Here is a 55,670-nt window from a genome sequence, read left to right on the forward strand (position 1 = left end):
CTGCCTCGCAGATCACCTCACGGGGGTGGCCACATGTCATGGAATGACTGGCCACATGCGCGTGGAACAGGTGGCCACATGTCGTGGAATACGCAGTGATCAGGACATCGGTCGATCGATTATCCGGCGGAAACGATCTGAAAGAGTTTTTTGCGGCGAAGTGCGGAATCTTTCCCCCGAGGCGAAACCGAGGCGCGTCGTGGCTCAGAACATGAAGACCTGCCAAACGAGATCGCAGGACACGGCCGCGCGATGCTCAGCTGGCCATGCATGCGGGGATTTGCTGATCAAGACGCCAAGCGAACCCGGATTCAACGATGTGGTATGATGGGGGGCTCGAAAGCGCATCCACCCGTTCAAGCCTGCGTAGCAAGAACGACGATGTTTTCACCAGAGTGACGATCGATGCGGTCGCGATACGGGCTGCGGACTTTCGAGATGTCGATCTCGAGCCCATCGACCCATTGCTTGTAATCCTCGATCGGGGACCCTTCCGGATCGTAGTGGTCCTCCGTGACATCACGCAGCTTGTGCCCAAGGAGCCGCTTGCGGATATCCAGGGGGCACTTCGCCCGCTTCAGTTCCACGTTGAAATGGGTGCGAAGCGAGTGGAAGTCCCGCCGCGGATCATAGATGCCCTCCTTTATCCGGTAGTGGCCGAAGGTCTTGGTGAAGGTGCCCGACAGGCGCCCCTTTGCCGCGCACCGGTCGATGCCGGGGAACAACCACTCCTGCCCCCTGCGGCGGCAGTCCTCGACATGGGTCAGGAGACCAAGCTCGATCAGATTCTCGTGGATCGGGACGATGCGATACCGGATGCCGCTCTTGATGTGCTGACCCTCGCCACACTGGACCCGAAGGATCGGAATGCGCTTGATCGTGTCGAAATCCTCGGTCCTCAGTTGCAGGACTTCCTCTTCGCGCAGACCGGAATGCGCCGCCATCAAAGTCGGCCAGAACACGTCGTGCACCTTTGCGCCTGAGGGAACGGGCGCATGGAACGCCGTCGTGCTCAGAAGATCGGCGAGCTTGTCCCCCCAGGGCAGACGTCGCATGTCCTTCTCCTCGGCCTTCAGCTTTTCAAACTGCTTCGTCGTCCAGATGATGCCCTTCATCGCGTTCGTGGGCGCCGCCCCGTGATCCGCGGCATTTCGGAAGATGAACTGGATGACATGCATATGCCGGTATACGGTCGCGACGCGAACGCGCGCGATCTTCGCCCGGGCAAGACGTTGCTCGGCATCGCCGCGATTCAGGCCGTGCTCTGAGATCTCGTTTTCGGCGATGATGATATTGCGGGCTTCCTCGGCTTCGACCTCATCGATGATCGCATAAAGCTCGGGCGAGTCACTGCTCTTGTGGTGGTTCTTCGGCATCGCGGAGAGCAGGGCACGGAACTCGAGCAGCTTATCTTTCGTGTAATAGGACATCGGGCGGTCCCCATGGGCTTCGATGAAGAGCTTCTTCGTCGACCGCCAATTGCTCAGGTTGTTCGTATCCCAACCAGGGTTTTCCTCGCGCTTGCGATCCACGGCTGAGTCGAACCACTCGCTGAATCGTTTTTCGGCGCGCGGAGGCGCGTCGGGTACCGGTAACGGGCCGACCGGCGCTGTATTTGCGCCATGCGATGGCATGATCGCCTGTCCTGTAGTATCGCGAGCATCCCGCGTATCGGCTGCGCCGCGCCCGGGTTTCATTTCCGGCTGTGTCCGCGGCGCTGAGGGTTTGGCCACGCTCTCCTGCGGGGGGGCGTGCCGAGCCGACCCATGATCGGACTGCACGGCTTTGATCGACTCGGAACCGGGCCCCTGGACGAAGCCTGACGAGGGTTGCGGGGCCGGAGGCAACCCGTATGTCTCTGCCTTCTGGAACCCATGCCCGACCTGGGACGGCGCGCAGGTGATACCTGACGAAAGCCGCGTGTCGGTGCGGTATATCCCCTGTTCGCGGTGGATGTTCTCGTCCGCGACCTCGATCAGGGCGCGGGCTGCGCGCCGTGCCGCACGCAACCAGTCGTCGCTTCCGCGTTCGACAGGCAGCCCGAGGCGGCCGAGGGTTCGAGAAAGGGGCGTCGAGACGGCCTCGTAGTCATTATAGACGAGGGCGGCCCGCATTGTCTCGCGGGTGGCTTCGTGCAGGCGGACGGCCGCCGCCACGGCCTCGGGGCCGCGCGGGGCGCAGGTCTCCCTGAGGGCCTCGGTGGCTGCCACCTCGAACCGCATCAGGTCATCGACCATGCGGTCGAGCTGTCTTTCGTCGAGCATGTCGGCTCCGCACATCTCTATCAATCCGATGAGATCGTCGGTGAAGCGGGCTGCCACCGCAGCCCGTCGCCGCGCCTCGGAGAGGAAGTGCGTTCGAAGCGAAAAACAAAAAAACGTCTTGGTGTAAAAATTTCTCGCAACCGATGGGACACGGCGCCGAAATACCAGCGTTGCGTCCCGGCGGATGATGTAGGTTGGGCATGCGGCCATGTGTGCGACCCTTTCGCGACTCGTGTGTCGCAGCATGTGTCGCATAACGAAATCTCGACCGGTTAACCGGATCAAGTACTTGTTTTCGGTTGATTTTTTTGAGATTGGCTCCGGCGGTAGGGATCGAACCTACGACCAATTGATTAACAGTCAACTGCTCTACCGCTGAGCTACGCCGGAACTTGAAAGGCGTATACCAACGCTGTTTTGGAAGGTCCAGAGGACCTGGGCGAAAATTGCTTGGAAAATGGAAGCCTCGCGGGCGAGGTCCTGATCTGGCGTTGGGGGCCGACCTTGGCCCGTCCGGAGGCCCGGGAGCGGCATCCGGGGTCGGGCCATGCCGCCCGTGAGGCGCGGGATCGCGTGAGTTGGCACTGATCCTTGGCATCCTCGCAATACACCGGGATGACAGGCGGTTGCAGTGCGAGAATTCATCTACTGAGGGCGCACAGGCTACCGGCACGGACGCTGGGCCGGTCAGTAGGTCCCCGCGACGTATTTCGCGATGGCGCCGCCGCGGGAATTCACCTCGAGTTTCTGGTAGATCGTCTTGAGGTAATACTTGACCGTGTTCTCCGACAGCCCGAGCCGCGCAGAGATCTGGAAATTGGTGAGGCCGTCCACCAGCAGGCCGAGGATCTCGTGCTCGCGGCGGGTCAGGGTGTCGCCCTGCTCGCCGGTCAGCCGCTTGAGCACGGCCGTCGGCAGGATCGAATGTCCCTCGACCAGGCGGCCCAGTACCTGCGGCAGGCTGGTCAGCACCTGGCCCATCATGCAGATCGAATGCGCCCCGGCCTTGATCGCCGTGCGGATGAAGGCGAACTCGGTTTCTTCGGCGACCACCACCACCATCACCGCGGGGTGATCGCGGCGCAGCATTTCCAGCACCCGGGCCAGGTCGGCATCTGCGAGCCGCACGCCGAGGACCACGATCGCCGGGCCGGTACATTGCCGCAACGCCTTGCGTAGGCTCGCCTTGTCATTGGCGAACGCCCCGAGGCGCACCTCGGGGATCTTGGCGACAAGCGATCCCAGGCCCTGGCAGACGATTAGCTGCCTGTCGGCCACGATCACCTCGGGAACCTGCCCGACCGCGTCCTCGTCCGACACCTGTACCACGTCGCGCATCCGTTTCTCCTCTTCCCGACGACAGGAAGACAAATGAGCGCCATGAAATCAAACGATTTCGCAGCATGCCGCGGCATGCCGAACGATGCAGCTCGGGTAGGTGCGCCCTACCCGGCGGGCGGATCGCCCCCCTTCGCGCGCGGCTTTTCCATGCGCGCGGGCATTCCCGGACCGGTCGCCGCGACGTCATAAGGGGCGAAATAAGCAAGGAGATCGCCATGAACGGCAACAGCCATCTTTTCATTCCCGGCCCGACCAATGTGCCCGAGGAGGTGCGGCGCGCGATGAACATTCCGATGGAGGACATGCGCGCCCCGGATTTCTGCGACTTCATCACGCCGCTGCTTGGGGACCTCGCCCGCGCCTACCGCCTTGAAGAAGGCCGCGTTTTCGCGTTTCCGGGCTCCGGCACGGGGGCATGGGAGGCGGCGATCACCAACACGCTGAACACCGGCGACAAGGTCCTGATGTCGCGTTTCGGCCAGTTCTCGATGCTGTGGGTCGACATGGCAGAGCGTCTCGGCCTCGATGTCGAGGTGATCGACGTCGACTGGGGCAAGGGCGTGCCGATAGATGCGTACAAAACCCGCCTCGAAAATGACAAGACGCACAGCATCAAGGCGGTCTTCGCGACCCATAACGAGACCGCGACCGGCGTCACCTCGGACATTCCCGCGCTGCGCCGCGCGCTCGACGAGGCCGGCCACCCTGCCCTTCTGTTCGTCGACGGCGTCAGCTCCATCGCGTCGATCCCGTTCGAGATGGATGGCTGGGGCGTGGACCTCGCCGTCGCAGGCTCGCAAAAGGGCTTCATGCTGCCCGCGGGCCTCGCCTTCCTCGGTGTCAGCGAAAAGGCGCTTGCCGCGCACGAACATGCCGACATGCCGCGCTGCTATTTCAGCTTTTCGGACATGATTCGCCTCAACGATACCGGCTATTTTCCCTACACCCCGCCCACGCCGCTCTTGCGCGGGTTGCGCGTGTCGCTCGACATGCTGCTCGGCGACGGGATGGAGTCCGTCTGGGCGCGCCATCACCGACTGGCCGAGGGCGTGCGCGCCGCGGTCGCCGAGTGGCCGGGCTGCCGGCTGGTGGCCGACGGGCCGGAATGGCAATCCGACACCGTCTCGGCGATCTACACCCCCGAAGGGATAGATGCCCGCGAGGTGATCGAGACCGCTTATTTCAAGTACCAGACCTCACTCGGCACAGGCCTTGCCAAGCTGGCGGGCCGCGCCTTCCGCATCGGACACCTCGGATCGCTGAACCCGGTGATGCTGTGCGGTGCGCTGTCGGCCGCGGAAATGGCGCTGCGCGACGCAGGCGCCGACATCACCCCCGGGCGCGGCGTCGCCGCAGCGCAAGAATCGTTCCGCATGACCACCCCGCGGCAGGGCCGCACCGCGGCCGCACGCGCCGCCTGAAAGGATACCCCCGCATGAGCTACACGCTTCACCCGCTGAAAAAGCAACGCCTGCACCGGTCCGAACTGGCGGTGCCGGGATCCAACCCGTCGATGATCGAGAAGGCCGCCGACTCGGAGGTCGACGTGATCTTCTTCGATCTCGAGGACGCAGTCGCCCCCCCCGACAAGATCCAGGCGCGGGCCAACATCATCCAGGCGCTCCACGACATCGACTGGGCCGCCAAGGGCAAGACCGTCTCGATCCGCATCAACGGGCTCGATACGCATTACATGTATCGCGACGTGGTCGAGATCGTCGAACAGGCGGGCCAGTTCCTCGACACGATCCTCGTGCCCAAGGTCGGGGTGCCGGCGGATCTTTACACCGTGGAAACCATGGTCAGCCAGATCGAGACAGCCACGGGCCTGACCCACAAGATCGGCATCGAGGCGCTGATCGAGACCGCCCTCGGCATGGCCAATGTCGAAGCGATCGCATCGGCGCCCGGGCGGCTTGAAGCCTTGCATTTCGGGGTCGCCGATTACGCCGCCTCGAACCGGGCGCGCACGGTGGTGATCGGCGGGCTCAACCCCGACTATCCCGGCGACCAGTGGCATTTCGCCCTGTCGCGCATGACCGTCGCCTGCCGCGCCTTCGGGCTGCGCGCCATCGACGGGCCGTTCGGCGATTTCGCCGATCCCGACGGGTATGTCCTCTCGGCCAAGCGCGCCGCGGCCCTGGGGATCGAGGGCAAGTGGGCCATCCATCCCAGCCAGATTCAGCTTGCCAACGAGGTGTTCTCGCCGCCCGAAGAGGAAGTGACCCGCGCCCGCCGCATCATCGAGGAGATGCGCAAGGCCGAGGCCGAGGGCAAGGGCGCCGCCAGCCTCGACGGCAAGATGATCGACGCGGCATCCGAGCGCATGGCCAACAACGTGCTCAGCGTGGCCGACGCCATCGCGGCCAAGGGATAAGGAAAGGAACCCGGACATGGATATCCATGAATTTCAGGCCAAAGACCTGCTGAAGCGCTTCGGCGTGCAGGTACCGCGGGGCGGCATCGCCTACAGCCCCGAACAGGCGGTCTATCGCGCCTCAGAGCTGTCGGGCGAGAAATGGGTCGTCAAGGCGCAGATCCATTCCGGCGCGCGCGGCAAGGCGGGCGGCGTGAAGATCTGCAAGTCGGAAAAGGAGATCAGCGAGGCCGCAAGCTGGATGCTGGGGCGCATGCTGGTCACCCATCAGACCGGCCCGCAAGGCAAGCTGGTCAGCCGTCTTTACGTCGAGGAGGCCACCGATATCGCGCAGGAGATCTACCTCGCCTTCGTGATGGACCGCAAGGAAGAGCGCGTGGTCGTCGTCGCCTCGGGCGAGGGCGGCATGGAGATCGAGGACATCTCGGCGCAAGAGCCCGAGTCGATCATCCGCTCGGTGGTCGATCCGGCGGTCGGCATGCAAAGCTTCCAGGCGCGCGAGATCGCGTTCTCGCTGGGGCTCGACGCGGCGCTCATCCCGCAGGCCGTCAAGACGATCATCGGCGCCTACCGCATGATGGAGGAAACCGACGCCAACATGGTCGAAATCAATCCGCTGGTGGTCACCGGGTCGGGCGAGATCATGGCGCTCGACGGCAAGGTCAGCTTCGACGACAACGCGCTGTTTCGCCGCCCCGAGATCTCGGAACTGCGCGACAAGAGCCAGGAGGACCCGCGAGAGACCTTCGCCAGCGATCGCGGCCTCAACTATATCGGCCTCGACGGGCAGATCGGCTGCATCGTCAACGGCGCGGGCCTCGCGATGGCGACGCTCGACATGATCAAGATGGCCGGCGGCGAGCCTGCGAACTTCCTCGACGTGGGCGGCGGCGCCAGCCCCGAGCGCGTGCTGATGTCGTTCCAGGCGGTGCTCAACGACCCCAAGGTCGAGGCGATCCTCGTCAACATCTTCGCCGGCATCAACCGCTGCGACTGGATCGCCGAGGGCGTGGTCCGCGCGGTGCGCGAGCTGGAGCTGGAACTGCCAGTCGTCGTGCGGCTGTCGGGCACCAATGTCGAGGAAGGGCGCCGCATCCTCGCGGAAAGCGGGCTCGACATCCTCACCGCCGAAACACTGGCCGAGGCCGGCGAAAAGGTCGTCGGCGCATGGCAATCCCTCAAGACGAAGGAGACCGTGTGATGGCCATCATCATCGACAGATCCACCCGCGTGCTGGTCACCGGTCTGACCGGGCGCATCGGCAGCTTTCACACGCAGGACATGATCGCGCATGGCACCAACGTCGTGGGCGGCGTCACCCCCGGCAAGGGCGGCACCAAGCACGAAGGCCTGCCGGTCTTCAACACCGTCAAGGGCGCGGTGGCGGAAACCGGCGCCGATCTGGTGATCTCGTTCGTGCCGCCGCCCTTCGCCGCCGATTCGATCATGGAAGCGGCGGATGCCGGGATCGGCACATGCGTGTGCATCGCCGACGGCATCCCCGCCCGCGACATGATCCGCGTCAAGCGCTACATGCGCCGCTACAAGGCGGAAAAGCGGATGCGGCTGATCGGGCCGAACTGCGCGGGCATAATCACGCCGGGACAGGCCTTCGCCGGGCTGATGCCGCCCTCGATCTACGCAGCCGGACGCGTCGGCATCGTCGGGCGCTCAGGGACCCTTGGCTACGAGGCGGCAAGCCAGATGAAGGCGCGCGGGATCGGCGTGTCGACCTCGGTGGGGATCGGCGGCGACCCGATCAACGGATCATCCTTCCGCGACATCCTCGAGCTTTTCGAGAATGACGAGGGCACCGATGCCGTTGTGATGGTCGGCGAGATCGGCGGCCCGCAGGAAGCCGAGGCCGCGGCCTATATCCGCGACCACATGACCAAGCCGGTGGCGGCCTATATCGCCGGTCTCTCGGCGCCCAAGGGGCGGCGCATGGGCCACGCGGGCGCGATCGTGTCCGCCTTCGGAGAATCCGCACAGGAAAAGGTCGAGATCCTGTCCGAAGCCGGCGTCACCATCGTGCCCACGCCCTCGTCCTTCGGCGCCTCGGTCGAGGCCATGGTCGCCTGACACGCGCACCGGTCGGCGCCGCACCCGCGCGCCGGCCGGCTCACCCCGTGCGCGCCTCGCGCGTCAGCGCGTCGAGCCACGCGTCGAGCGCGCCGCGCTCGGCCGCCACCGGCGCGGCCTGCCCGCCGGTGAATGTCTCGAACGCCGCAAGGTTGCGGCGGTTCACCCCCACCAGCACAGGCACGTCCGCGCCAAGCGCCTCGGCGATCAGATCGCGAAAGCCGCGGCCGTCGGCCTCCTGCTTGCCGAACTTGTTGACGATCACCAGATCGCAACCCGCCGCCAGCCGCGCGGCGGCCTGCGCCACCGCCGTTTCCAGCGCGTCCGGATCCAGCCTGCAGCCCCGCGCCCCCGGCCCGAGGCTTTGCGAGATGCGGATCACCGGCCCGTCGGGAAGGATCCGCACATCCATGTCACAGGGCCGGTCGGGGGCGCAACCCGAGTTGATCTGCACCGTCCCGCACAGCCGCAGCCCGCGCGCCGCGGCGCGCGTTGCCAGATCGCGCAACAGCAGATCGGTGTCCCCGACACCCTCGGCACTGAGATAGCCGATGTGCATGGCGGCGCTCAATCGGTCAGGCGGCTGATGACCACGGTCACCTCGGGCCGCTTGCCGATCTCGCGCTGCGTGCTCTGGCGGGCGACCCGGCGCAGCCCCTCCTCGATCTTGGCGTCGTCGGACAGCACCTTCTTCTGGGCGCGGCCCATGAAGACCGACATGTCCTCTTCCAGCACGTCGACCAGCGCGGTGCGGCTGCGCCCGGTCTCGGCCAGCCCCATCGTCTCGACCCAGGGATCGCCAAGCGGGTCGTCCTCTTCGTCGAGGATGATGTTGACCATCACATGCCCGTTCAGCGCCATGCGGATCCGGTCGCGCACGACACCGTCCAGCGCGCCGATCCGGGTCGATCCGTCAAGATAGGTGCGCCCGGTCTCGACATACTCGGCCACCTTCGGCGCCTTGCCGCCAAGGTCGATCATCATGCCGTTGACCGCGAGGATCCCCTGAAGGTTGTTGGCCTCGGCCAGCTTGACATGCTCGCGCAGGTGCCGGTGCTCGCCATGCATCGGGATCACCATCTGCGGCTTCAGAAGCTTGTGCATCACGTCGAGATCGGGGCGGTTGGCATGGCCCGAGACGTGGTAGCGCTCGTCGCCCTCGATCACGTCGACGCCCATCTCGGAGAACTTGTTCATGATGCGGATGACGCCGCGCTCGTTGCCGGGGATCGTCTTCGACGAGAAGAGGAACGTGTCGCCCTCCTTCAGCACGATGCCGTTATACTTGCCGCCGGCCAGTTGCGCGCTCGCCGCGCGGCGCTCGCCCTGGCTGCCGGTGACGATCAGCATCAGGCTTCCGCGCGGCACCGAGGCCGCCTCCTCGGGGGTGATCGTGGGCGGGAAATCGGTGATCACGCCGCTCTCGTGGCCGGCCTCGACCATGCGCTGCATCGCGCGGCCCATCAGGCAGACCGACCGGCCCGCGCGCACGCCGGCCTCGGCCAGCGTCTTCAGCCGCGCGACGTTGCTGGCGAAGGTCGTGCAGACGAACATGCCCCCGGATTGCGCCACGAGGTTGGTGATCGGTTCGGCGACGGTGCTTTCGGAGCGGCCCTCGTGATGGCTGAACACATTGGTCGAGTCGCAGGCCAGCGCCTTGACGCCCGGCGCGGCCAGGCTTTCCCAGAGCGCGTGATCGAACGGCTCGCCGACACCGGGGGTCAGGTCGATCTTGAAATCGCCGGTATGCACGATGCGGCCGCCGGGCGTGTCGATCACCAGCCCCGAGCTTTCGGGGATCGAATGAGAGGTCGGCACGTAGCCCACGCTGAACGGCCCGACCTGCGTGATCTCGGGCCAGGGCGCCACGGTCGTGACCGCCTTTTCGGGATATCCGAACTCGGCCATCTTGCGCCGCGCAAGATTGGCGGTGAAGGCCCGCGCATAGACCGGCGCGCCAAGACGGTCGTAATATTGCGCAACCGCGCCGATGTGATCCTCGTGCGCATGGGTGACGAACACCGCCTCCAGACGGTCGCGCCGCTCGGCCAGCCAGGTGATGTCCGGCAGGATCAGGTCGACCCCGGGGGTGGTGTCCATGTCCGGGAAGGTCAGGCCCAGATCGACAAGGATCAGGCGCTCCTTTCCCGGGGCGCCATAGCCGTAGACATAGGCGTTCATACCGATCTCACCCGCCCCGCCGAGGGGAAGGTAAATCAATCTCTCATTGCTCATGGGGCGTCAGCCCTCCTTGTTGTAGTCGTGGATCACGGTCAGCCCGTGCATCGTGAGATCATCCTCGAACATGTCGAACATGTCCGTTCCCTGCTGGAAGAGAGGTGCCAGCCCACCCGTTGCGATCACCGTCATGGTGCGGCCATGCTCGGCCTTTATTCGTTCGCATATCCCATCGATCAGCCCGACATAACCCCAGAACACGCCCGATTGCATGCACGCCACGGTATTGGTGCCGATCACGCGGTCGGGCTTGGTGACGTCGACATGCGGCAGCGCGGCCGCGGCTTCATGTAGCGCCTGCAGCGAAAGGTTCACGCCCGGCGCGATCACCCCGCCGATATAGGCGCCATCGGTGTCGACCACGTCGAAGGTGGTGGCGGTGCCGAAATCCACGATGATCAGGTCGCCGCCATACAGGTCGAAGCCCGCCACCGTGTTGACCAGCCGGTCGGGGCCAACCTGGGTGCCCGCATCGACGCGCACATCCACCGGCAGGCGGCATTCCGGCTTGCCCACCACCAGTGGGCGGCAATTGAAATAGCGATCCGAAAAGACTCGCAGGTTGAAGACCACGCGCGGCACGGTGGCGCTGATGACGACCGCGTCGATCCGGGCCTCGATCCCGTGATGCTTCAGAAGCGTGTTGAACCAGACGAAATACTGGTCCGCGGTGCGCTGATGCTCGGTCGAGGTGCGCAGCGTGCACAGGAACCGCGTACCGTCCCAGATCGAGAACACGGTGTTGGTGTTTCCGCAATCAATCGCCAGCAGCATGGGGCGCGCCCTCCCGCGTCAGAAAAACACTTCGGCCGCGGCAATGACCTGCCGCCCCTTGGGGGTCATTAGAACGAGATTGCCCGCCTCGTCCACTGTCTCGAACGTCCCGTGATGCGTGTCGCGCACGGTGCGCGCGGTGATCGCCTCGCCCAGGCGCGCCGCCCGGTCAAGCCATGCGCGCCGGATGGGCGCAAACCCATGGGTCACGAATTGCGTCTCGATCCGCGCATAGGCGGGGGCCAGAAGATCGAGGAAATCCTCCGGCCCGATAGCGACCCCGGTCTCCGCCAGAAGCGACACGGGCCGCAGCGCGCCCGCCTCCACCTCTGCCGGTTCCGGTGCCTGCCGCAGGTTCACGCCGATGCCGATCGCGAAATGGCTCAGCCCCCGGCCCGCGCCCGCACTCTCCAGCAGGATCCCCGCCAGCTTGCCTCCCTGCAAGAGCACGTCATTGGGCCACTTCAACGCGAACGCTTCGGGGCGCCCCGTGACGGCCACCAGCGCCTCCTGCAATGCCAGCGCCGCGACGAAGGACCGCAGCGCGACCCGGTCCGGGCTCTCGGCGGGGCGCATCACCAGCGTCGCGGCGAAATTGCCGGGCGGGTTGCGCCACGCCCGGCCGCGCCGCCCGCGCGCCGCCGTCTGCTCCAGCGCCAGGATCCATTCCGGCCCGCCCAGGCCGGGGGCCAGGCGCGCGGCCTCGGCATTGGTGCTGTCCACCGATGTCAGCACCCGCCGCCCGTACCCCGCGGGCCAGTCGAAACGCGTGTCCTGCTTCATCTTTCTGAAAATACTCCTGCCGGAGGCCCGCACCCTGCCAAGGGTGCCAAAACATACCGCGACGCGCCCGAGGGGCGCGTCACCATGTCGTCAAGCCCGCAAGGCCGTGGTCAGTTGACCAGCGTCGCCGCGGCGGCCTGCGCCATCGCCTCGACGCCGAACATGTTGATGATGCCCACGAGCATCACCGCCGCCGACACCATCAGGAAGGCCCATTGCACCGAAGACCGCCCGGTCTCGACGCCCTCGCCCTCTTCGCCGAAATACATGTAGTAGACGATCCGCAGGTAGTAGAACGCCCCGATCACCGAGGCGACAACGCCAGCCACGGCCAGCCAGACCAGCCCGCCCTCATAGGCGGCGCGCAGCACGTAGAGCTTGCCGAAAAAGCCCAGAAGCGGCGGCACCCCGGCCAGGCTGAACAACAGGATCAACATGGCGAGCGCGCGCCCCGGCTGGGCTTTCGAGTACATGTTGAGGCTGGAGATATCGGTCACCGGCCGGCCGTCCCGCTCCATCGACAGGATGAAGGCGAAGGTGCCGACGTTCATCGTCACGTAGATCGCCATGTAGATCAGCATCGCCTGCACCCCGAAGGCGGTGCCGGCGGCCAGCCCCATCAGCGCGTAACCCATATGCGCGATCGAGGAGTAGGCCATCAGCCGCTTGATGTCGGTCTGCCCGATCGCCGCGATGCCGCCCAGAAACATCGACAACACGCTCAGCGCCGCAAGCACCTGCTGCCAGTCGGCCACAACGCCGCCGAAGGCGTCATGCACCACCCGCGCCACCAGCGCCATGGCCGCGACCTTGGGGGCGGTGGCGAAGAACGCGGTGATCGGCGTCGGCGCGCCCTCGTAGACATCCGGCGTCCACATGTGGAAGGGCACCGCCGAGATCTTGAAGGCCAGCCCGGCCAGCACGAAGACGAGCCCCAGCAGCAGCCCCAGCGGCGCCTGCCCCGCGGCGGCGTCGATGATGCCCGAGAACAGCGTCGTGCCCGCATAGCCATAGGTCAGCGAGGCGCCGTATAGCAGCAGACCCGAGGAAAGCGCCCCGAGCACGAAGTATTTCAGCCCCGCCTCGGTCGACTTGGCGCTGTCGCGGCGCAGCGAGGCGACCACGTACAGCGCCAGCGACTGCAGCTCCAGCCCCATGTAAAGCGCCATCAGATCGCCGGCGCTGACCATTACCATCATGCCGACCACCGACAACGTCACCAGCAGCGGAAACTCGAAGCGCAGAATGCCGCGCCGCTCCATGTAATCCTGGCCCAGCAACAGCACCGCGGCCGCCGCCAGAAGGATCGTCACCTTGGCGAAGCGAGCGAAGCCGTCATCGTTGAACATGCCGCCGAACGCGGTGCGCGTGTCGCCGCCCGATCCCGTCCCGATCCACAGCGCCATCATCACGAAGACCGCCGAGGTCAGCCAGACCAGCGGGCCGGCCATCCTGTCCTGTCCGGTATAGGCCACGGCCAGCAGGGCGGCGATGGCATAGACCGACATCAGGATTTCCGGCAGTATGACGTTCAGATCGGCATGCATGGCGTCAAGGCCTCTTCTTCAGTGATCCGCGGCGGCGACCTGGTCCGTGGCATGGGCCACGGCCTGCGCCATCTCGACATTGGAAATCAGCGCCTCGACCGAGGGGCCGGTGATATCGGTGACCAGCCGGGGATAGACCCCCAGCAGCAGCGTCATCAGCACAAGCGGCGCGAAGATCGCCCGCTCGCGGTTGGTCATGTCGCTGATGGTGCGCAGGCTTTCCTTGATGAGATCGCCCAGCACCACCCGACGGTAAAGCCACAGCGCGTAGGCCGCCGACAGGATCACACCGGTCGCGGCGACCGCGGCCACCCATGTATTGACCTGGAACACGCCCACCAGCGTCAGGAATTCGCCGACGAACCCGCTGGTGCCGGGCAGGCCGACATTGGCCATGGTGAAGAACATGAAGATCAGCGCATAGGCCGGCATCCGGTTCACCAGCCCGCCATAGGCCGCGATCTCGCGCGTGTGCATGCGGTCATAGATGACGCCCACGCACAGGAACAGCGCGCCCGAGATGAAGCCGTGGCTGATCATCTGGAAGATCGCCCCGTCGAGGCCCTGCTGGTTGGCCGCGAAGATCCCCATCGTGACAAACCCCATATGCGCCACGGAACTGTAGGCGATCAGCTTTTTCATGTCCTCCTGTGCCAGCGCCACCAGCGAGGTGTAGACGATGGCGATCGCCGACATCCACAGCACCAGCGGCGTCAGCACCTCTGCCCCCACCGGGAACATCGGCAGCGAAAAGCGCAGGAAGCCGTACCCGCCCAGCTTCAGCAGCAACGCCGCCAGCACCACCGACCCGGCGGTGGGCGCCTGCACATGCGCGTCGGGCAGCCATGTATGCACCGGCCACATCGGCATCTTCACCGCAAAGCTGGCGAAGAACGCCAGGAACATCAGCGTCTGCATCCCGCCCAGCACGTGGATGCCAAGCAGCGAGAAGCTTTCGGACGAGAATTCGTGCCGCAGCAGAGTGGGGATGTCGGTGGTGCCGGCCTCGGCGAACATCGCGACCATCGCCACCAGCATCAGCACCGAGCCGAGGAAGGTGTAGAGGAAGAACTTGAACGACGCGTAGATGCGCGCCGCCCCGCCCCAGATGCCGATGATCAGGAACATCGGGATCAGGCCGGCCTCGAAGAACAGGTAGAACAGCACCAGGTCGAGCGCCACGAAGACGCCCAGCATAAGCGTCTCGAGGATCAGGAAGGCGATCATGTATTCCTTGACGCGCACATTGACGTTCCACGATGCGGCGATCGACAGCGGCATGATGAAGGTCGTCAGCAACACGAACAGCACGCTGATCCCGTCGACCCCGACCTTGTATTTCAGGCCCAGAAGCCAGTCGCGCTCCTCGACGAACTGAAAGCCGGTCTCGGCGGGGTCGAACCCGAACAGGATGAACAGCGACACGACGAAGGTCAGCGACGTGGCGATCAGCGCCACCCACTTGGCGTTGCGCTGCGCCGCCTCGTCCTCGCCGCGCAGGAAGATGGCGAGGATCGCCGCCGCCACCGCCGGGATGAAGGTCACAATGGAAAGCAGGTTATCCATCAGTTCGCGCCTCCGAAGATCGTCATCCACGTGACCAGGATCGCGACCCCGATCACCATCGCGAACACGTAGGTGAAGATGTACCCCGATTGCGCCCGCCCGGCGAGGCGCGTCAGCCGCGGGATCAGGCCCATGGCGACGCCGTTGATCGACCCGTCGATCACGTCACCATCGCCGCGCTTCCACAGCACGGAGGCCACGACATGTGTCGGGCGCACGATCAGGGTGTCGTAGATCTCGTCGAAATACCACTTGTTGAGCAGAAAGAGGTAGAGCGGGCGATTGGTCGCCGCCCATTTGCCGGGCATCGACGGATCGAGGACATAGAACCACAGCGCGGTCAGGAACCCGATCAGCATCGCGATGAACGGGCTGACCTTGACCCAGGCGCTGACGTAATGCGCGTCGTGCAGAACCGTGTTGCTTTCGACCATCAGGATCGCATCGCCGAACCACTCGGTGACCCGCTCTGTCGACCCGAAGAACGGCCCGTACCAGATCATCCCCGCGAAGACCGCGCCAAGTGCCAGCACGCCCAGGGGCACGATCATCGTCATCGGGCTTTCATGCGCGTGCTCGTGGGTGTGCCCGTTCCCGCGCCGCTCGCCGAAGAAGGTCAGGAACATCAGCCGCCAGCTGTAGAAGGATGTGAAAAGCGCCGCGATCACCAGCATCCAGAAGGCATAGCCCCCCGCCGTGCCGGCATAGGCGCTCTCGATCACGGCATCCTTCGACAGGAACCCGGCAAAGCCGATATGCGTCAGCGGGATGCCCACCCCGGTGATCGCCAGCGTGCCGATCATCATCGCCCAGAAGGTGTAGGGCATCTTGTGGCGCAGGCCGCCGTAATTGCGCATGTCCTGCTCGTGATGCATCCCGTGGATGACACTGCCGGCGCCGAGAAACAGCATCGCCTTGAAGAAGGCATGCGTGAAGAGATGGAACATCGCGACCGAGTAGACACCGACACCGGCGGCGACGAACATGTAGCCAAGCTGCGAACAGGTCGAATAGGCGATCACCCGCTTGATGTCGTTCTGCACAAGGCCGACCGTCGCCGCGAAGAACGCCGTCGTGGCGCCGATGAAGACGACGAAAGTCATCGCGTCGGGCGCGTATTCCATCAGCGGCGACATGCGGCACACCAGGAACACGCCCGCCGTCACCATCGTCGCGGCGTGGATCAGCGCCGAAACGGGCGTCGGGCCCTCCATCGCGTCGGGAAGCCATGTATGCAGGAAAAGCTGCGCGGATTTGCCCATCGCGCCGATGAACAGCAGCACCGCGATCAGGTTCGCCGCGTTCCACTCGGTCCACAGGAAGCTAAGCTGCGTCTCGGCCAGCTCGGGCGCGGCGGCGAAGATGTCGTCGAAGCGGATCGAATCCACCAGGAAATAGAGCGCCAGAATCCCCAGCAGGAACCCGAAATCGCCGACCCGGTTGACGACGAAGGCCTTGATCGCCGCGGCATTTGCCGACGGCTTGCGGTAATAGAAGCCGATCAGAAGGTACGAGGCAAGGCCCACGCCCTCCCAGCCGAAGAACATCTGCAACAGGTTGTCGGCGGTCACCAGCATCAGCATCGCGAAGGTGAAGAACGACAGATACGCGAAGAACCGCGGGCGGTAGCTCTCGTTCTCGCGGAAATTCTCGTCATGCGCCATGTAGCCCATGGAATAGAGATGCACGAGCGCCGAGACGGTGGTGATCACCACCAGCATGACCGCCGTCAGCCGGTCCATGCGGATCGCCCAAGACGCATCCAGCGTCCCCGATTGCACCCAGTCCATGACGTGGATGCGCTCGGTCCCGCCGTCATGGCCGAGAAACAGCACCCAGGCCAGCAGCGCCGACAGGAACAGCAGCCCGGTGGTGACGTATTGCGCGCCCATGTCGCCGATCAGGCGCCAGCCGAAGCCCGCGATGATGGCGCCGATCAGGGGCGCGAAAAGCAGAACGGTTTCCATCGGCTCAGCCCTTCATCACGTTGACATCCTCGACCGCGATCGTGCCGCGGTTGCGGAAGAAGCAGACAAGGATCGCAAGGCCGATGGCGGCCTCGGCGGCGGCGACGGTCAGCACGAACAACGTGAAGACCTGCCCGACCAGATCGCCCAGATGCGCCGAGAACGCCACCAGGTTGATGTTGACAGACAGCAGCATCAGCTCGATCGACATCAGCAGGATGATGATGTTCTTGCGGTTCAGGAATAGCCCGAAGATCCCGATCACGAACAGCGCCGCGGCGACCGTCAGGTAATGTTCAATGCCAATCATGTCTGTCCCTCCGGGCCGTGCCCGATTGTCGTCTTCGCGTGGTCCCGGACGTTGCCGGAACCCCTGTTACCGTCATCATCCCGGGCCTGCCCCGGATTTTCCCCCAGAGGCCCCGGGCGGGGTCTAAAGCCCCTGCCCCGGCTTGACGTCCTTCAACTCCATCGCCTTGGCCGGGTCGCGGTACATCTGCGCCAGCACGTCCTGCCGCTTGATGTCCGTGCGGTGCCTCAGGGTCAGCACGATGGCCCCGATCATCGCCACCAGCAGGATCAGCCCGGCCAGCTGGAAGAGGATGAAATAGGTGTCGTAAAGCAGCATCCCGAGGGCGGCGGTGTTCTCCATGTCCGTCGGCGTCACCGACCGGCGCGCGGCCTCGGCGCCGTCGGCGGCGGTCCAGTTGCCGAAAGCAATACCGAACTGCATCAGCAGGATCACCCCGATCAGCAGCGCCAGCGGCATATAGCGCGCCATCTCGGCCTTCAGCGCCGCGAAATCCACGTCGAGCATCATCACCACGAACAAAAACAGCACCGCGACAGCGCCGACATAGACGATGATCAGCAGCATCGCCACGAATTCCGCCCCCAGCAGCACGAACAGCCCCGCCGCGCTGATGAAGGTCAGGATCAGCCACAGCACCGAATGCACCGGGTTCCGGCTGACAACGGTCAGCAGGCCGCCGGTCAGAAGCGAGACCGAAAAGAGATAGAACGAAACTGCCGAAATCATGTCTCCGATCCTTTCTCGCCCGTGTCGTCCAGCACCTCGCGCGCGGTTTCCATGGAGCGGGTCATCGACGGGATGCCGGCGAACATCGCCATATGCGCGATGGTCTCGGCGATCTCGTCGCGCGTCGCCCCGGCCTCGAGGGCATGGCGCACGGTCAGCCGGATCTGGGTATCGTTCTGCGCGCCCAGCATCGTCAACCCCGCCAGCGTGATCAACAGCCGCGTCTTGGCGTCGAGCCCCTCCTTGCTCATGCCGCGGCCAAAGCTCATTTCCATGAACTCCTTTGGCATCGTCGGCCACAGCGCCTCGAACCCACGGGGCGAGAACGCCTCCATCGCCGGGTTCATCGCCTTGGCCATTTCCTGCGCTTGGCGCATCATCATCTCGAAGGGGTTTGTCGGATCGCTCATCTGTAGGGGGCATCCATCTCGAGGTTGCGGGCGATCTCTGCCTCCCAGCGGTCGCCGTTGGCCAGCAGCTTGGCCTTGTCGTAGAACAGCTCCTCGCGGGTCTCGGTGGCGAACTCGAAATTCGGGCCCTCGACGATGGCATCCACCGGGCACGCCTCCTGGCAGAAGCCGCAATAGATGCATTTCGTCATGTCGATGTCGTAGCGCGTGGTGCGGCGCGACCCGTCATCGCGCGGCTCGGCGTCGATGGTGATCGCCTGCGCGGGACACACCGCCTCGCACAGCTTGCAGGCGATGCAGCGTTCCTCGCCGTTGGGATAGCGGCGCAGCGCGTGCTCGCCGCGGAACCGCGGCGATAGCGGGCCCTTCTCGTGCGGGTAGTTCAGCGTGGCCTTCGGCGCGAAGAAGTACTTGAAGCCCAGCCTGAAGCCTTTCAGGAAGTCGCTGAGCAGGAAGTACCCGGCCGCGCGTCCGTAATCGATCTGCGTCATTGGTCAGCCTCCTATCGCCCAGCGGGCCCAGAACCCGCCGAACACTTCGAATTTCGCAAGAAACGCCACGATCACAACCCAGGCCAGCGACAGCGGCAGGAACACCTTCCAGCCGATCCGCATCAGCTGGTCGTAGCGGTAGCGCGGCGTGATCGCCTTAACCATCGCGAAGAGGAAGAAGAAGAACGCCATCTTCCCGACCATCCAGAGCACCCCGTCGGGCAGCCCCGGAATGGGCGACAGCCAGCCGCCGAAGAACATCAGCGACATCAGCGCGCACATCAGGAACATCGCGATGTATTCGCCGGCCATGAACAGCAGGAACGGCGTCGACGTGTATTCGACCTGGTACCCGGCCACCAGTTCCGACTCGGCCTCGGGCAGATCGAAGGGCGGGCGGTTGGTCTCGGCCAGCGCGCTGATGAAGAACAGGAACACCATCGGCAGGTGCGGCAGCCAGTACCAGCCGAAGAACCCGAAATTGGTGTCCTGCGCCGCGACGATGTTGCCGAAATTCAGCGAGCCGGTCGAGATGATCACCCCGATGATGATCAGTCCGATGCTGACTTCGTAGGAGATCATCTGCGCCGCCGATCGCAGGCTGCCGAGGAACGGATACTTGGAGTTCGACGCCCAGCCGCCCATGATCACGCCGTAGACCTCGAGCGACGAGACCGCGAAGACGAACAGCACCGCGACGTTGATGTCCGACAACACCCAACCCTCGTTGAGCGGGATCACCGCCCAGGCGAGCACCGCCAGCACGAAGCTGGTCAGCGGCGCCATGATGAACACCGTCTTGTCGGCCCCGGCGGGCACGACGACCTCTTTCATCACGTATTTCAACGCATCCGCGACGGTCTGCAGCAGCCCCCACGGGCCGACCACGTTCGGGCCGCGCCGCATCTGCACCGCCGCCCAGACCTTGCGATCGCCATAGACCAGAAACAGCAGCGAGATCATCACGAAACCCACGACCGTGAGGCATTGCGCGACGACGATCACCATGGTCCCGAGCGGGGTCGTAAAGAATTCAGCCATCAGGTCCTCGCACCTTCGGTCATCGGGTCTCCGGCCGCTGTGGCCGCGGCACTGTCATCGGCAGGGGCGCGCGGCACGCATGCCGCCTCCTTCTTAACCGTATCGAAGCACCGAAGGCCACCCTTCGCGGCGCCCTTCGTGCAAATTCGCGGCCTCGCGCGGGACCGCGGACGTCACTCCGCCGCCATCGGCTGGCTCTCGCGGGCCTTGGCATTGGCACTCAGTTCGGCCATCAGTTCGCTGGCGCGCGCGATCGGGTTGGACAGGTAGAAGTCCTTGATCGCCAACCGGAAATCGCCCTTGCCAAGCGCCGCTTTCGGCAATGGCTGCCAGTCGTTTTCCGGCACCTGGTCGATCTTCGCCAGCTGCGGGGCGTCCTTGACCAGCGCCTGACGCAGCTGCGCCATGCTGTCATAGGGCAGTACCGCGCCCATCTCGCCCGACAGCGCGCGCAGGATCGCCCAGTTCTCCTTGGCCTCGCCCGGCGGATGCCCGGCGCGCAAGGCAAGCTGCGGCCGGCCCTCGGTATTGACGAAGAGGCCCTGCTCCTCGGTATAGGCCGCACCCGGCAGGATCACGTCGGCACGATGCGCGCCGCGGTCACCGTGGCTGCCCTGGTAGATCACCAGGGGGCCCCCTGAATCGTCGCGGGCGATCTCGATCTCGTCCGCGCCGAGGTTGTAGATCACGTCGGCGCCCTTCATGGCCGCGTCGATCCCGCCCTCGGTCACCGCGCCGACATCCATCGCGCCGACGCGCGATGCCGCCGTGTGCAGCACCAGCATCCGGCCCGACAGCGCCTGTGCCGCGGCCAGCACGGCCTCGCCATCGGCCTCCTGCAGCGCGCCCTGCCCGACGATCACGATGGTGTCTTCGGGCACGTTGAGCCCTTCGAGCGCGGCGCGGTCCGGGCCGGCATGGGTGTAGTCATATGTCAGGTCCACATTGGGGCCCACCACCGTCACCTCGGCGCCTTGGATCCACGCCTTGCGGATCCGCGCGTTCAAAACCGGTGCCTCGACACTCGGATCTGTGCCGATCAGCACGAAATTCTTCGCGGTATCAAGCTCTTCCACCGCGACATTGCCGACATAGGCGCTGCGATTGCCCACCGGCAGCCGCGCCTTGTCGGTGCGGCATTCGACCGTGCCGCCCTGCCCCTCGATCAGGCCTTTCAGCGCATAAGCCGCCTCGGCCGGGGCCAGGTCACCAACCAGACCGACCGGCTTTTTCGCGCCCTTGATCGCCTCGGCCGCCTTGGCCAGTGCCTCGGGCCATGTCGCCGCGCGCAGCTTGCCGTTCTCGCGCACGAACGGCCGGTCGAGCCGCTGGCGGCGCAGCCCGTCCCAGACGAAGCGCGTCTTGTCGGAAATCCATTCCTCGTTGGTGCCGTCATGGTTGCGCGGCAGGAAGCGCATCACTTCGCGCCCCTTGCAATCGACGCGGATCGACGACCCGAGCGCATCCATCACGTCGATGGATTCGGTCTTGGTCAGCTCCCAGGGCCGCGCGGTGAAGGCATAGGGCTTGCTGACCAGCGCGCCCACCGGGCACAGGTCGATGATATTGCCCGACAGGTTCGACTGGATCAACTCGCCCAGATAGGTGGTGATCTCGGCATCCTCGCCGCGCCCCGTCTGTCCCATCACGTTGACGCCCGCCACCTCCGAGGTGAAGCGAACGCAGCGGGTGCACGAAATGCAGCGGGTCATGTGCGTCTCGATCAGCGGCCCGAGATCGAGATCCTCGCTCGCGCGCTTGGGTTCGCGGTAGCGGCTGAAATCCACGCCATAGGCCATCGCCTGATCCTGCAGGTCGCATTCGCCGCCCTGGTCGCAGATCGGGCAATCCAGCGGATGGTTGATCAGCAGGAACTCCATCACGCCCTCGCGGGCCTTCTTGACCATCGGGCTGTTGGTCTTGACCTGCGGCAGGCTGCCATCGGGGAAGGGGCGCATGTCCTTGACCTGCATCGCGCAGCTTGCCGCCGGTTTCGGCGGCCCGGGCTGCACCTCGACGAGGCACATCCGGCAGTTGCCGGCGATCGACAGGCGCTCGTGGTAGCAAAAGCGCGGGATCTCGACCCCGACCTGCTCGCAGGCCTGAATCAGGGTCATGGTGCCCTCTACCTCGACTTCCTGGCCGTCGATGATGATCTTGCGTGGGTCGGACATCTCTATCTACCTTGCTTTCAGAAGTTGGCCGATCTGGCTTTGCCGGGCGATTTCCTGCCGCCCGAGCCGGCACATGCTGGCCGCGTCATTGGGTTCCGCGCCGCTGGCCCTGATATAGGCGTTGCGCCGCGCGTCCATCCTGTCCTTCTCGGCGTCGTCATTGATGTAGCGGTCGATCTCGGCCTCGGAATAGCCGCGCTGCAGCGCCATGGTCTTCAGCGCCTGCAGATACCCCAGGGCAGTGAAGTATCGCGGCGTGATCTCGTCGCATTGCTTGCGGATCTTCTGCGCCACGGCGACGTTGAAGAGCCCCGCGTTGATATCGTCTTCCTCGGCCAGCGTCTGCGCCCGCGCATCCGCGACCGTCGCCGTCGCCGCGACCACAAGGAAAGCCATCAAGAGACGCATCTCTTCCGTCCTTTCAGATCCGTGTCCCCTGCCGCGCGACCTCGCGGCCCACCCTTGCACAGATGGGGCAGACAGGGCCTGTCATGCAATGGCCGTGCCCCTGCGACATGGTGGCTACCGTTACCATATCACGCAGCGCCCGGTGACAGAAACGCGATTCCCGGCGCGGGCATAGGCCGGCCCCTGCGCGCCCTCTGGCACGCCGGACCAGTCGATATCCGACGTGCCGAAATTCTGCAGGCAGTACCGCGTCGCCTCGTGCAGCGCGGCCTGCTGCGCCCCGGCCATGCCGTTCGACGCCCTCGACACCGACGCGGTGAAGACGCGGCGATCCTGACTGTCGCCGCTGCTTTTCGCCGGGTAGTAATTGCCACCGAACATCACCCGCTCCGCGCGGTCGCCGCAGCCGGCCAGCAGCAGCATCACGCCCAGGGCGCTGCAAACGCGCTTGAGGCCGGCGCGGGATGTCCGGTGTGCCACTGTCGTCATTCCGCCGCCACCGCGCTGACACGCCCGGCACGCTTGTGCTTGATCCGGTCCTCGATCTCGTCGCGGAAGTTCCGGATCAGCCCCTGCACCGGCCACGCCGCCGCATCGCCGAGCGCGCAGATCGTGTGTCCCTCGACCTGCTTGGTCACGTCGAACAGCATGTCGATCTCCTCGACCTCGGCCTCGCCACGCACCAGCCGGTCCATCACCCGCATCATCCAGCCGGTGCCCTCGCGGCAGGGCGTGCACTGGCCGCACGACTCGTGCTTGTAGAATTTCGACAGCCGCCAGATCGCCTTGATGACATCGGTGGACTGGTCCATCACGATCACCGCCGCCGTCCCGAGGCCCGAGCGCAGCTCCTTCTGCAGGTAGTCGAAATCGAGGATCGCGTCGCGCATGTTCTCGCCGCGCACGCATGGGACAGACGCACCTCCGGGGATCACCGCCTTGAGGTTCTTCATGCCGCCGCGCACGCCGCCGCAATGCTTGTCGATCAGTTCCTCGAACGAGATCGACATCGCCTCCTCGACCACGCAGGGGTTGTTGACATGACCCGAGACCGCGAAGATCTTGGTCCCGGCATTGTTGGCCCGGCCGAAGCTGGAAAACCATTCCGGCCCGCGCCGCAGGATTGTCGGGGCGACGGCGATGGATTCGACGTTGTTCACCGTCGTCGGACAGCCGTAAACCCCGGCCATCGCCGGGAAGGGCGGCTTCATCCGCGGCATGCCCTTCTTGCCTTCAAGGCTTTCCAGAAGCGCCGTTTCCTCGCCGCAGATATAGGCCCCGGCGCCGTGGGTGAGGTAGATGTCGAAATCCCAGCCGGACCCGCAGGCATTGCGTCCGATCAGCCCCGCATCGTAGGCCTCGTCGATGGCCACCTGCAGCGCTTCCTTCTCGCGGATATATTCGCCGCGGATGTAAATGAAGCAGACATGCGCATTCATCGCGAAGCTTGCCACCAGACAACCTTCCAGCAGCGTGTGCGGATCATGGCGCATGATCTCGCGATCCTTGCAGGTGCCCGGCTCGGATTCGTCGGCATTGACCACGAGATAGGCGGGGCGGCCGTCGCTTTCCTTGGGCATGAACGACCATTTCAGGCCGGTGGGAAAGCCCGCACCGCCGCGGCCGCGCAGGCCGCTCGCCTTCATCTGGTCGACGATCCACGTCCGGCCGTTCTGCAGGATCTTCGCCGTGCCATCCCAGTGACCGCGCGCCATCGCCCCCTTGAGGCTGCGATCATGCATCCCGTAGAGATTGGTGAAGATCCGATCTTCGTCTTTCAGCATCTCGTTACCTCTGATTGCTCTGGCGCGCGCGCCAGATTTGGTAGATCAGGACAAGGGCCCAGGTGAACCCCGCCAGCGCCATCAGGTCGAACAGCGCACGCACGCGCTGACTTAGCTCCAACTCGCCGCCGATGAACGTCGCCAGAACCCAGAACACCCCGGTGCCGGCGATCACCAGCGCGGCGCGGCGACCCTTGCGTGCTGTCTCTGCCGTCCTGTCCGCCATGATCCGTCTTCGTCAGTACACGTCGCCATCGTCGACACGCTTGGAAAATTCGGTCTCGCCGCCGGCGGCAAGGACCTTGGCCTGCTCGACCCAGTTGTCGCGGCTGACCCGGCCCTTGAAGCCTACGAGGTTCTCGTCGACCCATGCGACCTCGTCGGGCCCCCAGGCCGCGATCTGGTCGAAATGGTAGAAGCCGAAATCGTGGCATAGCTGTTCCAGCTTCGGCCCCACGCCCTTGATCTGTTTCAGATCGTCGGCCTGTCCACCCTTGGGCGCACTCAGCCCGGCGGGGCGCAGGCCGACCGACGTGTCCACGCTGCCATTGCCCTGCCCGGTCCCGGCCGCGCCCTCGTAGTGCCATTCGCCCTTGCGCTCGGCCAGTTCCTGCTCGCCGCTCAGCACCGTGCCGGATTTCACCGCCGCGGCGTCGCCATTGGCGGGTGCGGCCGTGGGCTTTTCGGCCGCCTTCGCGGCAGGCTTGTCAGCCGCCTTCGCGGCGGGCGTTTCGGCGGCCGGGGCGCGCTTGGGTGCTCCGCCCATCGCCAGTTCCATGGCGCCGGCCTGGTCCGGCGGGGCCTTGTAGCCGGTGATCCCGGTGAGGTTGCGCAGCGCCTGCACGACGGTGCCCCCGGTGATGCCGCTATCCTCGCGCGGATAATCGGTGCAGACAAGCCACCGGAATGCAAAGCCGAGGACCACCGCCACAGCGGCACCCAGCATGACTGCGGCTATCAGCCCCAGCGACTCGGTCGAGTCCAGCAGAACCATCAGCCCCGTCAGCGCGGCCAGCCCCCAGCACACCGCTTGGCAGGTGCTCCGTTTCGACGTATCCGACATGACAAATCCCCTCTCTGTTGATCACGCCGCGCGACGGCGCAGCGCCGACAGTCTGCCACGGGCACGGCCACTCTGTCTATTTGCCATTCATCAGCCGTTTCGCCTGCGCGACCCAGTCGTTCCGGCTGGCCCGTCCGTTGACGCCGTCGATATTGCGGTCGACCCATCTGACCTCGTCCGCCGTCCAGTGCGCCACCTGATCGAAGTGATGGATGCCGGCCGCGTTCAGCGCATCCTCCAGCTTGGGGCCGATCCCCTTGATCTCCTTGAGGTCATCCGACTGCCCGCCACGCGGCGCGTCGAGCATCGCGGGTTTCGTGCCCGGCGCGGCCTCGTCATCCTTCGCCGGCGCCGCATCCGTCGCAGGGGCGGAATGGCCCGGTGCGCTCGTGCTGTCGGTCGCCGCGCCGCGCACCAGCGCGGCCACCGTCTCCAGCGCGTCGCGCGTGACGACATCGACCGGCGTTTCGTTGGTCTTGACCTCGGGCGCGGCGGGATCGTGCCCGGCGCCCTTGTCGCGCCACGGCGTGTTCAGCGCCACCTCGGTGCCGTCGATGCGGCGGATCGTGTCGCCGAGATCGAGGGCGCGCGCCACGCTGGCATTATGGGCCGGGCGGTCGGCCTCGAACGCGGTCAGGCTGGTCAGCCCGGATTTCGGCTCGGACGCATAGCGGCCCACCTTCGATCCGGGCGTCGGCACCTTGCCGGCGGCGAGATCGTCGATCAGCGCGGCGAAGCCCTCGGGCGTCAGATCCTCGTAGTAATCCTTGCCCACCTGCGCCATCGGCGCGTTCGCGCAGGCGCCGAGGCATTCCACCTCTTCCCAGCTGAACTTGCCGTCCGGCGACAGCGCATACGGCTTCTTGGCGATCTTTTCCTCGCAGACCGCGATCAGGTCCTCGGACCCGCACAGCATGCAGGGCGTGGTCCCGCAGATCTGGAAATGCGCGATCCGGCCGACGGGATGCAGCTGGAACATGAAATAGAAGGTCGCGACCTCGAGCGCGCGGATGTAATCCATGTCCAGCATCGCGGCCACATGCTCTATCGCCGGGCGGGTCAGCCAGCCTTCCTGCTCCTGCGCGCGCCACATCAGCGCGATCACCGCGCTGGCCTGACGCCCCTCGGGATACTTGCTGATTTCCCCCTCGGCCCAGGCCTGATTGGCCTCGGTGAACTCGAAGCTGTCGGGTTGCTCGTGGTAAAGGCGGCGTAGCATCTAGGCACAGGCTCCTGTGGTCAACTCGACACCCCCGGCGGGCAGCCTCACGGCCCCGTCCGAGGACAGCTTGTAGGCGGTGATATCCATCAACTGCGCCCGCGACAGCCCGGTCTGAAGACCTGCCGCCATGTAGTCGGACTCGGTCACGAGGGTACAGCCGAGGCTTGCAACCGCGGCGTCATAGCGCGCGATATCCTGTTCCTCGACACTCTCGGGGATCATCGTACAGGCGGCGATCAGCCCAAGCGCGCCAAGCCCCAAGGCCGGGCGAAGGACAAACCTGCCCGCGAAAACACATGCATTCACCGGTCGATCTCCCCGAAGACGACATCCATCGTGCCGATGATCGCGGCGACGTCGGCCAGCTGATGCCCGCTTGCGACATGATCCATCGCCTGCAGGTGTAGGTATCCCGGCGCACGCAGCTTGACTCGGTAGGGCCGGTTGGTGCCATCGGCCACCATGTAGACCCCGAACTCGCCCTTGGGGGCCTCGACCGCGGCATAGACCTCGCCCGCCGGCACGTGGAACCCTTCGGTGTATAGCTTGAAATGGTGGATCAAGGCCTCCATCGAGGTCTTCATCTCGCCCCGCTGCGGCGGGGTGATCTTGCCGCGGGTCAGGATGTCGCCCTGCCCCTCGGGCGCGCGCAGCTTCTCGATCGCCTGCTGGATGATGCGCACCGATTGCCGCATCTCTTCCATCCGCAACAGGTAGCGGTCGTAGCAGTCGCCGTTCTTGCCGATCGGCACCAGGAAGTCGAACTCGTCGTAGCATTCATAGGGCTGCGCGCGGCGCAGATCCCACGCCATGCCCGATCCGCGGACCATCACGCCGCTGAACCCCCAGTCGAGCGCCTCCTGCTTGGTGACCACGCCGATATCGGCGTTGCGCTGCTTGAACACACGGCTTTCGGTCAGCAGCCCGTCGATGTCGTCGATCACCTTGGGGAACTCGCGCGACCATTCCTCGATATCGTCGAGCAGCTCGGGCGGCAGATCCTGATGCACCCCGCCGGGCCGGAAATACGCGGCGTGCAGCCGCGCCCCGCAGGCCCGCTCGTAAAAGATCATCAGCTTCTCGCGCTCCTCGAACCCCCAGAGCGGCGGGGTCAGCGCGCCCACGTCCATCGCCTGCGTCGTGACGTTCAGCAGGTGCGACAGGATGCGCCCGATCTCGGAATAAAGCACCCGGATCAGGCTCGCGCGCCGCGGCACCTCGACGCCTGTCAGCCGCTCGACCGCCAGACACCACGCATGTTCCTGGTTCATTGGCGCGACGTAATCCAGCCGGTCGAGATAGGGCAGGTTCTGCAGGTAGGTGCGGCTTTCCATCAGCTTCTCGGTGCCGCGATGCAGCAGGCCGATATGCGGATCGCAGCGCTTCACGATCTCGCCGTCAAGCTCCAGCACCAAGCGCAAAACCCCGTGCGCCGCAGGGTGTTGCGGCCCGAAGTTGATGTTGAAGTTGCGGATTTTCTGCTCACCCGTGAGGGTGTCTTCGAACTTGGATCCGTCCATCATGCGTCTCCCACTACCGTCTTGTCCTGCCATTCCGGCGGCAGCGTACCGAATTTCGCCCTGCAAAAGTCATTAGTCGGCGCCAACGCCTCTCTGGCCTTCCGCGCAACCTCGGGCGGCATTTCTCCGGATGCGTCAGCCCCGACATGCACTGCCTTATCGATCGCGGCAGGGCTTTCGACATCCAGGAACGCACAAAGTCTTTCGATTTCAGACTGTTGAAACAAGGTTTCGTAGAAAAAGTAGGCAATTCGTTCAGCCGCGACCACACTTTCAAGCGTCTGGATCGTGCGGTTGTAACTTGAAAGACGCAATGGGCCCGTCTCGGACTCTGCCAGACTTGAAAGCACCCGATCACTCACTGCCTGCGTTGTCGTGTTCTGCTGACCAAGTTCAATACGCAGACGATGCCTGCAACCGGACCACAGCCGCGCCACCGGATCGCGCATGATGAAGATGAAGCGGACATCGGGGGCCAACGCGGCCATTTCGGCGAAGGTTCCCGCCGTGCACCTCGCATAGGCAGGCGTGATTTCTCCGGCGACTTTCTCTTTCCGATACCCTGTAAAAAGCACATCACAGTAGATCGAATGAGTGGGCGACGGCACCGTGAATGCCTTCCACCATTTTTGAAGGAACAGATTTCTTCGAAAACGTCTCAGGTTTCGACCCGGTCGCAATACTGAACCCCAAAAGGACATGACAGGCCCACGGGGCATCTGTTTTTCAAGCAACCATGGGATCTTTTTCCCGCGATGCCCACTGCTCCAGTAATGCAGCTCCTTCTGGTAGCGTGGAACATGCACCTCCGGATGACCCGAAAGGAACTGATTAAGCCAACTGGTTCCACACTTTTCGGATCCGATGCCGAAAAAAAGACAGTCCGGACGCGCGAAGCGCGGGTCCGGCATGGCTTTGCTTGCCGCTCCAGCCGTGGACGCCGCGAAGTTTTCGCTAGTCGCACCGGCTTCGCGAACCGTGACCGCCATCACGACCGTCCGCCGTCAAGCTTGTCGCGGAATGCCATGACCCACAGCAGCACGATCACGCCGAACGGGATGATCGCCAGCAGGGACACCCAGCTCGGGATGCGAAACTGCGGCAACAGCCGCCAGAGCGGGACGATCATCAGGGCGGCAAAGACCAGCATCAATATGATGCCACCGCCGCCCATTCCCGGACCACCCATCATTTCGCCTCCTCTTTCTCGTCGCCGGGCAGCACGTAATCCGCGCCTTCCCATGGCGACATGAAATCGAATTGCCGGTATTCCTGCACCAGCTTCACCGGCTCGTAGACGACGCGCTTGCGGGTCTCGTCATAGCGCACTTCCGTGTAGCCCGTGGTCGGGAAATCCTTGCGCAGCGGATGCCCGCGAAAGCCATAATCGGTCAGGATCCGGCGCAGGTCGGGATGGCCCGAAAAGAGCAGGCCGAACATGTCGAACACCTCGCGCTCGAACCAGTTGGCGGCGGGATAGACCTCGGTGATCGACGGCACCATGTCCTCTTCGCGCGCCGCGACCCGCAGGCGGATGCGGTGGTTCTGGTACATGCTCAGCAAATGGTAGACCACGTCGAAGCGCTTGGGGCGTTCGGGGTGATCGACCGCGGTGATGTCGATCAGTGTCGAGAACGCGCAGGTCGGATCGACCTTAAGGAATTCCGTCAGCCCGGCGATGTTCGGCAATGCCACGTCGACGGTCAACTCGCCGCGCGCGATCGACCAGCCCAGGACGCAATCGCTGCGCCGCGTCTCGATATGGCTGCCAAGCTCCTTCAATGCCTTGCTCATCGCACCATCGTCCCCGTTCTGCGGATCTTGCGCTGCAATTGCAGGATCCCGTAAAGCAGCGCCTCGGCGGTCGGCGGGCAGCCGGGCACGTAGATATCGACCGGGATCACCCGGTCACAGCCGCGCACCACCGAGTAGCTGTAATGGTAGTACCCGCCGCCATTGGCGCAGGACCCCATCGAGATCACGTAGCGCGGCTCTGGCATCTGGTCGTAGACCTTGCGCAGCGCCGGCGCCATCTTGTTGGTCAGCGTGCCGGCCACGATCATCAGGTCGGATTGCCGCGGGCTGGCACGCGGCGCCACACCAAAGCGCTCGGCATCGTAGCGCGGCATCGAGGTGTGCATCATCTCGACCGCGCAGCAGGCCAGCCCGAAAGTCATCCAATGCAGGCTGCCGGTGCGCGCCCAGTTGATGATGTCCTCGGTCGAGGTCAGCAGGAACCCCTTGTCCTGCAACTCGGTATTCAGCGACTGCGTCGCCGGGTCGAATTCCCTGCCCGGGCTTTCCACCGGGGCAAGGCTGGACGGACCCGATTTCACACGCGGGCTTTGCCCGGGCTGACCTTGGGTATCGGTCACGAACGCGTCGTCCTTGTCGTTCATTCCCATTCCATCGCTCCTTTGCGCCATTCATAGGCAAAGCCGGCCGTCAGCACCGCCAGGAAAACCATCATCGACCAGAAGGCCGCCATGCTCACGTCCTGAAAGGCCACGGCCCACGGGAACAGCATCGCGATTTCCAGATCGAAGATGATGAACAGGATCGACACCAGGTAGAACCGGACGTCGAATTTCATGCGGGCATCATCGAACGCGTTGAAGCCGCATTCATAGGCGCTGACCTTTTCGGGATCGGGGTGCCGCACGGCCAGCACCACGGCAGCGAGGACCAGAACGAGGCCCAGACCGATCGCTATGGCCAGCAATATCAGGATGGGGAGGTATTCCCTCAGCATCTCTTCCACGATGTGGCTCCTTTCATACGCGGCGGCGCGCATCAAGTTGGCTGCTACGTCATTGATGTAGCCTCAGGCCGTCACGGGGTCAACCGAGCGTGCCCGCGAACGGGTGTGCAGCATGCGATTGCATACGATTACCGAACCCTCGATCCCACGCCGGACGGCGCGCCTGCGCCCCCTCTCTCAACTGCGCCAGGGCGGCGTGCGGCGGTCGAAGAACGCGGCGATGCCCGTCGCGGCCTCGTCGCCCGCCCAGCACGCGGCCAGCGCGTCGATGCTATCCGCGATCACGTCGTCGTCGATGCGCGGGCCAAGACTGCGCAGCTGTGCCTTGGCCCGGGCCACGGCCCCGGGCGCGCAGTCCAGGTAGGGCGCGACCTCGGCCTCGACCGCCACGTCGAGATCGGCTTGCGGCACCGCGCGGGCCAACAGGCCCAGCTCCACCGCCTCGGCCGCGTCGAACCGCCGCCCGGACATGAAGACCCGGCGCGCCCGCGCCTCGCCCATGCGCGCCGCGACGTAAGGCCCGATTGTCGCCGGGATCAGCCCCAGCCGCGTCTCGGTCAACGCCATCTGCACGTCGTCGGCGCCGATCGCGACATCGCAGACGCTCAGCAGCCCGATCCCGCCGCCGAAGACATTGCCATGCACGCGCCCGATCAGCGGCTTCGGGATCTCGTTGAGCGCGCGCAGCATATGCGCCAGCGTCGCGGCCTCGGCCTTGCGCTGCGCAGGATCCGCCGCGAACTGCGCGCGCATCCAGCCCAGATCACCGCCGGCGCAGAAGGTCTTGCCGGCGGCGGCCAGCACCACCACGCGGCAGGCCCCGTCCGCGCCAAGGCTGTCAGCCGCCGCATGCAACTCGGCGATCATCGCCGCCGACATCGCGTTGTGCTTGTCGGCCCGGTCGAGCCACAGCGTCGCGACCCCGCGCGCGTCGGTCTCGATGCGTATGGTCCCCGTCACACCGTCACCTCCCTGCCCTGCAGCCTTCTTCCAAAGAAACTTGTCAAAAAGCTTTTCAAGATTTTTGCCCCGCGCCGCGCAGCCGTCGCGCCATCCCGGCCGCCCGCGCCAGCACGCCCGCGTCCAGCCCGGTCTCGTATCCCAGATCCGTCAGCCGGGCCTGCACCGCCTCGGTCGCCACGTTGCCCGCCGCCCCGGGCGCGAACGGGCACCCGCCCAGTCCGCCAACGGCCGCATCGAAGACGCGCAGGCCGCGCGCCAGAGACGCCTCCATATTCTGCAAGGCAAGCCCGCCCGTGTCGTGGAAATGCCCCGCCAGCCGCGCCACCGGCACCACGTCCGCGACAGCGGCCAGCATCGCGTCGACCGCCTCCGGGGTGGCGCGCCCGATGGTGTCGCCAAGGCTGATCTCGTAGCACCCCATGTCCCACAGCGCCTTCGCCACGCGCGCCACTTCGGCCGGGTTCACCGGCCCGTCATAAGGGCACTCGACCACGCAGGAGACGTAGCCGCGCACCGGCATCCCCTGCGCCTTTGCCGCCTCGAGCACCGGGGCGAACCGCGCGAGGCTTTCGGCGATCGTGGCGTTGATATTGGCGCGCGAGAACCCTTCCGAGGCCGAGGCGAAGACCGCCACCTCGTCGGCACCCGCCGCGACCGCATCCGAGAACCCGCGCATGTTGGGCGTCAGCGCGGCATAGCGAACGCCCGGCGCACGCGCGATCCCGCGCAGCACCTCGCCCGATCCGGCCATCTGCGGCACCCATTTCGGGCTGACGAAACTTGCCACCTCGATGCGCGAAAACCCCGCGCCGCTCAGGGCATCGACCAGCGCGATCTTGTCGGCGACGGGAATCGCCCGCGCCTCGTTCTGCAACCCGTCACGGGGCCCGACCTCGAAGACCTCGACACGGCCCGCCATCAGCCCTCCTCCGGGACGGGATAGAAGTCCTGCGCGTAGATATCCTGCGCGCCGTCCCGCGCCTTGGCCCGGACATAGGCGGGGCGCGCGCGCAAGCCGTCCCGATAGGTCATCAGCCGCGGATAGGCTGCCAGATCGACGTAATAGCGCGCTAGTTCAAAACTGTAGCCGAACATGATATCGGCCGCCGAAAAGCCCGAGGGCAGCAGATACGCGCCGTCGATCCGCGCCTCGATCGCGCCGAGCGCGGCGCGCAGCCGCGCGTTCAGCAGCTTGATCACCGCGGCCGAGGGTGTCGCCGGCGGGCGCAGGAACACCTGGTTGAGGTTGAGGTTCTCCAGCAGGCAGCCCACCGTCTCGGAATAGCTCAGCATCTCGAGATACCGCGCGCGATCCGCGTCGCCCGGCGCGGGTGCCAGCCGCGCCTGCGGATAGGTCTCGCACAGAAGCTGGACGATCGCCGCGCTTTCAAACCAGACATCCCCGTGATGCTCCAGCACCGGCACGCGGCCCGCAGGCGACAGCGCCCGGAACTCCGGTGTCCGCATCGACCCGTCGCGGATCGAATAATAGCGGATGTCGAAGTCGAGCCCCAGCTCTTCCATCAGCCACAGCACCCGGAAGGAGCGCGCCAGCGGCACGTGATGCAGCGTGATCATGTCTCCACCTCCAGTCGCACCAGCGCCGCACCGGCCGAGACCTGGTCGCCTTCGCGCACCAGCACCTCGGCCACCACGCCGTCGCATGCGGCGAGCAGGCTGTGCTCCATCTTCATCGCCTCCAGCACGGCCAGCCTGTCGCCCTTGGCCACCGCCTGCCCGGCCCGCGCCTGCACCGCCTTGACCAGCCCGGGCATCGGCGCCTCGATCAGCGCGGGATCGCCCCCGGCGGCACTCTCGCGGGCCAGCGGATCGACCAGCTCGAAATTCAGCCCGTATCGCGCGAACACGGTGATCGTGGTGCCGCGGGTGGCGGTGCGCGGCGCCGGATGCCCGTCCAGACGCCACTGCCCGTCCACCCGCCGCGCGGCGACGGTCACGCCGTCCACCTCGATATCGTGGGCATCGCCCGACAGCGTGCGCAGACGCAGCGGGATCTCCTCGCCGGCATGGACCAAACGCAGCCCGCGCACCAGCGGCTGCCACAAGGCAAACCCCGCCTCGGGCGGCGCGTCGTCCAGCAGGCCCAGCCCGGCCAGCGCGGCTGTGGCGGCCGTGCGCCCATCCGGCGCGGGCGCCACCACCAGGTGCTCGATATCGCGCGCGATCAGCCCGGTATCGACGTCGCCGGCGGCAAAGCCGGCATGCCGTGCCAGCGCGCCCAGAAAGGCCAGGTTGGTGACCGTGCCCGCGACCTCGCACGCCTCCAGCGCCCGCGACAACCGCCGCAGCGCCACCCCGCGCGAGGGGCCGTGGGTGATGACCTTGGCGATCATCGGGTCGTAGAACGGGCTGATCTCGTCACCCGCGCGCACGCCGCTATCGGCGCGCACGCCCGCCGGAAAGACCAAGTGCGACAGCCGCCCTGTGGCGGGCAGAAAGCCTTTCGGGACGTCCTCGGCATAAAGCCGCGCCTCGAAGGCGTGACCGGTGATCGCCAGACCCTCCTGCCGCGCGGGCAGCCCTTCGCCCGCGGCGACGCGCAACTGCCACTCGACCAGGTCGACGCCCGTGATCGCCTCGGTCACCGGGTGCTCGACCTGCAGCCGCGTGTTCATCTCCATGAACCAGAACCCGTCGGGGCGCAGGCCGTCGCTGCCATCGACGATGAACTCCACCGTGCCCGCCCCGGCATAGCCGATGGCTTGCGCCGCGCGCACCGCCGCATCGCCCATCGCGGCGCGCATCTCGGGCGTCATGCCCGGCGCGGGGGCTTCCTCGATGACCTTCTGATGGCGGCGCTGCAGCGAACAGTCGCGCTCGAAAAGATGCACGGCACGGCTGCCGTCGCCAAAGACCTGCACCTCGATATGCCGCGGCTTGAGGATATACTTCTCGACCAGCACATCCGCATTGCCGAACGCCCCGCGCGCCTCGCTGCGCGCGCTCTCCAGCGCCTCGGTGAAACCTTCCGGCCGCTCGACCAGCCGCATGCCCTTGCCGCCGCCGCCCGCGACCGCCTTGATCAGCACCGGATAGCCGATCGCCTCGGCCTCTGCGGCCAGCACCGCGTCCGCTTGGTCGGCCCCGTGATAGCCGGGCACCACCGGCACGCCGGCCTCGTGCATCAGCCGCTTGGCCGCATCCTTCAGCCCCATCGCGCGGATCGCCTCCGCCGACGGACCGATGAACACCAGCCCCGCCGCCTCGACCGCCTCGACGAAATCGGGGTTTTCCGACAGGAACCCGTAGCCGGGATGAATGGCCTCGGCCCCGGTCTCCTGCGCCGCGGCGATGATCCGGTCGCCGCACAGGTAGCTGTCGGCCGGCGCAGAGCCGCCGATATGCACCGCCCGGTCGGCCAGCGCCACATGCGCGGCATCCCGGTCGGCATCGGAATGGACCGCGACCACCTCGACGCCCAGCGCCCGCGCCGTTCGCATCACGCGGCACGCGATCTCGCCGCGATTGGCCACAAGGATCCGCTCAAACATCCGACCCGTCCCCGGCTTCATCTTTCCAAAAATACTCCACTCCCACGGGAGCCATCCTCACATCCGGAAGACGCCAAAGCGCGTCTCCTCCACGGGCGCGTTCAGCGCCGCGCGCAAGCTCAGACTTAGCACATCACGGCTCTTGCGCGGATCGACGATGCCGTCATCCCAAAGCCGCGCACTGGCATACAGGGGATGCGACTGGCGCTCGAACATCTCCACGGTCGGCCGCTTGAACGCCTCTTCATCCTCCACAGACCACGCCTCGCCGCGCTTTTCCATCGCGTCACGCCGCACGGTGGCCAGCACGCCCGCGGCCTGCGCCCCGCCCATCACCGAGATCCGTGAATTGGGCCAGGTCCAAAGAAATCGCGGGCCATACGCGCGCCCCGCCATGCCGTAATTGCCGGCGCCGAAACTGCCGCCCACCAGCATGGTGATCTTTGGCACGGATGTCGTCGCCACCGCGGTCACCATCTTGGCGCCGTGCCGCGCGATGCCCTCGTTCTCGTATTTGCGCCCCACCATGAAGCCGGTGATGTTCTGCAGGAACACCAGCGGGATGCGCCGCTGCGAACAGAGCTCGATGAAATGCGCGCCCTTCGCGGCGGCCTCGGACAACAGCACGCCGTTATTGGCGACGATGCCCACCGGGCAGCCCTTTAGATGCGCGAACCCGGTCACGAGCGTCTCGCCGAACCGCGCCTTGAACTCGTCGAAATAGGACGCGTCGACCAGCCGCGCGATCACCTCGCGGATGTCGTAGGGCGTGCGCAGATCGGCCGGCACCACGCCCAGCAGTTCCGCGGGGTCATAGGCGGGCTCTCGCGGCGTGTCCCAGTCGAGGGTCGGCGCGGCCCCGAGGTTGCCGACCGCCCGCCTCGCCAGGGCCAACGCATGCGCGTCATCCTCGGCCAGGTAATCGGCCACGCCCGACAGCCGCGTATGCACGTCGCCGCCGCCCAGGTCCTCGGCGGTGACCACCTCGCCGGTCGCGGCCTTGACCAGCGGCGGGCCGGCGAGGAAGATCGTGCCCTGGTCCCGCACGATGATCGTCACGTCGCTCATCGCAGGGACATAAGCGCCGCCGGCGGTGCAGCTTCCCATCACCACGGCGATCTGCGCGATGCCCTTCGCGCTCATCCGTGCCTGGTTGTAGAAGATCCGCCCGAAATGGTCGCGGTCGGGGAAGACCTCGTCCTGATTGGGCAGGTTCGCGCCGCCCGAATCCACAAGGTAGATGCAGGGCAGATGACACTCTTCGGCGATCTCCTGCGCGCGCAGATGCTTCTTGACGGTCATCGGGTAATAGGTGCCGCCCTTCACCGTGGCGTCGTTGCACACGATCATGCAGTCGCGCCCCTCGACCCGGCCGACACCGGCGATCACACCGGCGCAGGGGGCAGCCCCCTCGTAAAGCCCGTGCGCCGCCGTCGCCCCGACTTCCAGAAACGGGCTGCCGGGGTCGAGCAGACCGGCCACCCGCTCGCGCGGGGGCATCTTGCCCCGCGCGCGGTGCCTGTCGCGCGCGGCCTTGCCGCCGCCTTCCGCGGCTGCCGTGGCGACCTCCTCGACCTCTCGCAGGGCCGCGAGATGCCCCGCCTCGTTGGTCTTGAACGCCTCCGACCCGGGAAGGATCGCCGATTTCAGTTGCATGACACAGTCTCCGGCCCGGGGGCGGGACCGATCCCGCCTGTTGCAATAATACCACGCGGCGCAGACTGACGCGCGACTTGATGCAGGTCAACGTCCCCCACCCCGGCACGGCCCATACCCGGCGCGATCGAAACAGGAGTGGACAGACCATGAAACACATCACCGCCCTCACCCTCGCCGCCCTGATGGGCACCACCGCCGCCCCGGTGCTTGCCCAGGAAAAGGGCGACATGCTGATCGGCCTCGGCCTGGGCTGGATCGAACCCGACGACGGGTCGAACACCTTGGTCGGCAAGGTCGACGCAGACGGGGCGCTGAGCCCGACGATCACCTTCGAATATTTCATCGCCGACCGCGTCGGGATAGAATTGCTGGCCTCCTGGCCCTTCGAGCATGACCTCAATCTCGCTGGCAGCGACATCGGTGAGACCAAGCATCTGCCGCCAACCTTGTCGCTGCAATACTATTTCACGAATGCCAGCCAGTTCACGCCCTTCGTCGGGGCGGGCATCAACTACACCTACTTCTTCGACGAAAAGACCCGAAATCTCGGCGGCGCATCGCTCGATCTCGACGATTCCTGGGGTCTCGCGCTGCATGCCGGCGTCGATTACGCGATCAGCGAGCGCGGCGCGCTTCGCGCGGATGTGCGTTACATCGACATCGAGACCGACGCGACCGTGGGCGGCACGGATATCGGTTCCGTGGATATCAGCCCCTGGGTGTTCAACGTGGCCTACGTGATCAAGTTCTGATCGGGGGCGGGTGAATTCGGGATCGCGAGGGCCGGCCATCATGCCGGCCCTTGTTCCGTCGTGCGGCATCGTCGTCGCGTGGTCTCCGCTGCTGCGCGGGCCTTCAGTTCCTTGCGGATCACCTTGCCGGTCACCGTCATCGGCAGCGCGTCGGTGAATTCGATTTCCCTTGGATAAGAGTAGCTTGCAAGGCGCTCCTTCACCCATGCCTGAAGCTCGTCGGCATCCGCGACCGCACCGGGTTTCAGCACGACATAGGCCTTGACGATCTCGGTCCGCAACGGGTCGGGCTTGCCCACCACCGCCGCCGTCGCCACGGCCTCGTGCCTCAGCAGGCAATCCTCGATCTCCGCGGGGCCGATGCGGTAGCCGGCGCTGGTGATCACGTCATCCTCGCGGCCCACGAACCGAATGAAGCCGTCCTCGATCAACCCGCGATCGCCGGTAAGCATCCAGTCGCCGCGAAACTTCGCCGCCGTCTCTTGCGTGCGGTTCCAGTAGCCCAGCATCATCGACGCCGACCCGCGCCTGACCGCGATATCGCCCTCGCCTTGTGCCGCGCGCCCGTCGTCGTCGATCACGGCGACGTCATGGCCCGGGACCGCGCGCCCCAGGCATCCCGGCACCGGCTCGAAGAGCGCCCCGCAAGAGCTTGCGATCATGTTGCATTCGGTCTGGCCGTAGAACTCGTTGACGGTGACGCCAAGCGCACCCCGTCCCCAATCCAGCATCTCGGCCCCCAGCGGCTCGCCGCCGCTCGCGACGCTGCGCAGACCCTCGATGCGGGCCTCGGACGCCCTCAGCATCCGCAGTGCCGTGGGCGGGAAAAACACATTTCTTACATTGGCTTGCGCGATGATCTTCGCGCAAACCTCGGGGCTGAACCCGGGCATCCGCGCGGCCACCACCGGCACACCGATGGCAAGCCCCGGCATAGCCACGTCGAACAGCCCGCCGATCCAGGCCCAGTCCGCCGGCGTCCACAGGCAATCACCCGGCTGCCCCAGAAAATCGTGGCTCATCTCGACACCCGGCAGATGCCCGGTCAGCACCCGGTGGGCGTGCAGCGCGCCTTTTGGGCTGCCGGTCGTGCCGCTGGTATAGATCAGCACGGCGGGATCCTCGGCCGCCGTATCCAGGGTGTCGAAGCGGCCCTCTGGCAGGCTCTCGTCCTCGGGAACCATCACGGTCACACCCGGCAGATCGGCCAGCAGGCCCGTGCACGCGGCGTCGGTCACCACCAGCGCCGCGCCGGCATCCTCCAGCCGGCTGCGCAAAGCGTCCTGCCGAAACAGCTGAAACAGCGGGATCGAGATCGCGCCGAGCTTCCAGATCGCGACATGCGCCGCCGCGCACCATGCGCCCTGGCTGCGCAGCACGCCCACGCGGTCGCCGCGCCCGACGCCCCGCACGCGCAGGCCCCATGCCAGCGCATCGGCCATGCCGCGCAGCGCGGCATAGGTGATCTCCACCGGTGCCGCGCCCGACAGATCCTTGATCGCGACGCGGTCGGGCGCGCGCGTGGCCCAGTCGTCGCAGACCTGCGCGGCCATGTTCAGCCGGTCGGGAATGTCCCACCGGAACCCGTCCTTCAGCACCCGGTACGCCGCCGGCGTCAACAGGGGGCCCATCGCGCTCATGACGCCGGCCCCGGCCTGTTGCGATGCGCCAGGCGGCCGTAGGGATCGACGAAATACTCGTACCGCCCGCAGGTCACGACCAGCCACAACTCGTCACTCATCGCCGGCCGCGCCGCGCAATCGGAGCGCGCAGCGCCCGTCCCCGCCTCATCCAGATACAGCGCCGCCATCCGTTCGATCGCCTGCGTTTCGGTGGTGGTCACCGCGCGCCCGCCCAGAAGCAGCCCGATCCCCGCCACCACGGCGATCAGCGCCACGAGCGGCAACACCATCAGACGCCGCGACATCGGGATCTATCGGCGGGCAACACGGTCACGCCATCGCCCCCATCATCTCGCGGCCGACCAGCATGCGGCGGATCTCTGAGGTGCCCGCGCCGATCTCCATCAGCTTGGCATCGCGGAAGATGCGCGCGACGGGGCTGTCGTTGAGGAACCCCGCCCCGCCCATCGCCTGCACCGCCTGATGCGCCTGCACCATCGCCTGTTCGCTGGCGTAAAGACAGCAGGCGGCGGCGTCCTGACGTGTCACGTCGCCGCGGTCGCAGGCCTTGGCGACCTCGTAGACATAGGCGCGGGCCGAGTTCATCGCGGTATACATGTCGGCCATCTTGCCCTGCATCAACTGGAACGACCCGATGGGTTGCCCGAACTGCTTGCGCTCGGCCATGTATGGCATGATCGCATCCAGACAGGCGGCCATGATCCCCGTGCCGATACCGGCCAGCACCACGCGCTCGTAATCGAGGCCGGACATCAGCACATTCACGCCCTTGCCTTCTTCGCCCAGCACGTTCTCGAACGGCACCTCGACCTCGTCGAAGATCAGCTCTGCGGTGTTGGACCCGCGCATCCCCAGCTTGTCAAAATGCGGGCTGGTCGAAAAGCCGGTCATCTCCTTCTCGATCAGGAAGGCGGTGATGCCGCGCGCGCCGGCCTCGGGATCGGTCTTGGCATAGACCACCAGCGTATCGGCGTCGGGGCCGTTGGTGATCCAGTACTTGGTGCCGTTCAACTTGTAGTGATCATTGCGCTTTTCCGCGCGCAGCTTCATCGAGACGACATCGCTGCCCGCGCCGGCCTCCGACATCGCCAGCGCGCCGACCTGTTCGCCGGACACCAAGCCGGGCAGGTATTTCTGCCGCTGCTCGGGCGTACCGTTCAGCTTGACCTGGTTCACGCACAGGTTGCTGTGCGCCCCGTAGCTGAGCGAGACGCTGGCCGAGGCGCGCGCGATTTCCTCGACGGCGACGACATGCGCCAGATAATTCATGTCCGACCCGCCATATTCCTCGGGGACAGTGATCCCCAGAAGGCCCAGGTCGCCCATCTCGCGCCACAGCTCGTGCGGGAAGGTGTTGCTGCGGTCGATCTCGGCGGCGATCGGCGCGACGCGTTCCTGCGCCCAGCGATGGACCATCTCGCGCAGGGCGTTCACATCCTCTCCCAGATCGAACCTCATCACGGCATTGAACATGGCACTCCTCCCCCGGCAGCCCGTTATTGAACGCACGTTCAGTTATAGCCACACGCCACGTGGCGCGTCAATCCCGCGCGTCTGCTCGCGAGCATAGCATGGCCGGGGCGCGCCCCAAAGCGTGCGCCACTGCGGCCTGCGGCGCGGGCCTTTCGTCGCGGACGCCCGCGCCTGACATGCTCCTGTCAACCTCGACGAGATCCGAGGCTGTAAATCCCGTGCGACATTGCGTCCCGCTGCCATGTTCGCGACGGTCCGAGAGCCTAGATCGCGCCATGCGTACACAGACGTATGCACAAGGAGCAAAGCCATGGAAAACATCTCGGTCGAGCAATACGACCTCATTTACAATGCTTTCTCGTTTGCGTTCGCGACGCTTGCTGCGGCAACAATCTTCTTCTGGTTGGGACGCAGTCAGGTCGCTCCGCAATACAGGACTGCAATGACCATCACCGGTCTTGTCACGTTCATCGCCGCCTACCACTACTTTCGGATCTTCGAAAGCTGGGAGACGGCGTTTGACGTGACCGAAGGCACGGTCGCGACGACGGGGTATGCCTTCAACCAGGCGTATCGCTATGTCGACTGGCTGTTGACGGTGCCGCTGCTTCTGGTCGAGCTGATCCTCGTCATGGGGCTCAGCAGGTCGGAAACCGTGTCGCGCGCGACGCGGCTCGGGCTGCTGGCGGCATTGATGATCGTCCTGGGATATCCCGGCGAGATCGCCGAAACCGCCGGCGCCCGCTGGTTCTGGGGCATCGCGTCGATGATCCCGTTCCTGTGGATCGTCTACGAGCTGTTCGTGGGCCTGTCGAAGTCGATCGACGACCAGCCGGCGGATGCGCGTGGTCTCGTCAGCGCGGCGCGGTACCTCGTCGTCGGCAGCTGGGCGTTCTACCCGATCGTCTACTTCGCCGGGGCCATCGGCCTCGAAGGGGCGACTGCCACGACGATCATCGAGGTCGGCTACACGGCGGCAGACATCACCGCCAAGGCCGTGTTCGGCGTTCTGATCTTCATGATCGCGCAACGCAAGAGCGTGGCCTATTTCGAAAGCCAGAAAGCCTCGGCCCAACCGGCCGAGTGAAAAAGACGGCTGCCCGCGGTTACCGCGGGCAGTCGGCCTTGCGATCTCATCGGACATTCTTCGGAGCGACGTTGCCGATGCAGGGATGCTGACAGGTCCGTTTGCGTACCAAACGCGTAAAGAAATGTACGCCCTGTACGCAGATCGGCGGCCCCCGTCCGCCTTTCGCAACCCACGCCGACCGCCCGACAGCATAATGACGGAGTTTCCCAATGCCGCGTGATACCTCGATCGACAGCCAGCCCCGTGCAATCGTCGCCGGGGCCGGATTCGGCGGCATCGCCGCCGCCCTGCGCCTGCGCGCGCGTGGCTATGATGTGCATCTCGTCGACCGTTGCGCGCGGCTGGGCGGACGCGGGCAAGTCTTTGAACATGAGGGTTTTCGCCACGATGCCGGGCCCACGGTGCTGACCGCGCCGCATCTCTTCGAGGAACTGTTCGAACTATTCGGCAAGCGCCTGCACGATTACGTCGAACTGGTCGAGCCCGACCCGTGGTATCGCTTCCATTTCCACGACGGCGAGACCTTCGATTACGGCCCGACCGAGGCCGCGACCGAGGCCGAAATCGCCCGCCTGTCGCCCCGCGACGTTGACGGGTATCGCCGCCTCGGCGCGTGGTCGAAGAAGATCTATGACATTGGATTCAAACGCCTTTCAACGACGCCGTTTCACTCGCTGGGATTCATGCTGCGCCAGATCCCGCACCTGGTGCGGCTGCGATCCTATGAAAGCGTGTGGTCGATGGTGTCGCGCTTCATCAAGGACGACCGCCTGCGCCGCGCGTTCTCCATTCAGCCACTTCTCGTGGGCGGCAACCCGTTCGATACCACCGCGATATACGGCATGATCAACCACTTGGAGCGTACGCACGGGATCTGGTTCTGCAAGGGCGGCACCGGCGCGCTGGTCGATGCGCTGGAGCGGCTGATGCTGGAAGAGGGCATCACCATCCGCCTGAACACCACCGTGGCGCGGATAAGGCTGGAGGGCCGTGTTGCCACCGGCATCGTGCTGGACAACGGGCTCGAGATCCCCGCCGATGTCGTGGTGTCGAACATGGATCCCGTCCACGTCTATCGCCACATGCTGCCCGCCGGAGTGCCATCGCCGGTCGCGAAGCTCCGGGCAAGGAACGGCCGCCTGTCGATGGGCCTTTACGTGCTCTTTTTCGGGGCGAACCGGACCTGGCCGGAGGTGGCGCATCACACCGTGTGGTTCGGCGAACGCTACAGGGACTTGCTGCGCGACATCTTCCACCGCAAGGTGCTGGCCGAGGATTTTTCGCTTTATGTTCATCGCCCTACGGCAACCGATCCAAGCTTTGCCCCCGACGGCAAGGACAGCTTCTACGTGCTCTGCCCGGTGCCCAACCTCGCCGGCGGGCAGGACTGGGCAGTCGAGGGTCCGAAGCTGCGCGACCGCATTGTTGCCGCACTCGACGCTTCGATGCTGCCGGGACTCGCCGACACGATCACCGCCGAATTCGCTATGACGCCCGAGGATTTCAAATCCGACTACCTCTCGGTCGACGGGGCCGGGTTCTCTCTCTCGCCGTTCTTCTCGCAATCGGCGTGGTTCCGGTTTCACAATCGTGCCGAAGGGATCCAAGGCCTTTATTTCGTGGGCGCCGGCACGCATCCCGGTGCCGGGCTGCCGGGCGTGGTCTCGTCGGCGAAGGTTCTCGACACGGTCGTGCCCGCCCCGGTGCCCGCGCCATGACACCCGAAGCGATCCTGGCCCGCCACGCCCGCAGTTTCGCGCCCGCCGCGCGCATCCTGCCGCCCGCAGATCGCCGCCGCATCGCACGTCTTTACGCGCTGTGCCGCACGGTGGACGACTTGGCCGACACCGTGGGCGGGCCGAAAGTGCAGGCGCGACTGACCCGTCTTGCGCACGAATTGCGCAGCAAAAACAACGGCGATCCCCTGGCCGCGGAAGCATGTGCCCTTTTCGACGCGCGGCCCGAGGGCTTGGCAAGCTTTGCCCAGCTGGTGGATACCGTGGCGCAGGATACCGGCGCGACCCGCATCGCCGACGAGGCCGCGCTCGAGCAGTACTGCATGGGGGTGGCCGGCACCGTCGGCGTGATGGTCTGCACGCTTTTCGACATTCGCGCTCGCTGGCATCCCGCCGCTGCCGATCTCGGCAAGGCGATGCAACTGACCAATATCTGCCGCGACGTGGCCGAGGACGCTCAGGCCGGTCGGCGGTATCTGCCTTACACGCTGTGCCCGCATGACGCGCACGCCATCGTCGAGGGTGATCCCGACACCCGCACCGATGTTGCGCAGGCCGTCGCCACCCTGCTGGCCCGGGCCGATACGCTTTACGCCTCGGGGCGCGCCGGGCTGCCAGCTCTGCCATTGCGACTGCGCCTCGCGGTGGCCGCGGCCGCGTCGATGTATGCCGGCATCGGGACCGAACTGCGCGCGCGGTCCTGCGATCCCTGCGCCGGGCGCGTGTTTGTGCCGCGCTGGCGCAAGCTGCTTCTGGCCGCGCAGGGTGTCACCGCGCATGCAGCACCAAGTCGGTCGGCCAACGCGGGACGGCATCATGCCACGTCCTGACGTCGATATCGCGATCCTCGGCGGCGGCTGCGCCGGGCTGAGCGTGGCGGTACGGCTGGCCCTAGCCGGTCGCAGCCTGCTGGTGATCGAGCCGCGTGCGCAATATGTCGACGACCGCGCATGGAGCTTCTGGCGCACCGCCCCTGACCCGTTCGAGGACTGCGTGCGCGCCTCTTGGTCGCGGTGGGAGGTCGGCGGGCCGGGCGGCGCGGTTTGCCGCGGATCGGCGCATATGCGCTACCAGACCGTGGCCGCCGGCGCGGTCTACGACCGTGCGCAATCGCTGATCGCCGACAGCCCGCTGGCCGCGCTGTCGATGGGAACCTCAGCGAATGATCTGCATAAGTCACCCGATGGCTGGCGGATCGAGACCGATACCGGCACGCTGCACGCCAATCACGTGATCGACACGCGCCCGCCGCGTCGCATCCCGACCTACGGGCAGTTCTTTCTGGGCCGCGAGATCCGCACCGAACGCCCGGTTTTCGACCCCGGCAGCGTGCAGTTGATGCAGTTTCGCCCCGCCCGCAGCCGCGGTGTCGATTTCGTCTACATCCTGCCTTTCGCGCGCGATTGCGCGCTGGTCGAGGTGACGTCCTTCGCCCCCACCTCGCCCGGCCGCGCCGTGTTCGAGGACTGGCTGGAGACCGAGATCGCGGGGCTGCAGCCGGGCCGGTTCGAAGTGTTGCGCGAGGAAACCGGCGCGCTGCCGATGGAGGTCGGTTTTGCCGAACCGCCGCAGCCGGGCGTGATTCGCATGGGCCTGGGTGGCGGGGCTGCGCGCCCGTCAACCGGATACGCCTTCACCCGCATCCAGTCACAGGCCGATCATGTCGCGGAGGCGCTGCGCCGCGGGGCGATGCCACGGACGCTGCGCGACGGCCTTGCGACGCGGTTCATGGACCGGGTCTTCCTGCAGGTCCTGCAAACCATGCCGGAACGCGGACCCGCCCTTTTCGAGGGGCTTTTCCGCAACGCCGCCCCCGATCGGCTGGAGCGGTTCCTGTCGGGCTCCACCCATCCCGCCGACCGGCTGTCGGTGATGACGTCGCTGCCCACGCTGCCATTCCTGCGCGCGGCGCTGGTGCCGGCATGACGCGCGCGCCGGAATGGCAGACGGCGGTCTTCGGTGTTTGCGCAATGGTCGCAGCACTGTTGCAGCTCAGCCTGCAGCCTGGCATCGCGACGCAATTGCTGCTGCTGGCGCCGCTGATAGCCATCTTCGGGCTGCCGCATGGCGCGCTCGACCTGCCGATGGCCGAGACGCTTTGGCCGCTCGACGGATGCCGCGGAAAGCTGCGGTTCATGGCGATCTACCTTGGCCTCGTCGCTTGCGTGATCGGGCTGTGGATCGTGCTTCCAGGGGCGGCCCTGGTCGCGTTTCTCGCCTATTCGGCGCTGCATTTTTCCGACGACTGGTCGCACGCCGCTTCTCCGCTGCGCTGGACCGGCGGTCTGGCCACGATCGGCGCGCCCGCATTGCTGCATCACGCCGAGGTCACGACGCTTTTCGCCTACCTGGTGCCGGCCGGGGCCGCATCATGGGCCGCCGCTGCCGCCGCCATCGCCGGGGGTGTCGCAGGTGTGGGCTTCGTGGTGACCGTTCTCTTCAGGCCTCAGACGCGCGAGCGGGCGGCGCTGGAGCAGGCGATCCTGTGGGGGCTCGCGGCCCTGCTGCCACCGCTGGTCTATTTCACCGTCTATTTCTGCGGCCTGCATTCCATCCGGCATTTCGACGCGACGATCCGGTCGGTCCCGCGCGCGCGGCGGGCGCTGGTCACCGCGGCGGGGCTGTCGGCAGCCGTCACGCTGACCGGTGCCTTGCTGCTATACGCGAGATCCGGGAGTGACAGCCTGACAGCCGAGGGCGGCGGCATGCAGGTGATCTTCATCGGCCTCGCCGCGCTGACGGTGCCGCACATGCTGCTGGTCGACCGGTTCAAACGCCGCGGCTAGCTGCGGCGCGGTCAGCCTTCGCGCGGCGGCACGACGCCCTTTTCCGCCAGCCGCGTGAAGAAGCCCAGGACCTCGTCTTGCGTGGAACGCTCGATCGCGCCGTCGCGCACCTCCTCGATGCTCCAGACCCAGCTATCGGCGGGATCGTCGCGCATCGCCCAGCCGGGAAAAAGGCGGTGCTGGATCGGGCGATCCACCAGTTTCGTGACCTCGACATGCCGGTCGTCGTTCAGGATGCGCGCATAGACGTCCTCGACCTTCTTCTCGGGTCCTTCGAGAAGTTGCAGGTACAGATCGTGCCGCGCGATCAGCGCCCCGGTGATGTCGTCGCGCGCATTGGCTCGGCGGGAATCCAGCAGGAGGTTCGACAATATGGCCTGGTCGAAGCCGAACGGGCGGGACGCGTAGACAAGCTGGACAAGCGGCATGAACGATCCCCTTTCGCGTCGATGCCATATGCGCCGACTTTCCGTCGAATCGTACCGGCTGTGCAGGAGCGCGTCCAGAGGGCGTTGCGCATGACGCCGCCGCTTCACATGCTCTACACCTGCGGCGAAAACTCGGCTATCAGGACGGCAACGATTCAAAGCCCCCTGAGGACCAGACCCATGCATGACATCCGCGCGATCCGCGACGCCCCCGAGATTTTCGACGCCGCGATGGCCCGCCGCGGGCTCGCCGCGGCCTCGGGCCCGGTGCTGGCGCTCGACGCGGCGCGACGCGCCCGGATCAACGCCGCCGAGACCGCCCAGGCCGAGCAGAACCGCGCCTCGAAGGACGTGGGCGCGGCCAAGGCGCGCGGCGACGAGGGCGAGTTCGCCCGGCTGCGCGTCCTCGTGGGCGAGAAAAAGGCCGAGGTCGCCGCGATGCAGGCCGAGGCCAAGGATCTCGACGCGCAACTGACCGAGATGCTGATGGGGCTGCCCAACCTGCCGCATGACGACGTCCCCGAGGGCGCGGACGAGGCCGACAACGTGGAATTGCGCCGCTGGGGCACGCCGGCGACCCTCGATTTCGCGCCGAAAGAGCATCACGACATCGCCGGCGTCGCCGAGGGCATGGATTTCGAGGCCGCCGCGACACTGTCGGGTAGCCGCTTCGTGGTGCTCAAGGGGGCCGTGGCGCGAGTCCACCGGGCGCTGGCGCAATTCATGCTCGACACGCATGTCGAGGAGAACGGCCTGTCGGAGACATGGACGCCGGTGCTGGTGCGCGACGAGATGATGCGCGGCACCGGGCAGTTGCCGAAATTCGGCGAGGACAGCTACCGCACGACGAATGGCTGGTGGCTGGTGCCGACGGCCGAGGTGACGCTGACCAACCTCGTGCACGGGCTGACCGTCGACGCGGCCACGCTGCCGCGCCGGATGGTGGCGCATACCCAGTGCTTTCGCTCCGAGGCCGGATCGGCGGGGCGCGATACCGCCGGCATGCTGCGCCAGCACCAGTTCGAGAAGGTCGAGATGGTCTCGATCACCCATCCCGACACCAGCCGCGACGAGCTCGACCGCATGACGGGCTGTGCCGAGGGCATCCTTGAACGGCTCGGCCTGCCCTACCGGACGGTCGTGCTGTGCACCGGCGACATGGGCTTCGGCGCGCGGCGCACGCATGACATCGAGGTCTGGCTGCCCGGCCAGGACATGTATCGCGAGATTTCGTCGGTCTCGGTCTGCGGCGATTTCCAGGCGCGGCGAATGAACGCCCGCTTCAGGCCCGAGGGCGGCGGCAAGCCCGATTTCGTGCATACGCTCAACGGGTCGGGGCTTGCGGTCGGGCGCGCGCTGATCGCGGTGCTCGAGAACGGCCAGCAGGCGGACGGATCGGTGCGCCTGCCCGAGGTGCTGCACCCCTATCTGCGCGGTCGCACGATGCTCGGCGCGGACGGGGTGCTGTGCTGACGCGGCGGATCGTTCGGGGACGCGAAGCGACCGGCACACGCCCGTTGCGCACCGCGCCATCTTGGCGCTACGTTGCTCCTGACCGCATCCGAAAGGCGCCCCGCATGACAGACCCAAAGCCGTTCCTGCGCGCGCTTTTCGACCGGGCAGTGGCCGCGGCGGACCCGATGCAAAGCCTTGCCGCGCATCTGCCGCCACGGTCCGAAGGTCGGCTTGTGGTCGTCGGCGCCGGCAAGGCGAGCGCGCGCATGGCCGAGGCGGTCGAGGACGTGTATGGCCCCTGCGAGGGCCTCGTGATCACACGTTACGGCCATGCCCGGCCCTGCGAAGGCGTCGAGATCGTCGAGGCCGCGCATCCGGTGCCCGATGAGGCCGGCGCGCGGGCCACGGCGCGGATGCTCGAGCTGCTTCGGGGCCTCGGCGAGGGCGACATGGTTCTTGCGCTGATCTCGGGCGGGGCGTCGGCGCTTCTGGTGCAGCCGGCGGGCGACCTGACGCTGGCGGAAAAGCAAGCGGTCAATGAACGGCTTCTGGCCTCGGGGGCGCCGATCGGCCGAATGAACGTGCTGCGCAAGCATCTCAGCCGCGTCAAGGGCGGGCAGCTTGCCGCCGCCGCCTGGCCCGCACGGATGCTGGCGCTGATGATCTCGGACGTGCCCGGCGACGACCCCGCGATGATCGGCTCGGGCCCCACCGTGGGCGAGGCGAGCACGCCCGCCGAGGCGCGCGCCATCGCCGAGAGGTACGGCGTCGATCTGCCGGACGCGGCGCAGGCCGTCCTGAGCAACCCGACCGGCGTGGTCGCCCCCGATGACCGGCGGTTGAGCCGCACCGAGAACGTCATCTACGCCGCCCCCCGCCAGTCGCTCGAGGCCGCCGCCGAGCTCGCCCAAGCGCAAGGAACGGCGGTCGAGATCCTCGGCGATGCGATCGAGGGCGAGGCCCGCGAAATCGCAGCCCAGCATGCCGCGCTTGCGCGCGCGGCGCAGGGCCGTCTGGCCCCGGGCGGGGCGCCGCTTCTGCTGCTCTCGGGTGGCGAACTGACCGTCACCCGGCGCGGCGACGGGGTGGGCGGACCGAATGCCGAATACGCGCTGGCGTTGGCCGCGGCTCTCGACGGCGCGCCCGGCATCCATGCCATCGCCTGCGACACCGACGGGGTGGATGGCGCCGCCGATGTGGCCGGCGCGGTGATCGGCCCCGACACCCTGATGCGCGCCGCCGCACTTGGTCTCGACCCGGCCCAGGCCCTCGCGGATAACGACGCGCATCGCTTCTTCGGGGCGCTCGGCGACCAGGTGATCACCGGGCCGACCCTGACCAATGTCAACGACTTCCGCGCCATTCTTGTGGCGCCGATTTGACAACCCCCTGCAGTGGCTTGGATTTATTGGATTCGCCATCATTGAGACAATTTGCGATACTTACCGTTCAATAACCCGGGGGTAATCGCAAATGAAACATCATGTCTTTTTGATAACTCTCACCGCTGCAGCGCTTTTAACATCTTTCGTGATGGCTGCAGCGGCACAGCAACTGAGCGCGTCCGAGATCGAGAACGTGCTGGAAGGCAATACCATCGTCGGGACGTGGGGTGGCGATCGCTACCGGCAGTACTTTGCCGAGGACGGCACCACGATCTACCTCTCCGACGAGGGAAAACGTGCGCAAGGCCAATGGCGGGTCGATCCCGAACAGGATGTCTACGAAAGCTGGTGGATGAGCACCGGCTGGACACCCTACGCCTTGGTCGATGTCCCGGATGATGGCTACGCGTGGCGTAACGGCGACCGGGTAGAGCCGTTCGAGGTCAAGGAAGGCCGACAGATCGAGTGACCCGCAGGTGCACACTACGTCGCGTCGCGGCGGTTGCCAAGCGACAGGGTATGCCCGCGCAGCCAGTCCATGAAGCCGCGCGGATCGCTGGTCAGCATCTTCATCTGCGCGGCATCGATGGGATCGCCCACGATGGGCTGCTGCGGATGGTTGCAGCTATGCACGACCTCGTGCAGCAGCAGCCCCTGGCGCAGCGTCGGCGAGATCCGGTTGGCGATCTGGTACCAGCGTGAATTTGCCCCGGGAAAATAGATCGGTACCACCGTAGCACCCGATCGGCGGATCATCTGCGCGGTGAAAACGTTCCAGTCACGCTCCACCGCCGGGCCGAAGAAGGTGTCCGACGACGCCACGACGCCCGACGGAAACACGCTGACCAGCCCGCCCTCCTTGAGATGCGCCATCGCCTTGGCGCGCATCTCGACCGACTTGCGCTGCGCGTCGGGCTCGTGCGGAAACGGCACCGAGATCATGTAGGACGCCGCCACCTCGTCGATGCCCACCAGAAGCGCGCGCGACAGGATCTTGAAATCGCTGCGCCTATGCCCGATTAGGTCGGCAAGCACCATCCCGTCAACCAGACCGTGCGGGTGATTGGACACCACCACCACAGGGCCGTCGGCAGGGATCTTGCGGATCTGGTCCTCTGGCGTCAGCAGCGGGATGCCCATCGTGTCGAGCGCGGCCCGCCAGAACGCCTGCCCGCGCGGCGCGCCTGCTTTCTCGAAGCGGCGGATCAACCGGATGATGGTGATCTTGCCGGTCATCCATTCCATCGCGCGGATGATCGTCGAGGTCACCGGACCGTCGAAACTGTTGGCATAAGTGATGCTGCGCCTGTCATGGGTCTGGACCAGGTCACCGTCACCGACCGCCGTGTCAGGCTTTTTCTGTGCGTTGGTGTTCACCGACCCGTCCCTGTTGCGCCCATGTCGCGACCGGCAGCCGTCCGGCGCGGTCACATGTCCTCGCCAAACCGCGCGGCGACGAGCGCCGTGATCGCATCGGCGAGCGGTTCAGCGTCGGACCCCGCGATTTCGACGTCAATAATGCTTCCCTTGGCCGCTGCCAACATCAAAAGCCCCATGATGCTGTCGCCCGAGGCGCTTTGCCCCTGATGGGCGACCTCGACGATGGCATCGAAACCTTCGACCACCTCGACCAGCCGTGCGGCGGCGCGCGCGTGCAGCCCCTTTTCGTTCACTATCTCAACCTGCCGCGTGACCTTGTCGGTCATACCAGCGTCCCCTTTTGCTCAGTCGGTGGTCACATTGTGGCTGTCGATGTACTTGCGCCCCGCCTCCAGCGCCGCGCGCACGGCCTCCGGCACGCTGACATGGCGGCTTTTCGCCAGCTTGATCAAAAGCGGGAGGTTCGCACCGTAAAGGATCCGCCGGTCTTCCGGCCGCCCCGCCCGCAACGCCAGGTTCGAGGGCGAGCCGCCGAAGATGTCCGTCACCAGGATCACGCCGTCGCCGTTATCGACGGAATCGGCGGCGGCGCAGATCTCGTCCTGCTTGAGCGCCCGCTCGTGACCTTCCTCTATGCTGATCGCGCATATGCCCGGCTGCACACCGACAACATGCTCGACGGCATTGAGATACTCGCGGGCCAGCCCGCCATGCGCCACGATGACTATGCCGATCACGACCGGTTCACTCCTCTGGTCCGCGGATCCTGCCTTCGCCGCGCCGCTCCAGTTCGCGGTGTCGTATAGACACCTGCCATTCGCGCTGTGCAAGGCTTTCGACGACACTTTCCGCGACAACCACGCTGCGATGCTGTCCACCGGTACATCCGAACCCGATGGCGAGATAGGATTTCCCCTCGGCCTCGTAGGCCGGCAGTAGGTCTGCCAGCAGGTCGGTCACCCGGGCGCGAAAGCTTTCGAACCGCGGATCGGCCCGCACGAAGGCGGCGATCTCGGGCGCGCGGCCGTCGAGCGCGCGCAGGTCCGGCCGCCAGTGCGGATTGTCGAGAAACCGGCAATCCAGCACGATATCGAGGCCATGCGGCACCCCGCGCTTGTAGGAAAACGAATGCACCGAAACGGCAAGCCTGCGCCCGTCGGGGGCGGCGAACCAGCGGTGCAGCTCGGCGCGCAGATCGTGCGGGGACATGTCCGACGTGTCCACCAGCAGATCGGCGCGCGTCCGGATCGGCACCAGCAGGTCGAATTCGCGGGCGATTCCGGTCTCCACGCTTTCGTCGGGGGCCAGGGGGTGACGACGGCGCGTCTCGGAGAATCGCTGCTGCAGGATCTCGGCGCGGCAATCGAGGTAAAGCACCTGAAGCTGCAGCCCCGCCTGCGCGTCGAGACGCTCGATCAAGGTCATAAGCGCGTGGGTCGAGAAATCGCGGTTGCGCACGTCGAGCCCGAGCGCGAGCGGCTTCTCCGGCGGCGACCGGCCGTCGAGAAGCCGGGGCAGCAGGCTGAACGGCATGTTGTCGATCGCCTCGAAGCCGATATCCTCCAGCGCGCGAATGGCGGTACTGCGCCCCGCGCCCGACGGCCCGGTGACGAGCACCAGGTGCGGCGGCTGCCGGCCGGTTTCGGGTCCTGTGTCATCGGGCATGATCACCGCGTCCTGAATTCATCCAACCCTTCATGCTTGAGATATAGCAGAATCGCGGCTGGAAAATGCGCATGCTGCACATTTTCAAGGCGCGGCAGCGCCATGTCCAGCAGATGCTCGTGCACCGGCTGTGGCAGGCGATCGGTCGCGCTCCGGTCCATGTCGACGAGCAGCACCACGGGCACCGGCCCGCAGGGCGGCACACGCAGGATGCCGACACCGCGCGCCTCGATCCGGCCGCGGATAGAGTCGGGCGCATCCGCCATGAGGCTGTCGCCCGCCCGCCAGAGCCGCGTGCGGTCGTCGGAGACCAGCGAGGCCCCCATCGCCATCAGTTGCAACGCGAGCCCCGACTTGCCGCGCCCGGAGGCGCCGCGGATCAGGACCGCGCGCGAGCCGACGGCGACACAGCTGGCATGCATCACGTGCTCGGGGGATGAGGCGGCTTGGGTCACCGCCTAAACCGACAAGCCGACGACAAAGCGCACGCCCTGCGGGTCGGATGTGGCGTCGGCCTCTGTCGGGCGGATGTTCTCGGCCCAGATCACGCCGTCATGCGCCTCGACGATCTGCTTTGAGATGGCAAGGCCGAGGCCCGAGTGATTGCCGAACTCACTTTCCGGACGGCTCGAATAGAACCGCTCGAAGATCTTTTCGAGCGCGCCATCGGGGATGCCCGGGCCGGTATCCTCGACCACCACCAGCACTCGCTCGGCGCGCCGGCGGGCCCAGACCCGGATCGTATCGCCCGCGTCGCAAAAGCTGATCGCGTTGGTGACGAGATTGTCGAAAACCTGCGCCAGACGCGCCTCGAGCCCACTGATCGCGATCGGCTGATCGGGAAGGTCCGTGATGAACGTCACCCCTTTCTTGTCGGCCTGCGGCCCCAGCGACAGGGCGACAGTGCGCAGCATCTCGAGAAGATCGAAGCGGATCTGCTCTTCCTTGACAAGGTCACTGTCGAGCCGCGAGGCGCGCGATATGTCGGTGATCAGGCGGTCGAGGCGGCGCACGTCATGCTCGATCACCTCGAGCAGGCGATCGCGCTGGTCGGGCTGCGTGGTCTCGCGCATCGTGTCGACGGCACATCGCAGGCTTGTCAGCGGGTTCTTGATCTCGTGGGCGACATCGGCGGCGAACTGTTCGTTGCTCTCGATCCGCTGGTAAAGCGCCGCGACCATGCCCCGCAGCGAGTCCGACAGGCGGCCGATCTCGTCGGGGCGCGCGGTCAGATCCGGGATGCGGACGCGGCCGGCGTCCGGGCCCTCCCGCCCAGCGGTACCGTCGCGTCCGGTCTCGGCGGCCATCGCGAGATCGGTCAGCGGCGTCGAGATCGCCGAAGCCAGCGTCAGGCTGAGCCCCACCGAGATCAGCATGGCGATCAGGAAGATCCGCAGCACGCGCTCGCGCTCGGCGCGCACCAGCGCATCGACCGCGCCCGGCTCATCCGTAAGCACAAGCACCGCAACCGGCGCCGATCCCGCGAAAATCGGCGCCGCGGCACGCAATTCCGTGCCGCGCGATCCCCGCAGCGCGCGCAAGTGAGGACCGTCCGCAAGCGCGAAGTCGACCATGGCTTGCGCGGCGGTCGCGGAGTCGGACGGGGCCCGATCCGTGGTCCGATCCCCCCCGACCGATGGCAGCCAGCCCGCGATCCGGCCGAGTGTGTTCATGATCGGGGTTGACGCGGTCGCGCCCCGCGGCCCTCCATCGGGCATGCGGGTGGGGTAATGCGCCAGTACGCGTCCGGCCGCGTCGAAAAGCCAGGCCTCGGACCCTGCGCGGGGAGCGACATTTGACAGGATGTCCGCCAGAAACGCGCCATCCGGGCCTTCGAAGGGAGGCCCCTCCGCAGCCATGCCGTCCGGAAGCCGCGCCGTGATCACCTCCGCCATGAGGTCGGCGGACTGCATCAGGCTTTTGCCACGCTGGCGCAACAACGTCTCCTGCGATCCACCGAGGTAAAGCACACCGAGCACGAGGCAGTTGAGCGCGATGAGGTTGAAGATGATGATCCGGCGGCCGAGCGCCGAGACGCGCGCCCTGCCCCGGCCCGGCGCGGCCTGCGCGCTCCGAGTCGAACGGTCGGTCGCGCCGGGGTCCGGGGCGCGCTGCCTGCTCGAATTCGGGAGCAACCCGGCCACCTCTCTCAAAGTGTCATCAGAAGATCACTTCTCGTTATAGCGATATCCGATTCCATATAAAGTCTCTATCGCAGCGAAGTCCGGGTCGATCATGCGCAGCTTCTTACGCAGGCGTTTCACATGGCTGTCGATGGTGCGGTCATCAACGTAGATCTGGTCGTCATAGGCCACGTCCATCAGCTGTTCGCGGCTTTTCACGAAACCGGGGCGCTGCGCGAGCGCGTGCAGCAACTGGAATTCCGTCACGGTGAGCGCGACCTCCAAACCCTTCCAGGTCACGGCGTGGCGCTGCGGATCCATGCGCAGATGGCCCCGTTCCAGCACCGTCTCCTCTTCCGCGGCGCCCTGGATCGGGACCACGGCACCCTGGTATCGGCGCAGCAGGGCACGGATGCGTTCGATCAGAAGCCGCTGCGAGAACGGCTTTTTCACGTAATCGTCGGCGCCCAGACGCAACCCGAGCACCTCGTCGATCTCGTCATCCTTGGAAGTCAGGAAGATCACTGGGATGTGCGAGCGCCCCCGCAGGCGCTGCAGAAGGTCGATCCCGTCCATGCGCGGCATCTTGATGTCGAGCAGGGCGAGATCCGGCAGGCTGCGGCTGAAGGCATCGAGCGCCTGCTGGCCGTCATGATAGGTCTCGACCTCGAAGCCCTCGGCCTCGAGGGTGATCGACAGTGACTTGAGAATGTTGCGATCATCGTCCACGAGCGCGATTCTCGCGCGTGGCGGTTGGTCCGATCTGCC

The 55,670-nt window shown here is 66.1% G+C and carries 57 protein-coding genes and 1 tRNA gene (1 of these 58 running past the window's edge); 13 read left to right on the forward strand and 45 right to left on the reverse strand.

The features are described 5' to 3' along the window. Positions 1-356 precede the first annotated feature (356 nt). From V8324_RS02880 to V8324_RS02890, 3 genes are all read right to left on the reverse strand, one after another. Positions 357-2,474, reverse strand: coding sequence for a tyrosine-type recombinase/integrase (locus V8324_RS02880; RefSeq protein ID WP_336418414.1), 2,118 nt, complete (start codon positions 2,472-2,474; stop codon positions 357-359). A gap of 105 nt (positions 2,475-2,579) precedes the next feature. Further along, positions 2,580-2,654 (reverse strand) — tRNA-Asn (locus tag V8324_RS02885). Between the two features lie 297 nt (positions 2,655-2,951). Further along, a complete protein-coding gene (locus tag V8324_RS02890) occupies positions 2,952-3,602 on the reverse strand; it encodes a helix-turn-helix transcriptional regulator (protein ID WP_336418415.1) in 651 nt (216 codons plus the stop codon). 218 nt (positions 3,603-3,820) lie between these two features. Here V8324_RS02890 and V8324_RS02895 point away from each other — a divergent pair, with 218 nt between their 5' ends. From V8324_RS02895 to sucD, 4 genes are read left to right on the forward strand one after another with little or no spacing between them, the layout of a single operon-like run. Beyond that, a complete protein-coding gene (locus tag V8324_RS02895) occupies positions 3,821-5,026 on the forward strand; it encodes a pyridoxal-phosphate-dependent aminotransferase family protein (RefSeq protein WP_336418416.1) in 1,206 nt (401 codons plus the stop codon). A 14-nt stretch (positions 5,027-5,040) separates the two neighbouring features. Next, positions 5,041-5,982: an HpcH/HpaI aldolase/citrate lyase family protein gene (locus V8324_RS02900; RefSeq protein ID WP_336418417.1), complete on the forward strand. Its 942-nt coding sequence runs from the start codon at positions 5,041-5,043 to the stop codon at positions 5,980-5,982. A 16-nt stretch (positions 5,983-5,998) separates the two neighbouring features. After that, positions 5,999-7,183: a malate--CoA ligase subunit beta gene (locus V8324_RS02905; protein WP_336418418.1), complete on the forward strand. Its 1,185-nt coding sequence runs from the start codon at positions 5,999-6,001 to the stop codon at positions 7,181-7,183. After that, positions 7,183-8,064, forward strand: a complete 882-nt coding sequence (gene sucD, locus V8324_RS02910) for a succinate--CoA ligase subunit alpha (protein WP_336418419.1) — start codon at positions 7,183-7,185, stop codon at positions 8,062-8,064. The genes V8324_RS02905 and sucD overlap by 1 nt, the downstream gene beginning before the upstream one ends. A 40-nt stretch (positions 8,065-8,104) precedes the next feature. On the opposite strand, the gene V8324_RS02915 is transcribed toward sucD, so the two are convergent. From V8324_RS02915 to V8324_RS03065, 31 genes are all read right to left on the reverse strand, one after another. Further along, positions 8,105-8,623 (reverse strand): DUF2478 domain-containing protein, encoded by a 519-nt coding sequence (locus V8324_RS02915; protein WP_336418420.1) that lies wholly within the window; start codon positions 8,621-8,623, stop codon positions 8,105-8,107. Between the two features lie 8 nt (positions 8,624-8,631). Next, positions 8,632-10,299 (reverse strand): ribonuclease J, encoded by a 1,668-nt coding sequence (locus tag V8324_RS02920; protein WP_336418421.1) that lies wholly within the window; start codon positions 10,297-10,299, stop codon positions 8,632-8,634. 6 nt (positions 10,300-10,305) lie between these two features. Further along, positions 10,306-11,076 (reverse strand): type III pantothenate kinase, encoded by a 771-nt coding sequence (locus tag V8324_RS02925; protein WP_336418422.1) that lies wholly within the window; start codon positions 11,074-11,076, stop codon positions 10,306-10,308. An 18-nt stretch (positions 11,077-11,094) separates the two neighbouring features. Beyond that, a complete protein-coding gene (locus V8324_RS02930) occupies positions 11,095-11,859 on the reverse strand; it encodes a biotin--[acetyl-CoA-carboxylase] ligase (RefSeq protein ID WP_336418423.1) in 765 nt (254 codons plus the stop codon). 110 nt (positions 11,860-11,969) lie between these two features. Next, positions 11,970-13,406 (reverse strand): NADH-quinone oxidoreductase subunit NuoN, encoded by a 1,437-nt coding sequence (gene nuoN, locus V8324_RS02935; protein ID WP_336418424.1) that lies wholly within the window; start codon positions 13,404-13,406, stop codon positions 11,970-11,972. Positions 13,407-13,424: 18 nt separating this feature from the next. Then, positions 13,425-14,972, reverse strand: a complete 1,548-nt coding sequence (locus tag V8324_RS02940; protein WP_336418425.1) for an NADH-quinone oxidoreductase subunit M — start codon at positions 14,970-14,972, stop codon at positions 13,425-13,427. Beyond that, positions 14,972-16,939, reverse strand: coding sequence for an NADH-quinone oxidoreductase subunit L (gene nuoL / locus V8324_RS02945; protein ID WP_336418426.1), 1,968 nt, complete (start codon positions 16,937-16,939; stop codon positions 14,972-14,974). The genes V8324_RS02940 and nuoL overlap by 1 nt, the downstream gene beginning before the upstream one ends. 4 nt (positions 16,940-16,943) lie before the next feature. Then, a complete protein-coding gene (nuoK, locus tag V8324_RS02950) occupies positions 16,944-17,249 on the reverse strand; it encodes an NADH-quinone oxidoreductase subunit NuoK (protein ID WP_336418427.1) in 306 nt (101 codons plus the stop codon). Between the two features lie 123 nt (positions 17,250-17,372). Further along, positions 17,373-17,978, reverse strand: a complete 606-nt coding sequence (locus V8324_RS02955; protein WP_336418428.1) for an NADH-quinone oxidoreductase subunit J — start codon at positions 17,976-17,978, stop codon at positions 17,373-17,375. Next, a complete protein-coding gene (locus tag V8324_RS02960) occupies positions 17,975-18,388 on the reverse strand; it encodes a carboxymuconolactone decarboxylase family protein (RefSeq protein WP_336418429.1) in 414 nt (137 codons plus the stop codon). The genes V8324_RS02955 and V8324_RS02960 overlap by 4 nt, the downstream gene beginning before the upstream one ends. After that, positions 18,385-18,879, reverse strand: coding sequence for an NADH-quinone oxidoreductase subunit NuoI (nuoI, locus tag V8324_RS02965; RefSeq protein ID WP_336418430.1), 495 nt, complete (start codon positions 18,877-18,879; stop codon positions 18,385-18,387). The genes V8324_RS02960 and nuoI overlap by 4 nt, the downstream gene beginning before the upstream one ends. A 3-nt stretch (positions 18,880-18,882) precedes the next feature. Continuing rightward, on the reverse strand, positions 18,883-19,920 hold the full coding sequence (gene nuoH / locus V8324_RS02970) for an NADH-quinone oxidoreductase subunit NuoH (RefSeq protein ID WP_336418431.1): 1,038 nt from the start codon (positions 19,918-19,920) through the stop codon (positions 18,883-18,885). Between the two features lie 173 nt (positions 19,921-20,093). Next, a complete protein-coding gene (nuoG, locus tag V8324_RS02975) occupies positions 20,094-22,094 on the reverse strand; it encodes an NADH-quinone oxidoreductase subunit NuoG (RefSeq protein WP_336418432.1) in 2,001 nt (666 codons plus the stop codon). A gap of 6 nt (positions 22,095-22,100) precedes the next feature. Continuing rightward, the gene (locus V8324_RS02980; protein WP_336418433.1) at positions 22,101-22,502 is read right to left on the reverse strand and encodes a DUF5333 domain-containing protein; all 402 of its coding nucleotides are present in this window, start codon (positions 22,500-22,502) and stop codon (positions 22,101-22,103) included. 120 nt (positions 22,503-22,622) lie between these two features. After that, entirely contained in the window at positions 22,623-22,991 is a 369-nt protein-coding gene (locus V8324_RS02985; protein ID WP_336418434.1) for a hypothetical protein, read from the reverse strand. Then, on the reverse strand, positions 22,988-24,286 hold the full coding sequence (gene nuoF / locus V8324_RS02990) for an NADH-quinone oxidoreductase subunit NuoF (RefSeq protein WP_336418435.1): 1,299 nt from the start codon (positions 24,284-24,286) through the stop codon (positions 22,988-22,990). The genes V8324_RS02985 and nuoF overlap by 4 nt, the downstream gene beginning before the upstream one ends. A 4-nt stretch (positions 24,287-24,290) precedes the next feature. After that, complete coding sequence (locus V8324_RS02995) at positions 24,291-24,512, reverse strand: DUF5337 domain-containing protein (RefSeq protein ID WP_336418436.1); 222 nt, start codon at positions 24,510-24,512, stop codon at positions 24,291-24,293. Positions 24,513-24,524: 12 nt separating this feature from the next. Continuing rightward, positions 24,525-25,349 (reverse strand): NADH:ubiquinone oxidoreductase, encoded by an 825-nt coding sequence (locus V8324_RS03000; protein WP_336418437.1) that lies wholly within the window; start codon positions 25,347-25,349, stop codon positions 24,525-24,527. A 76-nt stretch (positions 25,350-25,425) separates the two neighbouring features. After that, the gene (locus V8324_RS03005) at positions 25,426-26,568 is read right to left on the reverse strand and encodes an NADH-quinone oxidoreductase subunit E (RefSeq protein WP_336418438.1); all 1,143 of its coding nucleotides are present in this window, start codon (positions 26,566-26,568) and stop codon (positions 25,426-25,428) included. Next, the gene (locus tag V8324_RS03010) at positions 26,569-26,877 is read right to left on the reverse strand and encodes a hypothetical protein (protein ID WP_336418439.1); all 309 of its coding nucleotides are present in this window, start codon (positions 26,875-26,877) and stop codon (positions 26,569-26,571) included. Then, positions 26,874-28,091 carry an NADH-quinone oxidoreductase subunit D gene (locus tag V8324_RS03015; RefSeq protein WP_336418564.1) on the reverse strand — a complete coding sequence of 406 codons (1,218 nt, stop codon included), beginning with the start codon at positions 28,089-28,091 and terminating at the stop codon, positions 26,874-26,876. Before V8324_RS03015 ends, V8324_RS03010 begins: the two co-directional genes overlap by 4 nt. Continuing rightward, positions 28,091-29,080, reverse strand: a complete 990-nt coding sequence (locus tag V8324_RS03020; protein ID WP_336418440.1) for a sulfotransferase — start codon at positions 29,078-29,080, stop codon at positions 28,091-28,093. The genes V8324_RS03015 and V8324_RS03020 overlap by 1 nt, the downstream gene beginning before the upstream one ends. Then, complete coding sequence (locus V8324_RS03025) at positions 29,080-29,280, reverse strand: hypothetical protein (protein ID WP_336418441.1); 201 nt, start codon at positions 29,278-29,280, stop codon at positions 29,080-29,082. Before V8324_RS03025 ends, V8324_RS03020 begins: the two co-directional genes overlap by 1 nt. Further along, positions 29,280-29,885, reverse strand: coding sequence for an NADH-quinone oxidoreductase subunit C (locus tag V8324_RS03030; RefSeq protein ID WP_336418442.1), 606 nt, complete (start codon positions 29,883-29,885; stop codon positions 29,280-29,282). The genes V8324_RS03025 and V8324_RS03030 overlap by 1 nt, the downstream gene beginning before the upstream one ends. After that, the gene (locus V8324_RS03035) at positions 29,882-30,496 is read right to left on the reverse strand and encodes a NuoB/complex I 20 kDa subunit family protein (RefSeq protein WP_336418443.1); all 615 of its coding nucleotides are present in this window, start codon (positions 30,494-30,496) and stop codon (positions 29,882-29,884) included. The genes V8324_RS03030 and V8324_RS03035 overlap by 4 nt, the downstream gene beginning before the upstream one ends. Next, entirely contained in the window at positions 30,487-30,852 is a 366-nt protein-coding gene (locus V8324_RS03040; protein ID WP_336418444.1) for an NADH-quinone oxidoreductase subunit A, read from the reverse strand. Before V8324_RS03040 ends, V8324_RS03035 begins: the two co-directional genes overlap by 10 nt. Positions 30,853-31,029: 177 nt before the next feature. Further along, entirely contained in the window at positions 31,030-31,812 is a 783-nt protein-coding gene (locus V8324_RS03045) for a crotonase/enoyl-CoA hydratase family protein (protein ID WP_336418445.1), read from the reverse strand. A 55-nt stretch (positions 31,813-31,867) separates the two neighbouring features. Further along, complete coding sequence (locus tag V8324_RS03050; RefSeq protein WP_336418446.1) at positions 31,868-32,734, reverse strand: hydroxymethylglutaryl-CoA lyase; 867 nt, start codon at positions 32,732-32,734, stop codon at positions 31,868-31,870. Next, a complete protein-coding gene (locus V8324_RS03055) occupies positions 32,734-33,393 on the reverse strand; it encodes a glutathione S-transferase family protein (RefSeq protein WP_336418447.1) in 660 nt (219 codons plus the stop codon). The genes V8324_RS03050 and V8324_RS03055 overlap by 1 nt, the downstream gene beginning before the upstream one ends. Further along, positions 33,390-35,327 (reverse strand): acetyl/propionyl/methylcrotonyl-CoA carboxylase subunit alpha, encoded by a 1,938-nt coding sequence (locus V8324_RS03060; protein ID WP_336418448.1) that lies wholly within the window; start codon positions 35,325-35,327, stop codon positions 33,390-33,392. Before V8324_RS03060 ends, V8324_RS03055 begins: the two co-directional genes overlap by 4 nt. Positions 35,328-35,384: 57 nt before the next feature. Further along, positions 35,385-36,983 (reverse strand): carboxyl transferase domain-containing protein, encoded by a 1,599-nt coding sequence (locus V8324_RS03065; RefSeq protein WP_336418449.1) that lies wholly within the window; start codon positions 36,981-36,983, stop codon positions 35,385-35,387. Positions 36,984-37,132: 149 nt separating this feature from the next. Between V8324_RS03065 and V8324_RS03070 the strand changes: the two genes are divergently transcribed. Continuing rightward, the gene (locus V8324_RS03070; protein WP_336418450.1) at positions 37,133-37,738 is read left to right on the forward strand and encodes an OmpW/AlkL family protein; all 606 of its coding nucleotides are present in this window, start codon (positions 37,133-37,135) and stop codon (positions 37,736-37,738) included. A 38-nt stretch (positions 37,739-37,776) separates the two neighbouring features. Here V8324_RS03070 and V8324_RS03075 read toward each other — a convergent pair whose 3' ends face one another. From V8324_RS03075 to V8324_RS03085, 3 genes are read right to left on the reverse strand one after another with little or no spacing between them, the layout of a single operon-like run. After that, entirely contained in the window at positions 37,777-39,378 is a 1,602-nt protein-coding gene (locus tag V8324_RS03075; RefSeq protein ID WP_336418451.1) for an AMP-binding protein, read from the reverse strand. Next, the gene (locus V8324_RS03080) at positions 39,375-39,665 is read right to left on the reverse strand and encodes a hypothetical protein (RefSeq protein ID WP_336418452.1); all 291 of its coding nucleotides are present in this window, start codon (positions 39,663-39,665) and stop codon (positions 39,375-39,377) included. The genes V8324_RS03075 and V8324_RS03080 overlap by 4 nt, the downstream gene beginning before the upstream one ends. 25 nt (positions 39,666-39,690) lie before the next feature. Further along, complete coding sequence (locus V8324_RS03085) at positions 39,691-40,854, reverse strand: isovaleryl-CoA dehydrogenase (RefSeq protein WP_336418453.1); 1,164 nt, start codon at positions 40,852-40,854, stop codon at positions 39,691-39,693. A gap of 310 nt (positions 40,855-41,164) precedes the next feature. On the opposite strand from V8324_RS03085, the gene V8324_RS03090 reads away from it, so the two are divergent. From V8324_RS03090 to V8324_RS03110, 5 genes are all read left to right on the forward strand, one after another. Further along, positions 41,165-41,941, forward strand: coding sequence for a bacteriorhodopsin-like (locus V8324_RS03090; RefSeq protein ID WP_336418454.1), 777 nt, complete (start codon positions 41,165-41,167; stop codon positions 41,939-41,941). A gap of 212 nt (positions 41,942-42,153) precedes the next feature. Next, complete coding sequence (gene crtI, locus V8324_RS03095) at positions 42,154-43,662, forward strand: phytoene desaturase family protein (RefSeq protein ID WP_336418455.1); 1,509 nt, start codon at positions 42,154-42,156, stop codon at positions 43,660-43,662. Continuing rightward, positions 43,659-44,510, forward strand: coding sequence for a phytoene/squalene synthase family protein (locus V8324_RS03100; RefSeq protein WP_336418456.1), 852 nt, complete (start codon positions 43,659-43,661; stop codon positions 44,508-44,510). Before crtI ends, V8324_RS03100 begins: the two co-directional genes overlap by 4 nt. Continuing rightward, complete coding sequence (locus V8324_RS03105) at positions 44,497-45,606, forward strand: lycopene cyclase family protein (protein WP_336418457.1); 1,110 nt, start codon at positions 44,497-44,499, stop codon at positions 45,604-45,606. The genes V8324_RS03100 and V8324_RS03105 overlap by 14 nt, the downstream gene beginning before the upstream one ends. After that, entirely contained in the window at positions 45,603-46,466 is an 864-nt protein-coding gene (locus tag V8324_RS03110; protein ID WP_336418458.1) for a Brp/Blh family beta-carotene 15,15'-dioxygenase, read from the forward strand. The genes V8324_RS03105 and V8324_RS03110 overlap by 4 nt, the downstream gene beginning before the upstream one ends. An 11-nt stretch (positions 46,467-46,477) precedes the next feature. Here V8324_RS03110 and V8324_RS03115 read toward each other — a convergent pair whose 3' ends face one another. Continuing rightward, positions 46,478-46,894, reverse strand: a complete 417-nt coding sequence (locus V8324_RS03115) for a BLUF domain-containing protein (RefSeq protein ID WP_336418459.1) — start codon at positions 46,892-46,894, stop codon at positions 46,478-46,480. A 180-nt stretch (positions 46,895-47,074) separates the two neighbouring features. Between V8324_RS03115 and serS the strand changes: the two genes are divergently transcribed. From serS to V8324_RS03130, 3 genes are all read left to right on the forward strand, one after another. Beyond that, positions 47,075-48,367 carry a serine--tRNA ligase gene (gene serS / locus V8324_RS03120; protein WP_336418460.1) on the forward strand — a complete coding sequence of 431 codons (1,293 nt, stop codon included), beginning with the start codon at positions 47,075-47,077 and terminating at the stop codon, positions 48,365-48,367. Between the two features lie 104 nt (positions 48,368-48,471). Continuing rightward, a complete protein-coding gene (locus tag V8324_RS03125) occupies positions 48,472-49,731 on the forward strand; it encodes a glycerate kinase type-2 family protein (protein ID WP_336418461.1) in 1,260 nt (419 codons plus the stop codon). Between the two features lie 151 nt (positions 49,732-49,882). Next, complete coding sequence (locus V8324_RS03130; protein ID WP_336418462.1) at positions 49,883-50,203, forward strand: hypothetical protein; 321 nt, start codon at positions 49,883-49,885, stop codon at positions 50,201-50,203. Between the two features lie 14 nt (positions 50,204-50,217). Here the strand turns inward: V8324_RS03130 and V8324_RS03135 are convergent, their stop codons facing one another. The 7 genes in view from V8324_RS03135 to V8324_RS03165 are tightly spaced (at most 50 nt apart) and all read right to left on the reverse strand, a layout consistent with a single transcriptional unit that may run on beyond the window. Beyond that, a complete protein-coding gene (locus tag V8324_RS03135) occupies positions 50,218-51,111 on the reverse strand; it encodes a lysophospholipid acyltransferase family protein (protein WP_442970453.1) in 894 nt (297 codons plus the stop codon). Positions 51,112-51,161: 50 nt separating this feature from the next. After that, positions 51,162-51,440, reverse strand: coding sequence for an HPr family phosphocarrier protein (locus V8324_RS03140; protein ID WP_336418463.1), 279 nt, complete (start codon positions 51,438-51,440; stop codon positions 51,162-51,164). Between the two features lie 18 nt (positions 51,441-51,458). Further along, complete coding sequence (locus V8324_RS03145) at positions 51,459-51,851, reverse strand: PTS sugar transporter subunit IIA (protein WP_336418464.1); 393 nt, start codon at positions 51,849-51,851, stop codon at positions 51,459-51,461. A 7-nt stretch (positions 51,852-51,858) separates the two neighbouring features. Beyond that, positions 51,859-52,779 (reverse strand): RNase adapter RapZ, encoded by a 921-nt coding sequence (gene rapZ / locus V8324_RS03150; RefSeq protein ID WP_336418465.1) that lies wholly within the window; start codon positions 52,777-52,779, stop codon positions 51,859-51,861. Positions 52,780-52,781: 2 nt separating this feature from the next. After that, entirely contained in the window at positions 52,782-53,201 is a 420-nt protein-coding gene (locus V8324_RS03155) for an HPr kinase/phosphorylase (protein ID WP_442970454.1), read from the reverse strand. Between the two features lie 36 nt (positions 53,202-53,237). Then, positions 53,238-54,923 carry an ATP-binding protein gene (locus V8324_RS03160; RefSeq protein ID WP_442970455.1) on the reverse strand — a complete coding sequence of 562 codons (1,686 nt, stop codon included), beginning with the start codon at positions 54,921-54,923 and terminating at the stop codon, positions 53,238-53,240. Positions 54,924-54,947: 24 nt separating this feature from the next. Further along, on the reverse strand, positions 54,948-55,670 hold the 3' portion of the coding sequence (locus tag V8324_RS03165) for a response regulator transcription factor (protein WP_336418468.1). 3 nt of this gene lie beyond the right edge of the window; only the last 723 of its 726 coding nucleotides appear in the window; the start codon falls outside the window, past its right edge — the gene reads right to left on this strand; the stop codon is at positions 54,948-54,950.

The organism is Roseovarius sp. D22-M7 (assembly GCF_037083785.1).
GTDB lineage: Bacteria > Pseudomonadota > Alphaproteobacteria > Rhodobacterales > Rhodobacteraceae > Roseovarius.

Excerpts from the sequence above, each read along its gene's own strand:
- V8324_RS03090 (WP_336418454.1), top strand. The coding sequence starts at position 41,165 with ATGGAAAACATCTCGGTCGAGCAATACGACCTCATTTACAATGCTTTC.
- V8324_RS02980 (WP_336418433.1), bottom strand. The coding sequence starts at position 22,502 with ATGCGTCTCTTGATGGCTTTCCTTGTGGTCGCGGCGACGGCGACGGTC.
- nuoI (WP_336418430.1), bottom strand. The coding sequence starts at position 18,879 with ATGACGCAGATCGATTACGGACGCGCGGCCGGGTACTTCCTGCTCAGC.
- nuoL (WP_336418426.1), bottom strand. The coding sequence starts at position 16,939 with ATGGAAACCGTTCTGCTTTTCGCGCCCCTGATCGGCGCCATCATCGCG.
- nuoF (WP_336418435.1), bottom strand. The coding sequence starts at position 24,286 with ATGCTGAAAGACGAAGATCGGATCTTCACCAATCTCTACGGGATGCAT.
- V8324_RS02890 (WP_336418415.1), bottom strand. The coding sequence starts at position 3,602 with ATGCGCGACGTGGTACAGGTGTCGGACGAGGACGCGGTCGGGCAGGTT.
- V8324_RS02895 (WP_336418416.1), top strand. The coding sequence starts at position 3,821 with ATGAACGGCAACAGCCATCTTTTCATTCCCGGCCCGACCAATGTGCCC.
- V8324_RS02955 (WP_336418428.1), bottom strand. The coding sequence starts at position 17,978 with ATGATTTCGGCAGTTTCGTTCTATCTCTTTTCGGTCTCGCTTCTGACC.
- nuoK (WP_336418427.1), bottom strand. The coding sequence starts at position 17,249 with ATGATTGGCATTGAACATTACCTGACGGTCGCCGCGGCGCTGTTCGTG.
- V8324_RS02930 (WP_336418423.1), bottom strand. The coding sequence starts at position 11,859 with ATGAAGCAGGACACGCGTTTCGACTGGCCCGCGGGGTACGGGCGGCGG.
- V8324_RS03025 (WP_336418441.1), bottom strand. The coding sequence starts at position 29,280 with ATGGGTGGTCCGGGAATGGGCGGCGGTGGCATCATATTGATGCTGGTC.
- V8324_RS03140 (WP_336418463.1), bottom strand. The coding sequence starts at position 51,440 with ATGACCGACAAGGTCACGCGGCAGGTTGAGATAGTGAACGAAAAGGGG.
- V8324_RS03030 (WP_336418442.1), bottom strand. The coding sequence starts at position 29,885 with ATGAGCAAGGCATTGAAGGAGCTTGGCAGCCATATCGAGACGCGGCGC.
- V8324_RS02985 (WP_336418434.1), bottom strand. The coding sequence starts at position 22,991 with ATGACGACAGTGGCACACCGGACATCCCGCGCCGGCCTCAAGCGCGTT.
- V8324_RS02995 (WP_336418436.1), bottom strand. The coding sequence starts at position 24,512 with ATGGCGGACAGGACGGCAGAGACAGCACGCAAGGGTCGCCGCGCCGCG.
- V8324_RS03100 (WP_336418456.1), top strand. The coding sequence starts at position 43,659 with ATGACACCCGAAGCGATCCTGGCCCGCCACGCCCGCAGTTTCGCGCCC.
- V8324_RS03075 (WP_336418451.1), bottom strand. The coding sequence starts at position 39,378 with ATGAGCGCGATGGGCCCCCTGTTGACGCCGGCGGCGTACCGGGTGCTG.
- nuoN (WP_336418424.1), bottom strand. The coding sequence starts at position 13,406 with ATGCATGCCGATCTGAACGTCATACTGCCGGAAATCCTGATGTCGGTC.
- V8324_RS03110 (WP_336418458.1), top strand. The coding sequence starts at position 45,603 with ATGACGCGCGCGCCGGAATGGCAGACGGCGGTCTTCGGTGTTTGCGCA.
- V8324_RS03125 (WP_336418461.1), top strand. The coding sequence starts at position 48,472 with ATGACAGACCCAAAGCCGTTCCTGCGCGCGCTTTTCGACCGGGCAGTG.
- V8324_RS02960 (WP_336418429.1), bottom strand. The coding sequence starts at position 18,388 with ATGAGCGATCCGACAAACCCCTTCGAGATGATGATGCGCCAAGCGCAG.
- V8324_RS03085 (WP_336418453.1), bottom strand. The coding sequence starts at position 40,854 with ATGTTCAATGCCGTGATGAGGTTCGATCTGGGAGAGGATGTGAACGCC.
- V8324_RS03115 (WP_336418459.1), bottom strand. The coding sequence starts at position 46,894 with ATGCCGCTTGTCCAGCTTGTCTACGCGTCCCGCCCGTTCGGCTTCGAC.
- V8324_RS03015 (WP_336418564.1), bottom strand. The coding sequence starts at position 28,091 with ATGGACGGATCCAAGTTCGAAGACACCCTCACGGGTGAGCAGAAAATC.
- V8324_RS02905 (WP_336418418.1), top strand. The coding sequence starts at position 5,999 with ATGGATATCCATGAATTTCAGGCCAAAGACCTGCTGAAGCGCTTCGGC.
- V8324_RS03050 (WP_336418446.1), bottom strand. The coding sequence starts at position 32,734 with ATGGCGGGCCGTGTCGAGGTCTTCGAGGTCGGGCCCCGTGACGGGTTG.
- V8324_RS02940 (WP_336418425.1), bottom strand. The coding sequence starts at position 14,972 with ATGGATAACCTGCTTTCCATTGTGACCTTCATCCCGGCGGTGGCGGCG.
- V8324_RS03105 (WP_336418457.1), top strand. The coding sequence starts at position 44,497 with ATGCCACGTCCTGACGTCGATATCGCGATCCTCGGCGGCGGCTGCGCC.
- crtI (WP_336418455.1), top strand. The coding sequence starts at position 42,154 with ATGCCGCGTGATACCTCGATCGACAGCCAGCCCCGTGCAATCGTCGCC.
- V8324_RS03065 (WP_336418449.1), bottom strand. The coding sequence starts at position 36,983 with ATGCAACTGAAATCGGCGATCCTTCCCGGGTCGGAGGCGTTCAAGACC.
- V8324_RS03035 (WP_336418443.1), bottom strand. The coding sequence starts at position 30,496 with ATGGGAATGAACGACAAGGACGACGCGTTCGTGACCGATACCCAAGGT.
- V8324_RS02915 (WP_336418420.1), bottom strand. The coding sequence starts at position 8,623 with ATGCACATCGGCTATCTCAGTGCCGAGGGTGTCGGGGACACCGATCTG.
- V8324_RS02900 (WP_336418417.1), top strand. The coding sequence starts at position 5,041 with ATGAGCTACACGCTTCACCCGCTGAAAAAGCAACGCCTGCACCGGTCC.
- V8324_RS03130 (WP_336418462.1), top strand. The coding sequence starts at position 49,883 with ATGGCTGCAGCGGCACAGCAACTGAGCGCGTCCGAGATCGAGAACGTG.
- V8324_RS03055 (WP_336418447.1), bottom strand. The coding sequence starts at position 33,393 with ATGATCACGCTGCATCACGTGCCGCTGGCGCGCTCCTTCCGGGTGCTG.
- V8324_RS02920 (WP_336418421.1), bottom strand. The coding sequence starts at position 10,299 with ATGAGCAATGAGAGATTGATTTACCTTCCCCTCGGCGGGGCGGGTGAG.
- V8324_RS03060 (WP_336418448.1), bottom strand. The coding sequence starts at position 35,327 with ATGTTTGAGCGGATCCTTGTGGCCAATCGCGGCGAGATCGCGTGCCGC.
- V8324_RS02925 (WP_336418422.1), bottom strand. The coding sequence starts at position 11,076 with ATGCTGCTGGCGATTGATTGCGGAAACACCAACACCGTGTTCTCGATC.
- V8324_RS03005 (WP_336418438.1), bottom strand. The coding sequence starts at position 26,568 with ATGCTACGCCGCCTTTACCACGAGCAACCCGACAGCTTCGAGTTCACC.
- serS (WP_336418460.1), top strand. The coding sequence starts at position 47,075 with ATGCATGACATCCGCGCGATCCGCGACGCCCCCGAGATTTTCGACGCC.
- V8324_RS03080 (WP_336418452.1), bottom strand. The coding sequence starts at position 39,665 with ATGTCGCGGCGTCTGATGGTGTTGCCGCTCGTGGCGCTGATCGCCGTG.
- V8324_RS02880 (WP_336418414.1), bottom strand. The coding sequence starts at position 2,474 with ATGGCCGCATGCCCAACCTACATCATCCGCCGGGACGCAACGCTGGTA.
- nuoH (WP_336418431.1), bottom strand. The coding sequence starts at position 19,920 with ATGGCTGAATTCTTTACGACCCCGCTCGGGACCATGGTGATCGTCGTC.
- rapZ (WP_336418465.1), bottom strand. The coding sequence starts at position 52,779 with ATGCCCGATGACACAGGACCCGAAACCGGCCGGCAGCCGCCGCACCTG.
- sucD (WP_336418419.1), top strand. The coding sequence starts at position 7,183 with ATGGCCATCATCATCGACAGATCCACCCGCGTGCTGGTCACCGGTCTG.
- V8324_RS03155 (WP_442970454.1), bottom strand. The coding sequence starts at position 53,201 with ATGCATGCCAGCTGTGTCGCCGTCGGCTCGCGCGCGGTCCTGATCCGC.
- V8324_RS03070 (WP_336418450.1), top strand. The coding sequence starts at position 37,133 with ATGAAACACATCACCGCCCTCACCCTCGCCGCCCTGATGGGCACCACC.
- nuoG (WP_336418432.1), bottom strand. The coding sequence starts at position 22,094 with ATGTCCGACCCACGCAAGATCATCATCGACGGCCAGGAAGTCGAGGTA.
- V8324_RS03000 (WP_336418437.1), bottom strand. The coding sequence starts at position 25,349 with ATGTCGGATACGTCGAAACGGAGCACCTGCCAAGCGGTGTGCTGGGGG.
- V8324_RS03020 (WP_336418440.1), bottom strand. The coding sequence starts at position 29,080 with ATGGCGGTCACGGTTCGCGAAGCCGGTGCGACTAGCGAAAACTTCGCG.